Here is a 56,671-nt window from a genome sequence, read left to right on the forward strand (position 1 = left end):
ATCTTAATTCCAAAGATTGTTATCGAGCGGCTATGCGCCCCCCTTTCGCTCATAGCTTGCGCCCTAACCTGCTTCCAAGAGCAGACATCACGGTCGATCGACTAGGTTGTATGTTTTCGCCCCCCAAGTTGCTGATCTGGCTCAACGAAGGCGCATTCCACTTTCCGATGCCGAGTTGTCATGGCGCAAGTGCTGACGCAGTGCACCCCATGCGGATCGAAATTTGTTTCAATCCTAGGGTGCGCCTGTCTATACTGCCCTGATTCTTGGGGGGCTATACTTTATGCAGATCACGAACTGCGGCCGGGGCGTACATGCAAGAGAAGTGAAAGGTCTAGAGAGGCTCAAGAAAGCCCTTCCGCCGAACTGGTATGCTTTTACAAATCTCGACCTGACACTCGGGCTCGGAAAATCCCGCGAAATCGACGTCATCATTGTAGCCGATCACCGGATCTTTTTCATAGACATCAAAGATTGGGACGGCCGGATCGAGAACAAAGACGGGCGCTGGTATCAGAACGGAAAGGACAACGGGGCATCTCCTGTCCAGAAGATCGGCGACATCTCACGCGAAGTCTTGAATCCCCTCGGCACCCTGCTTAAAAGTCGGCCGGAAACCAAAAGAGAGCCGACTCCCCAGATCGTCGGTCTTGTGTTGCTCACAGGATCAGCCACGAACGCTCATCTCGACGGGCTTGAAAAGGCAAAAGTTCTGTCGGTCGACGAGTTCATAAAGCTGGCGGCGAGCGCGCGAAAGCAGGACGAAGCTTTCGGAGAGCCATTCACCACCTTCATACGCAGACCCCTCACGGACAGTTTTTGGAAGGACAAACTCAGCCGCTTCTTCAATGTCGGGCCCAACTCGCCATTCAAGCCGGGCCGCCGCCGTTTTCAGCGTTACCTTGCTGAAGACAGTGCCAGCTATACCCATCCAAGCGATGTTTACCGTGAATATGAAGCGGCCGAGGAAGGAAACAAAAACAATCAGGGAATTCTGCGGCTGTGGGATTTCACCAAATGCAGCGACGGCCGTTTCCAGACGGAAGAAGGCCGGCTAGAGATAGCGGGCCGAGAACAGCAGGTCTATCATTGGCTGCGGGATCGCGACCAGGATCTTGAGAGGACTTTGCTGACACCGCGGCTCGACGATCCGGAGCGCGGCGTCAGTTACTGGGAAATTTATGACCGCCGCCGCCGCATGCGGCGCCTTAACGAGTTTTCGATCAGTGACGCTACGACGCTGCTGCCAGGCGAGAAAATCGAGTTGGCGCGCCAGGTCGTATCAGCCGTCGCCGCCATGCACCGGCAGAACGCTTCGCATCTGGATCTGGGCGGTCACAGCATCTGGCTTGAATTGCCAACATCGGTGAGACTGTCCCATCTGCTGGCGGCGCGATTCCCTGAAGGAAAATCGCTGGGGCGCTCGCGGTACCAGTTCCTCTCAAGCGTGACCGTTCCTGAAGATGTCCTCGGCGTCGATATGGGGCCGAAAAGACGTGACGTCTTTTTGCTGGGCGTTGCCCTTCACAAGCTCCTGTTCGGCGAGCTTCCTGCAGGGGAACCGGCCGAATGGAAGCCCGCCGTCGACCAGAATAGCGAATACACGCTGCTGCACGACTGGTTCTCGGAAGCCCTGGAAGTCAGCCCAGAGCAGCGCTTTGCCGACGCGGCGATCGCCCTCGAAGCTTTCAACAAAGCCACCGCGTCGCGCCCGACGCCCGGCGAGGTGATAGCCGGTCTCGACTCGTTTCGGACGTCAATCCGCTCTCAACGTCAGTTGTTCGTCGCGTTCCCCGCTGAAGGCGATCTGATCATTGAAAGCGATCGTCTCGATGCGTGGCGCAGCCGCGATAATGACCAGCCCGTCGTGGTGAAGCAGTGGAAACAGGCGTCGTGGGGCGACCTTCAAAAAGAAGGCGGCACAGTCCTGACCTTCCTGCGGAAGGCCGCGGATTTAAAGGCCGATCGGCTCCCCGGCATAGCGTATGTGCGAGAGGTATACTGGCTGGGAGACAGTCTGGTCATCGTTCAGGACTGGGTTGAAGGCACGTCCCTCGATGAGTTGTTACGGCATCCTACCGATGTGATCAGCGACGCCGACAGTGCGTTGACGATTTCCAATCGCCTGCTGTCGGTGGTCGAAATCCTTCACGATCATGGTTTCGGCCACGGGGATCTCAAGCCGTCCAATATAATCATCAAGCCAGACGGTGAGCCGGTCTTGATCGATGCACTCGACTTCTCTCCTCGTATCGATGGCGAGCTGACCACCTCAGAATATGCTCCGGAAGCCGGAACCCGCCTGGAACGCGACCGGTTCGCCCTCACCAAGATCGTCGAGGAAATATTTACAATCGTGGACCTCGAACCCGCCGTCGCCGCGGATATCGCATCGGCCATTCGCGACTGCCGGGAAAAACCGCCGGTGCTGGCCACGCTTCTTCCGTTGCAGGAGGCCCTGTCACGAACTGTGCAGCGTCTTGCCGCCGCAAATGAACCGGAGGCGACCCAAGGAGATCAACTAATTTCGATCTCCCTTGCAAACCAACAGACCGGGCCGATCGATCCGGATGAGGGCTATCTATTCCTGCGAATGCGTCATCATCCGCATTACGGTTATCTTTGCCTTGTCGTTCGCGGCGCTTTTGAAGAAATTGAAATACGTCTCGACAACCAAGGGCAGGCAACCGCGGCCCGGCGGCGAAAGCTGGAGCAATGGCTGCTATCGCGCGTAGCGAAGCAAGAATTTCACAAAATAAGCGCGGCGCTGACCGTGGCGCGATCAGACGTCACGGATCTTTCGGCTCTTGTCCCGCTGCTCGCCGACCCCGTCATAAAGGCGCGTATCGAACAGGACCTTTCTGGCCCTGTTTCACCAGCGATTTCCGAGGCGCAGGAAAGCGAGGACTTGATTCCACAAGAGGACGAGGCTGAAGATGCGCTCGCGGAAGAAATCGCAGCCGCCACCATACCCGCATCATCTGACGTCGACGTTCCGGCCCTGTGGCGCGCCCTCATCGATGTGGAGAATGAACTCACGACCGACGGCGTCGCGCAGCTCGACAGCGTCTACGATCGCAGCATCGGGCGTCACAAAGTCGTACTGGAACTCGAAAGCGGTGATTTTGGATTTTCGCGAAACGATACCGTTGGCGTGCAAAAGCAGGACAAGCGGGGAAACTGGCGGCGGATCGGCGATCTCGATCTGAACAGGTCTCGCCCTGATCTGGCGGTGATCGATGCCCAGGGCGGAAGCGCCTTCGGATCGTGTCTAGTCGAAGCCGGCCAGCGCCTGCGGTTCCTCAGTCACTTCGAGGGAACCAGCCTCAAGCGCCGTACCGACGCCGTGGATCGCATCCTGCTCGGGAACGGCCGAGCCGCCGGTTTGTTGTCCGTATTCGACCCGCGCTCGAACTCCGTTCCAGAAGTCAGCAGCCAGCGGGCGACTGACGAGATGCTGGCACTGTATGGCTTGAACGAGGATCAGAAGACTGCGTTTCGCCAGATCATATGTGCCCGCCCGGTCGGGCTCCTGCAAGGCCCTCCCGGCACCGGAAAAACCAAGTTTATCGCTGCCCTGGCTCATTTTGCGATTACGACCGGGCTCGTCCGCAACGTACTTCTGGCCAGCCAGTCGCACGAGGCAGTCAACACAGCGGCAGAAGCCGTGCTCGCCCTCTTCCGCAAGACCGGAGAACTGCCCAGCTTGCTGCGCGTGGGCATGGATGACGGGCAGGTTTCCGCCCCGCTGCGCCCCTATCATACCTCGCGGGTGGAGCAGTCGTACAAGGATCGCTTCAACGCCACCTTCGGCGAGCGGATGGCCATTGCCGGTAAGACCCTGGGGATTCCGCCCGAGGTCATCTCGTCCGTGGTCATGTTAGAAACAACCATACGACCCGTCATAGAGAGGATCGCCGAAGTCTGCCACGCGCCAGAGCCGCAAGCGCAGCGGCTCAACGGTTTGGCGGAAACCGTCCGGCAGCATCTGTCATCGCTCGATATCGAGGCTCAGTTGCCCGACAGCGCCTTCGAGGAAGACTGGATGGGTTTCCTGGACGACTTGGCAGGCGCGATCTCCCGCCGCGCGGCCCGGCAAAACGCGGTCGGCGCAGACAAGATCGACCGCCTGAGGTCGATCGCCGGACTGGGGCGGGATTTTGTGGGCAGTGTCTCTCGCGCAGAGCGCAGCTTCGACACGTTTCTTGCAGGAACACGGCAGATCGTTGTGGGCACATGCGTCGGGCTCGGAAGATCCTCACTCGGCCTCACGGCGACCGCTTTTGACCTCGTGATCATCGACGAAGCCGCCCGCTGCACATCGGGAGAGCTGTTGGTGCCGTTGCAGGCTGCGCGCTGGGCCGTACTCGTCGGCGACCAGGCGCAGCTCCAGCCACACCATGAGCCGGAGGTCGTCAATCTGGTATCCGAACGCACCGCCATCTCAAAGAAGGAGATAAAGCGCAGTGATTTCGAACGCGTGTTCTCGACGGGCTATGGCCGCACCGCAGGCGCGAGGCTCAAGACCCAGTACCGCATGCTGCCCCCGATCGGGCAACTCGTTTCAGAAGTTTTCTATCCCGATCTGAGCCTGCTCGCCGGCCGCTCCCAGCCCGAAATCGATCCCGATAGCTTGCCGCAGGAGCTGCGCCAGCCGCTGGCCTGGATCGAGACGGACAACCTGGGTTCCGCGGCGTATGAACGCAAGGAGGCGAGTAGCCTGATAAACCCCACAGAAGCCGAAGCGATCATCCGTCTGCTGGAACGTTGGCATTCTGAAGATAGCTTCCGGGAGTGGCTCCTCACCCAGCAAAAACACCCGGTGGGCATCGGCGTCATCTGCATGTATGCGGCGCAGCGTAATCTAATCGAGCGTAAACTGCGCCAGTCCTCCCTCGCTTCGCTGCTGGAGCGGCATGTGAAGATTGGGACGGTCGACAGCTATCAAGGCAAGGAAAATCCCATCGTCATACTTTCTCTAGTGCGCAACAACGCTCTGGGCCCGACGGAAGCCGGGGTCAAAATGATCAAAGAAGGCTTCCTCACTACCCCCAATCGGATCAACGTCGCCGCCAGCCGCGCGATGGATCGCCTCGTGATTGTCGGTGCGCGCCATCGCTGGCTAAGCGCCAATCCGATGGGACGCCTTTCGTCCGGCTTTACGCGCCGGATGGAAGAGGGCTCGGCGCTGGCTATCCCCATCGAGGAAGTGGCCGACGCTTCGGCAAATAACCAGGAACGCCGTACTCACGCTCCGGCAGCCACAAAAAAGGGAGGCGCACTTGGGAACGCTTAGCCGTCCACTGCACCGATTGAAAGGACACGAGCTCGTCCCGCCCGAAGAGGACCGCCGCGTCGGGCTTGAAGTGTTCGACGTGCTGCTGCCATGCCGCAGCTATGAAGTGAAATACAAGGTTGCTTCTCTGGGGCAGGTCAGTCCGACGCTTGAATTCTTATTGCGACTGGTCAAATCGACACCGGGAATCAGCGATGCCGACGCAGCCTCCTTTTTCGGCTATAGCCCGTCCGAAATGACCTACGTGCTGGAAGAGGCATGCGGGCCTGGCTATCTGGAGCGAAAAGGCGGTCAGCTCTGGCTAACGACATCCGGAGACAGTCTGTTCCGTGAAGGCGAAAAAGAGCCAACGATTTACACGGTGGAATCGCGGCGGCGCTCTTTTGGTTTTGATTTGATGGCTATTGCGCCCCAGGCTCGGCGCTGGCTGGAGCCCCTGGAGAGATTTTTGCCGGAACTGGTGTCAGAAGATCCGGCGAGAACTGGTCGGGTCGCCGAGCGACTGCCGAGTAGGTTCAGGCAGTTTTTCCGCGAGCTCGCGGATCAAGCGGACCGGGGAAAGCTCGAAAGACGTGACATTTATTCGATCGACCCTATTGTCGTACCGGGTGAACGCTACCAGATTCCCGTACGCGTTCTGACCTATGCGCAGGCATCGAATCCCAGCGCGGCGGAAATCGATCTCTCGATCTGGCGGCCGGATCATGAAATCGCCGATCGGCCGGAGATCGAGCGCGCCGTCGCCCTTTTTGTGAAAGACATGCAGACTTCGGTAAACCAGTTGGATGCCGCGTCCGCATACCAGGCTCTCATTGATCTGGCGCCCGAATTCCTAAAGGACTTCACAACGCGCAGCGGCCTTTCCGAGGGGCGGTATTGGCGAGAATCCGTTAGCCGCGCAGGTGAGCCGCGGAGCGATCGCAAGACCATCCCGATCGTCGGCTCTCTACTATTGCCCGAGAATATTGAACGGCTCCAGTCCGTACTCGACTACGGACTGCGCGCGGCATCCGAAGCGCCGGTGAATATATTTGCCGTCGCGCCGCAAACGCGGCGATGGGGTGCGACCACGCAGCAACGCGACCTGCTGACATTGATACAGGAAAAGGTTGGCCTGACATTCCCCAGCGCCGATCGTGCGGAGATGAAGGCGACCTGCCTTTACGCCGGTAAGCCACCCGCCTACACGCAGAAGGCATTCGACGAGGTTCTGTCCAGCCATGTCGAGCATTTCCCCAAGGCCCTAGAAATTCTACTGGTACCGGGAGTGATGTTGGCGGCGGTGGTTCATGCGCCGCTGGGATCGTCAAACGGCAATCCCGTACCGCTGGGGCTGGCTTCATTCGATCTAGCTATGGTGGAGCGGGGAAGCCAGTACGTAATGGATCGCCTCGAGGCGTATACCACAAAAGACGGCGGCTCCTAGCGTGACATTGGGAGACGCTAGGCTATGTCAGGAGGCAGGCAGTCCCTGCGCGCTGACTCGGTGAAGCCACTGAATGTCGACCGCGGGGTCGGAATTCATCGTTGAGATCAATCCTTCTTCAACGGCTGCTATTCGATCCTCGGCACTCGAAAGCGGACCGTCCCATAAGGAACACGGGCTGCGCTGACTAATCCACACCAGCGCGAATTCTGTTCATCGAAGGCCGTTGGATCGACTGAAGACGGCGGGTGCGATGAAAATCTTTCAGGAAAAGCGCTCTGGCGTGGACCGTGAGCGCGAAGAGCTGAAAAGCTGCCTGGATTATGCACGCGAGGGCGACACGCTGCTGGTGACGAAACTGGACCGCCTGGCACGCTCTACCGCAGACCTCTACGCCATCGTGACCATGCTTGAGAATAAGGGCGTGGCGTTCAAGGTGCTGGATGATGCGGCCGTCGATACGACGAGCCGGACCGGAAAGCTGGTGATGGGTATTCTCGCTCTCATTGCCGAGTTCGAAACGGCGATCCGGCGAGAACGCCAAATGGAAGGGATCGTGCGGGCGAAGGCCGAAGGCCGGACGGGCGGGCGACCGAAACTGGTGACGGATGAAATCGCCGTTGACATACGGGCGCGGCGGGCGGCGGGCGAAAGCTTCCGCTCGATCGCGAAGAGTGTGGCTTTCAGCGTGGCAACGGTCCAGAACGCCTTGAAGCGCGCGCCGGCAGTAGATACGGCCGAGGGTAGGGTTGTGGGTACGGATTGAGGGTTTATACGGCGTCTTGCTGAATTCGACTCACGGGCTTCCCAAAACGCGATGAATCTGAATCTCTGGTGCAAAGCGGAGATTTGCAATGGGCAATTTCGTTGCGAGAGGATTTCGACGCGCAGAGCTTTCGCGGCGTCTGGCACGCCAGACCAGGGATGCCGCGCAGGCACGCTGTCTCCTGGCGCTTGCCTCGATCTATGACCGAGGCTCGCGCTCGGATGCGGCGCGGTTGGGCAATGTCACGCTTCAAATCGTGCGGGACTGGGTCATGCGATTCAAAGCGCATGGCCCTGACGGGCTGATCAACGGCAAGGCTCCTGGGCCCAAGTCACGGTTGAACGATACTCAGCGGGCGGCGCTGGCGCAGGCTAACGGAGGGTCTATGTGTTGCCGTATCGATCCTTCCTATTTGTGAGTAACCACAATATCTACGCTCTCAACTGAACGCCCTAGGCCACGAGTGCCGCAAAACTGTCCATTGTAAAACGTCTGAGAGTCCCCTTGTTTTGCGATATGACACTGATAGCTTACATCGAATTCGTCAGCCGGAGCGCCCGTCAGTCTGATGGCAAATCCTTCCATTCGTCTAGACTGCCCGCGCGTTCCACAGAATTGCCCCTCAGAATACCATGGTGTGTCCCCTATGTTCTGCAGGTGGCACATGTACTGCAGCGAGAGGTTTGGAACATCGGTCAGACCGGTTATCTGTATTCCCTCTAGGCGAAGGCCACGCCCTTTGGTTCCGACCCAACTCCCCTCTGTTCCAGTCATATCCCCTATATTTTGCGCATGTACAAGGACGGTAAATCTTGGCTTGAAGCCCGAGTGACTCCAAGCGGGCGCATCGATGACCACAGGAGGGAGGGGTACGTCGATATAAACCGGTTGATAATCCTTGGCTGCCACTGTTAGCGAAAATGCTTTCCCTGCGGTTCTGTCGACTTCGACGGGAAGCGTTGCATTTGCTGCTATGTGCGTTGGAAAATGAGCTGAAGCAGCAATGACTCCGGAAACGGGAACAAACGTCAGCCGAGTCCCTGCCCCGTTAGGAGGGGGAGACCAATGAAGGCTGATCGAAACATGTGTATCCGTGACACGCTCAACGTATGCTCTTAGTCCAATACTTCCTTGCTGTGCGATCTTTTGGCACTTAATGTAGGCCGCTCTTGCATTGTCATCGACCGTAGAAGCTACGTATTTCTCAGAATTATCCCGCGAATAATTGAAAGAATATTTCTCAAACTCGTGCTGGCGGTGTTGAGAGAAGTCGGAATAGTTGGCATAGCCGCTCATTGGAAGGCCGTCGACGATAATGCTTCCACCTGAGTCAAAGGCTTGTTTTGATTCGGCGAAGTTATCTTTAGTTATTAATTGGAGGTATGATAATTTTAGGCTCTCGCTTGATTGAAAAGATACATTATTTGGTTTTAATAATAGTGAGCAATCTATTTGTTGGGCGTAGACAATATCTGAGAAAAACAGCATGAAAAGCATAGCCAAATATGTTTTCATTGAGGAGCCCTCCTTGCTCAAGGAGCAATCTTAAATCTATCGATTGCATGTAATCAATAAACATTAAGACGTATTCAGGTTGTATCTTTGTATATTATCGACGAATAGATGTTCACGGAATTCAACCGAAAAGGCACATTTTATATTTGGCTTGCCTGAACCAACGGGAAGGTGTGCGGCAGTATAAACCAGAGCCCGCCGTGCAAAGCCACTTCTCTATTTTATGGCGGCCGAGATAGAGCCTATGCAAGAACCAGTCTAGCGGTAGCGAATTGGAGTTACTCACGGAACGGCTTGCCGGCCGTCTCGCTACCTACAGCTTTGCATACAATACAAATTGGGGTCACACATCTCAGAGGTGATCACGTGGGAGCGGCTGCGAGGTTTTCCCCCCAAGGAAAACAGCGAACGCATCACAAGGCGCTATGGCGCTGCCGATCGCTGTATCTATTGCGGCACAACCTCGGAGACCGACCAGCAAGTGCAGGCCGTTCGCGATCTGCCAATGAGCTCTGCTGAGTTGGAGCGCCTGCTGCGGCGACAGCAGTGTGGAAGCCCACGAACAGGCGCGTCAGCGACTTGGTCGGAGCGCGCCACCGCGTAACGACCCGCTATGACAAGACGGACAGTTTCGCGGCGGCCCTCCACCTCGTCGCAGCCTTCCTTGCGCTGCGATGAATGTCTACAGTCCCTAGGCTCCCAAGATCGCCTTCACCGCGTCCAGGCTTCCCAGCACCCTTTGCTTGATATTGATTACATCGCCATAGTGGAACGGATCCCTCCCGCTGGGCCCCCCAGAACAACCGTTGTGTACCATTCCGATCATTTGTTCCAAAGTATTTTCAACGGCGTCGATCTGTGGAGCCGCATTGCTTACCTCGCCTCTTGCCAACTGCAATCTTAAGTCAACGAGAATCCTCCCAACCTCGTTACTGGAGTTGACAAACCCTTCGTAGCCGGACGGGTTCAAGCCGTGTTCCCCGCCTGGGCAACTCAGGGTCATTAGCCGCACCATCCCTTGGGCTTGAAAGATTGCATCGGCCATCAGTTTGTCTAAGGCTGCGTTTATGTCGGCCATCGGAGACTCCCTTTCCTTTTCTTCGATTTCGTCGCTGCAATGTCCTCAGATTACTTATATCATTGAGTTCGGCATTATAGGTTCCGACTCATGGTAGAGGCGCACTCGCGGATTCACAACCAAGGGAGGAGACTGCGCCGAATCGCCTAAGTTGTAAAGCTATTCAAAAGGGGTATAGCTACGGTCCATTTGGAAGACTCGCGCTCCGGACGTAATTGAGTCCATCGGCCAGCGCTGGGGCCAATCCCGAGCTGCCACCAAGCTGATCCGTAAACTTACAAGGAAAAGATTAGGCAATGGTTTGATCAGGCACCAATGCAGGACGTGGAAAGCCTTGTTGCAGCGATACGGAGGCAGGCGGCGCCAATATTCCTTCGCGACGACAAGGGACATATGAAAGGCATCCTGACCGATCTTCGGGAGCTTCCGGAAAAAGACGGCATTCAGTCTGGCCAAACCATCCTTGCGGCTGTGACCTGGCTTGCTGACCTGTACGCTGGTGCGTCCAACGGTTCAAACGAGCTACAGTGATCGCCGCGAGTATGAGTCGAACATCTGCTTGGCTACCTCTCGGTGGTACTCGTGCGAAGGGTGAAAGTGGATTTCGGTTTGGAAGAGTGGCCATTGGCCCGCTCGGCGAATGAGGAACACAAGCTCCGCCTCGACGGTTTCCATGTCTAGATGGTTCCGGTTCTCAGCGTCTGCATGAGCCCAGACACAAAGCGTAAGGCCACGCCCATCATCTTTGAACTGGTAGCCGTAGTATCCGCTTCCTTCGAGCGGCTTCATTCCTATCCGGGTGCGAAGTCGCTGTTTGGTCGCGCCCACGTAAACCGGCCAACCGCCCAAGCTCACGACATACACCTTTGGCATCGTAGACGTGGCGAGCTTACCCAGCCGCTCGGTCCCATCGAGGTTGGCCACCTTGAAGCCGGTTTTGGCTTCGACAATCTTGTAAGTCTCCGGCCCGACAACCTTCATTGTCGCTTACCATGCTGACTTACAGTCGGCAGTAATGTAGACGCCATCAAGGTTTGGTTCACTTGCGACCACGGTGCAATTCTCCCCGGTGGGGATAGGTTGAGACGCAGGTTCTCCCACCGTAATTATGCGCGGCTGCCCGCCCAGCTTTATCAAGAATCGACCTTTACCCACTGGCTCATGATCAAGGTAGACGCCTAAGCCCGTGCCGGGGAAAACATAGCCATCGCCATAGACGAACCACTTCCGGGCGGCCTCGCGGTGGTACGTATCAATAATCGACTGCATTTTCTGATCGGCTTGATTTAGGCCCGCAATCTTATTGTTGAGGCTCCCAATGGTCGCCGATTGATTGTCGCTAGAGACCTTCGCGGCATCGAGCGTCTTTTGAAGACCGTCGGCACGGTCCTTCTCCTTGGTGATGTCAGCCCTCGGAACCGTTTCACCGACATACCACTTGAAAATGTCTGGCCCGACACCGGACGCTGCGCCACCCGCAGCTCCGACGACGGCTGATACGACTGAGCATATAGCGGTGAAAATGGGGAAGTTATTATCAGACATGAAGAAAAATCCTATTCAAGTCTGGACTGGATATCAGTTGGAAGTTGCCAATCGGTTGAGATGCATCATCACCGGACGTGCCCGAATATAATCGCTGAGGATGTGCGGCATGTTTTTAGGGTGAGGGCTACCGACGCCCAGGGAGCAGAGAAACGCCAGCAGGGCGGGCAGCGCGTATATACAAAGGAGAAAAATTCATCCTTCATGAGTTGGCTGAAGGAAAAACCCTCCCGCTCCTCCGGCGCATTTGCCCGCAAAGGCGGTCGAGGTGGACAGCGAGAGTGAAACGGCTTTGCGCGACTACATCACCCAGTGTGAAGGCACCACGGGCCAGCGGGGCTGGGGCTACTCCACCTCGCTCGACTATGGCAAGTGGCTCCCAGGCGGCAAGGAGCAAGATCTGACGGTTCTCACGCTCGACCAGATCGAAGCACTGCAGCTCGAGATGCTCTCGCATCCCGAGAATGCCACGCATCCGGGCGGCGGATCAAGTGCGATCGGTCGCAATCAGATCGTGCGACGCACACTTAAGGGGCTCCGGGCGCAGCTGCGCCTGAGCGGCGCAGCTCTTCGACGCAGCGATGCAGAACCGGCTCGCCCTGACGGTCGCCCGCCGGCGCGGAGCGACACGAGGCCTCGGCAAGGAGTGGGCCAGCCTGACGGGCGAGAAGCTCGACAAGGCGGTCGCGCTTGCCCGGGCGGCGTTCGAGCCTGGGAGCTAAGCCAAGGCTTCCGCAACGACGCGGCGTGAGAACAACGATAGCTCCGCCGCGCTGGCAGCCGAACGGCACGCATTCTGCACACCAGAACCTAGATCTGGCGTGTCTGCCGATTTCACCAAACTCTTGCGCATTGCCGCCAATAGTTTGCTTTTGGGTGCCAACCCAACCCGCGGCTCTTGCAGGAGTAGGGGCTCCAGCCATACCTCGGCGTCGCGGCCACATGGTGCGGCAAAGGGTCGTTCACCGTCGCGGGGAGCGGTCACGGTCTCAGCGCCGGCACCTGCGCCGCTCCGCTTCTCCGCATCGTAAGAAAGGAACATTACAGATCATGGGGATGAAACTATCGAAGAGCGAGACCATCATCGGTCTGCCTGCCGTCACCGCTCGCGACATCGTCGCCAAACACCTCAGCGGGGGCGACTGGTTCTATCTCAAGGCTGTCGAGTACGCGCTACAGGCGGAAGTCTGCTTTGAGAAAAAGCGGGGCTACAAGTACATCGACTATGAAGCCGCCGCGGAACGCGCGCCGGCGCTCCTCGCCAAGATGATGGAGGAGGGTTATGTCGAGAAGGGCGAGACCGACACCCACGAGGAATACGGAAAGCGCCAGAGTTACCGTCCCACCGACAAAGGCCTCGACCTGTCGCGCGTTAAATTCGTCAAGCGCATGAGCCGTGCCAAGGCCATAGAGCAGCTGCAGGCGTTCCTCGACCCGGTCGAGGCTATCAATGTTGGCGAATATGTCTATGTCGTCACAGACGTGTGGCTGTATGGTAGCCTTATAACGGACGCCGCCGACATCGGTGACGTCGATCTGGTCTACAAGACCGACTGGCGCGAGGGCCACTGCGGCTATGCCGATCACGTGCAGCACAACAAAGCACGGGCGGACACCTCTGGCCAAAACCTCGATTTCTATGGAGTGATGCGCTTCGGTAGCGTAGAGATAGAGCGCATCCTCAAGGATCGTCGCCCGCATATCTCGCTCAATGGCTTTGTCCATCACGCGCTGCACCAGATGAAGGGCGGCTATCGCCAGATCGTCAAGGATGGCGTCGTCTTGAAGGATGACATCCCGCAAGGAGACACCAAATGAAAAGCCTCGGTTAGCCGCTGAAGCGCCCCACCGATAGAACGCAGTGTCCAGAATATGATCGTTGACAAATCGACGACGACGTCGGCCGCTCCGCTAGTAGCGAACAAATGGATCAAGCCGCATCGCACCCGACCCGGTTTTGATCACCGGGCCGGGTCGGCACATTAACACGCGACGCAGTGGCTCAGGTCCGACAGACAGCAAACAACTGTGACGCCCGGTCGTTTACGAAAGCTTAGCGAGGATTTTGTCAACGAGCGCCTTTGCTGCAGCCGTTGAGGGGGAGCATTGGTAAACCAGATCGCAAAAACGCTCAAAAGACTTTCGTTCACCGAGCTCGAGAGAAGCAAGGGCATTTCCCGTAGCAGGAACCACATCACTTAATGCTTCCAACTCTGCCCTAAGAGTATTTATATCGGCTGATTGAATGGCAATGTCTTCGGGTATAAACACCCTTTGTTGTAGGGCCCTTTGGATTCGCGAGAAGCTCTCTTCAGCCCGCGCTGTCTGTTTTGCGCGCTCTGTTTCGCCGACAGCACCCTGCGACAAGACATCCACAACTTCTCTCACAGCATGTTTCTGCAGCTCGATCTCTCGAAGCCAATTTCTTTTGATGGAACTTGTGCGGCAAAGATTTGCGATTTCCCTGGCAACCGGTGACAGCTGATTGGTCAGATTGTGATAATGGGCATTCTGCTCGAAGTGATCCCGACGGCCATTTGGAACGATTTTTCGATCGACAACGTGGATTTCACCAACGGCCCACGCATTAAACCGTATCTCGGGGAACAACTCCTCAAGAAGGTTATGCTCGCCAATCTGAACATTTCCAGCGCGAAGCCTCAGCCCTTTCACGCCAGCAGCATTCGGCAGCGCGCCCTCATAGTCATGATGAAGAACCCAGACAATCGCTGCAAGATCGCCGTCGATCGCTGAGATTTCGCTGACCGAAAGCCGATTGAATCGAATTGAAGGATGGCCGTTCGGCGCAAGGACGTCGCGGTGCGGCCGAAAGACAGGCCGGTCGTTCCCCTCAATCCGAATATCTAGCTCTCCGAGCGCAACGACCGGAGCAAGCGCTTCACGGATCTTGGCTGCAAAACTGAATTCCGGCGCGAATGGAACGGGCGCGACTTGACCAAGATATTCGTCCACGGCGGCTGGACTCATCAACTTGTCGCTGCGCAGACGAACAACTCCGCGCAATTCGACTTCGAAAAATCGGTCTGGATAGTCGTCGGTCGTCTTCTTTCTCAAGGTCGCAACAGAACGTATCAGACTCTGTATGTCGCCGTCGCCTTCACGCAAGGCCGACTTCAGCCGCCGGCAATCCCACGTCAATTCAGCCACGGTCGCATCTGACGCTGTCCTGGAGCGGAAGATCAATTCTTGCGCATAGCCCAGTCCTGCGAGACGGCCGACACCCCTAAATCCTCGCGCATTTGTCCCACGTTTGCCGCTCGCGCCGAGTGCCGCCATCTTACGGGAGAATTCAGCATTCGTCAGGCCGGCTCCATTGTCGCGAATCCGTATGCTTCTCGTTGCGGGATCAATCGTGATCAAAACCTTCCCATCTTCTTCGACAGAAAGCAGGCCGTTGCTGCGCGCGTCGTCGATGGCATCAGCAGAATTTTGCACATACTCGCGGTAGATAGTCATCGGATCGATGTACATCGCACTGGAAACCAGTTCCAAGACATCCCGACCAATCGTAACCTCTTCGAGAGGCTCGCTCTGGCCTTCCGCTTTCGCGGCAAGAAACGCCGCCCGGCTCATCCGTGTAGTGCCCTCCGTTGTCATGCCATAGCCCTTTGCGTTGGTGCGAGCTCTGCAGCAATGGCGATGCTCTCCTCGTCATAGTCCAAACCAGCGTCTTCAACGCGCTCGTCTTCTGCCAGCCCGAGATCAGACATCGATTCCAGACGGATCAGTTCTTTTTGCGTTGCCCAGATCGTGGTCAGTTCATCCTTGGACGCCGGAATATAAAAGCGGAGGATGCGGCGAACCTTATCGTTGGCCGCAAAGTCGCTGAGCATCACGAACTCCCGGGGATCGCGGGACGACAGCAGTTCCATCAGCTCTGCACGCTCGTAATTATCCAGCGAAGCGAATTCCACCTGAAATTCGTAAAGCTTCTGATCTTGGTCGTATCGCTCGTACCAAGTCCGATTGAATATGAAATCGTGCGGCATCATCAGAATACGGGAATAATCCTCGAATGTGTCTCCAAAAGCATGCTTGAAGAAGTCGGGCGCGCCGCTCACGATGCCATGAGTTGCCTGCAACACGATCTGCATCGAGCGGAGTTGGTAACGGGTCCACTTCTCGCCGATATGCCCGCGGTTGGGGCGGTTCGTCGGTTGATAGCGCATCGGGAACGACCAGATTCGGATGCCAAGTTCCTCGTTGAGGGTCACGTTCAAGCGCATACGTTCGAACAAGTCTTCAGGTCCATCATGAAAGTTATAGAGCATATAGTTGGACAACTCGGTCAGCCCATATTCCGCTGCGTATCTCACTGCCTGTTCATACGGTTTCTTGACGCCGAGATGGTCGAAAGCGATCCGGAGTGGTTTTAAGCAGATCGTTGCCAGTTCGCGCAGATACATCGGATCCTTACACAGGATCCGGGCGTCAACGCCTTGGTTGAAGTCGACACGTCGCTGAACGGCGACCTTCGCGCCAGGCCTCATGAGCTTTGCCCCAGGCACGAACCCAAGATCGCGGATTTCTGCAATGATTTCCTTGAACCTGGCTGAGGCGACAACATTGTTGTCCATCAGGATAAGGTCCTTCTTCGGACCGTAATGCTCATCGATGGCGCGCACGAGATCCGTCAACGACTCGGTATCGCGCTGCATTCCTTCGAGTTTCGGCACACCGCAAAAATGGCATTTTCGAATGCAACCGCGCGATGTGTAAGCAAAATAGGCGTCTCGCACGGGGTAGCGGTAATCGATCTGCGATAGGATATCATAATCCGGGACGAGATCCTCAATCGGCCGCCCTTTCGTGTCGCTGGAATAGAGTTCCTCGGCGAACTCATCAAGTTGCAGGGATACCGCAGGGGAATCGGACAGAAGGCCTTTAATGAACCGGATGCCATGCCAGCGACGTTCATCGAGAAAGCGCTCGTGCATAAGAGATGCAGCAATCCCCCCGACGAAGACCTTGTCTGCCTGGCCGTTAGCCACTTCGAGTGCAAAATCGACCGACTGAGAAATCTTCGGATATTCGAAGGAAAAGAGCGTCGTTACATAAATCCGGTCCCACGCTTGGTTCATAACCGAGCGGTCCTCCCCCTTGATGAAACGGACGCGGTCACGCTTGCCACGGGGGCCATGATACTGGGCAATCTTCATCAGGCCCAATGGCGGATACTTGTTTTTGTAGCCTGGCTCGATGAGCAGGATATTCTTGTTAGCCATTGCTGACGACTTTCAAATGCGCGCGCTTGCGAACATCGCGAATGTAATCCACAGCAGGGCGAACGCCGCCTTCGCCGCCTAATCCATACAATTTTCCCTTGGTCGTCCAATCGACTTGGTGAGCGAAGTCCGTGAGCGCGTTCACGAACGAAATTCGATCTAGGCGGCTATCATCGGCTGCTTCTCGGTAAAGGTCCGCGGCAATATCCATCAAAGCGTAGACGCCCAATCCCTTGTTCAAGATGTGCTTGCGGGTGTTCGACCATTCTTCGGGAAGCACTTCGGAGACAGCTTTCCAGAAGGCAAGAACGATTTGGGCGGCTCGCTCGGTCGACTTCGTTTTTAGAATTCGTGTAGCAGTCAGGAAGCGTTTGATTGCCTTTTGCATCGTCCTAAGTGATGCCCGTCGCGTCATGCCGGACGTGCTGGTCCCACCGAGGTCAAGCTGTCGATGCCACGGTGATTCCGGGTCATTGTTAAGATGCAGGGCAATGAACAATTCGGGTCGGTCGTTGGCAAGGTCGCCCGCCAGGTGCGCATCGTGAAAATCGAGCAGACTGGTGCTGAGACCCTTCGCCTTGCTGTTGATCGTGCGGAATACCTCCATCTCCTCTTCAACGCTGAGGCCGATATAGCACATGAACGGAAGGGACAGATCCACCTCTCCCAGAAAGCCTAGCCGGTGCTGACAGTCAACCTGCGCCATGATTTTTCCAGCATTGGCACTGATCTTGAGTTCGGCTTGTCCATTGCCCTTCTCACACACTGACCACGCACCTGCGGATGGTCTGAGATTGAGGGTCAAAGGAATAGTTGAAGCGCCAGGCTGCCGGATGTAGCGCCGAAAATCCTGGCTATGCTGCGAGTTAAAGCGCCTCTGATAGCCAGCACCGGTATCCTCATTCAAGACGTCGGGAAAACTCAGATCGTGCAACACCTTGGCGGGTGCAAAGCCGAGAAGAACCATCCTACTGGCAGAGCTGCCGATCGAGCAAAAAATTGAAAAGGCTTCCGACATAGCATTATCCGCAACGCAGTATTGCATTCCCTGGGTGCAATTTCGTCGTTTTGAGCGTGCAAGTCAAGCGCCGCCGTTGTGTTTTCCGACAGGTTTTGGAGCTTTATGGTGTCCTGCTCGGAATGCGAACGTTAACGTATATGGACCCGCGCAGGGCGCTCTACGTGCGTGGCAGTCGCGCTGCTCTCAGCTGTGACCGAGACGTTTTCCAGGGTCACTGGGCATCGATTTCGTTTTTCTTGGCTTCTACTAGGTCTTTGTATTTGCGAGACTTTTTCTCAATTTCCTTCAACTCATATTGGATGCGGTCCCGGACCTGTTTTGGCGCATCGAGGATGTCGTCCTCAGTTGACGCTTCGACTAGCCATTTTTTGAAGCGGATCAATTTGTTGAGGACGTGGCTTTCGCCCCCTGCCGTGACGGCGGCCTCATGCGCTTCAGCGAAGTCGTAGGTACCATCCACGTAGCGCCGGACGATTTTACTGCTCGCCGTACAGATAACGGGAAGTTTGTCGCGTAACTCCATTGCCTTGCCAAAATGACCGGCTTGGATTTCGCCAACAATGAAGTCATCGAACCCCGCCACCTCTTCACGGATCTTCCTAATCTTCCGTGACTTCAAAAACTCGTCATAGTAACTCCACCGTTCGCGGTCGCCGTCGCCGTGCTCGATCATGAACTCATAGACAGCGACGAGGTGCTTTGCTTCGTCTTTGGTGAGCCCGATTTCTTTCGCAATGGCCGGGATGTCAACCATCTGATTTTTGAACCGCCGGTAAACGAAGCCGGCCTTCTCGTAGGGCGCCCAGTCCTTCTTTCCCTTGACATGGTACTGCGCGAGCAGAGCGAATACCGATTTTTCGTCGATGTCTGCCGGTAGAAAAGTGCATCTTACCTTGCCCCACAAAATAGGGTTTTCGCCGATCAGATGATGATAGGCCGCAAGCCGACTATTGCCCTCCAGAACGACGAAATCACCATCTCGAACGATCAGCGGGTCGATCAGACCGCCGTTGGCACGGATATCCTGTACGAGCTCCCTGACGTGCTCAAGGGTCTGAAGCTTTGCCAGAATATCGGTCTGTGTCGGCTGCACGCCGTCCGCACGCATAAACGAGTAAATTCGGGGATTATCGACGTAGAATTTCAAGGTCCTAACATCAACGTCGAGGGTGCGTGTGGCAATCTCGGCGCCGCGTAAAATGACCGAGCCTTGTTCGCTGACCTTGTTCAACATAGGTTTTTCGTTCGTCCTCCTCAATTAGGCCTCCAGACCCAGGATTTCCTTTATCATTTTGCCGAAATCGTAATTTGCGAGGCGGCGATATTCCTCTTTAGTGATGTCGGCCTGTCCAAGCTGGGCTGACAGCCTTTTCGCAGCAAGAAGCGAATCGACCCATTCATCGATCGATTCCGACGCAATCAGGTTCCAAATGAAACATGTGTCGGTCTGCGAAATCCTGTGGATCCGGTCTTGTGCTTGAAGGTAGTCGTCGAGGCTGAAGGACCGATCATAGAAGATCGCATGGTTGGCAATCGTCAGCGTAAGACCCTCCTTTGCCGCACCAGGAGTCGCAACGAGAACTTTCACCGATGGGTCAGCTTTGAACCTGGCAATTGCGTCATTGCGATCTGTGACGTCCACGCCCCCGTGCACTTTCACGGCTCCGAATTCTGCGAGGCGCATTTGGAGCCAGTCGGCGTTCTTAACAAAACTCGTCCAGACGATGATTTTCGACCCTGAACCGATGGCCTGCGTCACAAGCTCATGCAGCTTGGCGTATTTTCCCGGGGTTTCGGTGTAAGAATCGTCGACGAGTTTCGGATTAGATGCAACTTGGACTAACCGCAGCAGCCGCTTGAGACTTTCTTCAGCATCGTCGAGTGTCTGCCGCTCATCAACGACAATGGATGCGCCAAGATCCGTTCGGTACTCGTCGTAGAGCGCTTTTTGGCGTGAACTCATTTGGACCGCGATATTTTGAATCCGCTTTTCCGGGAGTTGGATCCCGGCCGTCAATTTTGTCTCCCGGACGGTAAATGCGCGGATCCGATCAAAAAGGTCCCCTAGTTCGTCCTCAAAGGCATCTCGCCGCCTCTCGTTCAACCAAAGGTCGTTGCTGAGATCGAGGCCGTTCTTGAAAACTTCGAAATCGGGGCCGAGAGACTCACCCTGATCAAGAAAGTAGATGAGTGACCAGATGTCATAGGGCCTGTTCGCAACCGGCGTACCTGTCATGATGATGCGGCGCTCCATGACTGGAGCAATGTCATGAAAGGCCCGGGCGAGGTCGGATTCCGGGTTTTTGATTTTTTGTGCTTCGTCGAGAATAACGCCGATGCGCCGAGTCTTCGCAAAAAGCCGCAAACGGCGTTGTTCGGTGCGAAATACCTCGTAATGGACGAGGAACACAGGGCTCGGAGAGTTCAGGGCGAAGAAATTTCCGGCATGGTTTTGGTCCAGGATCGTTGGATGGAGATATGAATGAGCCTTGATTTCGTCCTGCCAGTTCTGAACAAGGCCGCGTTTGGTAACGAACACGACCGTATCGACCGCATCGGTTCTCAGCCACTCGAGCGCAAGGTCGATGGCAATCTTTGTCTTGCCAAGACCCTGCTCGTGGAAAAGAGCGGCATAGGGTAAATCCTTCACAGCTTCGACCGCCTCAAGCTGGTAAAGGAAGCCTGAATGGCGCAGACCAAGGTTGAGCGATGGGTTACGTTTCAGCCGTGTTGAGGTTTCAGAGGCCATCGATGACCTCAATGGAAATGTTGCCGTGAGCGGCCGTGCGCAGTGCATCGACGATGGCAGCTGAACGGCGTCTCTGAAACGGAGGCACAGTGAGATAAAAGCTGGAGCCTTGGCGAACTGACAAATAGTCGAGGAATGCCAATATCTGACGTTGGGAGCGGCTGGTCTCGAGGTCGGCCATAGTTTTCGCTTCACCAATGACTTCGAACGTCGCTGGCAAGTCACTGGCGAAAAGATCAGGCGTGTATCCCGCTATCTGCGGAGGACGATTGTGCCCGAAGGTGTGATGATCGGCGAGTACCAGGAGCCCGCTGGGCGGGCGATGCCTCGCGCGGACGTGAGATATAAGCCGCTCGACGAGAAGCGTATGCGCCCTCGTCTCACCCGACATCATCTCTCCGCTGCTGGAACTCTCCAGCTAAATTCTGCAACGCGTCCAGGGCATCGAGCACATAACGCGCTACATCGTCATCCGGGTTCTGGCGAAGCCGCTGGATCTCAATGAACGGGATCTTTTCCGCCTTCTCGGTTATTGCCCTCGCCAACTGGCTAAGGCTGGCCGCGCGCAAGTCCGCGCCGATGTCGGGCCGCTCTATAGCATCAAGCGCCGCCTTGATATCCTTCTTGAGGAATATCGCCCTTGCATTCTTATCCCCGAGGACAAGCGGAAGCTGGCGAATGGCGATGAGACCATCGATCTTCTTCTCCTTCAGCCAGACGGCGAAGTCATCAAGCGAGAAGCCCGCTCGAAAAATAGCCGTCTTCACCTTCGTGTTCTGAAGTTCAACAAAGCCCGAGTACCGCTGCGTGTTATAGAATTCGCCCGGTTGATGAAGCTTTCGAAAGTGAGTTTCCATGTCCGCGTATGCGTTAATCGATTTCTGAACGTCCCGGCGGTCCCCGCCGCACAACTCGACTAATCGATCCAGGGGCATCAGGTGCTTGATTTGAAGCTCCCACTGATATTTGGCTTTCGAATATGCGTCCCAGGCGCGCGGCCCGACCAGATGTGCCTGAAGTCTGATGGCATCAACGCCGTCGCCGACCAGTGTCTCGTGGACGATAGCGGGTATAGTCGACCAATCGCCCGCAACTCCGTTTTCGTGAAACTGGCGATATATAAAGAGGCGGGTATTTCCTTCGATACACAGATATCGTCCAGCTTCGTTCCGACAGACGATAATCGGCTGCATGATCCCGCGATTTGCCAAAATCGAATTCCGCAGCTTGTCCGCGCCCGATACACCCTTGCTGGTGTCGCCATCGTCACCACCGATATCGAGGGCGAGCTGGATATTGTCGTCGGTTAGCTCACCTTCGAACCCTTCGACAAATCGACGGATACGCGGATTGTTGCGGTCGAGCTCGACGTCAAAAATCGGCAAATGTTGCTGCACACCGAACACGCCTATCCTCCTATGATTTCCACCACCATTAACAGTAGCATCGGCAATCTAAAAAATCCTGATTTTTTTACTACCGCACATTGAATTTACTGGAGATTGTAATGGAGGTGGAGCGCGCAAAGCCTCAACGGGGGATAGATTGGGCTTTCCAAAATAGTAAATGCATTCGGCATAACCATGCCTTTTGTTGGGTTTGAGGCTCCGTGGCCCGAACTTGGCAAGGCTGTGACGCGTGATTCAGCAGCGCTCAAGCCTCCCAGCCAAGACCGAATTCTCGGTGAGACCGTCACCCTCCTCCCGGTTCATGCAAGCGCCCATCACAAGCTCCAGTCAACAAAGGTGCAATCAAAGATGCAAATGCTCCGCGAACCTTATAGAACGCAGACGAAGATAATCTTGAATCTTGAATGGCCCCACGTTAGTCGCCGGGCGCCAATGTGCGCGCTTTTCAGCGTCTTCTATTCTGCAGCTGGGTCGGTCGTCTGGAGACTAACGCTTTGAATCCAGCGGGTTCGATCGCTCTTGCGCTCGTGCATGGCCAGAAATAGGCGCCGTCCGTTGCCTAATAGCGTGAGCGCGTCGCTGACAAAGCACGGCGAAACGCGCAGCCAAGCAGACCAACGGGGCTCGCCACGCACCTTATCGATAAGCCCCATTCCCTTCGGTGCATTGTAAATCGGGATCTGTCGACCACGATAGGAACGATACTTGGGCGAGCCATGCTCATCGCGCGCTTGCACATCTTTGAGCGTCGCATGAATATCATCTGAGCTCATATTGTTGGCATAGAACGTGAGCTCATAAGTGTCGCCTCCTCTTTTTTCGGGATAGGTGGCGACTCCGACGATCACCAACTGCGTTCTGAACACCAACAGCGGGTGGTCGTCATCTGCGTTCCATGCGAATTGGGGAGCGAAAACATCATGATTGATGGCGGCTTCAACATTCGCCTCGTAACCTTCAACGCGGATGGCGAGAAATGTGTATTCGTCATCAGGTGTCTTCCGCCGCTTCTTCCTCTGGGGCATCGAAACCTATCATCCGTTGCTGCCATGGATACGGTTTGGCCGAGACACTAAGTAAAACATATCATCTGGCTCTAAGCTATCAGCACGGCTTTGCAGGCACGTCCAGGAAACCGGACGTCTGTGTGTTTCGGGAAAGAGCGTAGCGGCTGGCTTGAACGCTCAGACGGGGCGCCGATAAGGTTTGATTGTCCATCCACGCTTAACCTCCCCCGTTTTCCACCGTCCGCATGCGGCAATTGCCCATATGTCTGACACGGCGCTGAACAATAAGGCGACAATGGTGCAAGCAATGGTGCAAGTACAGGTCAAAGATTTCTAAAAATTTACGATTTTTCAATCACTTACGAGAAGTTCATGGCGGACAGGGAGGGATTCGAACCCTCGGTACGCTTTCACGTACACACGCGTTCCAGGCGTGCGCCTTAAACCACTCGGCCACCTGTCCTTTGGCGTTTCGCAACCGGTCAGGAGGCAAATCGTCGGAACGGCCGCGATATATACCGATGAATTTCTCAGGATCAACCTGAATCTGACAGATTTTTGACTTGCGGACAGAAAACTCCGGGCCTCTCCTCCATTGCGCTTATCTGGCTCTCAACTTATCTAAGGAGATGGATGGGGCAGAGTGCGATTGGCCAGTCGTGTATGGCCGATGGGTAATGAGTATTCGGAGGGGTCGATGCGTTTCTTGTTGCGTTTTGCCAGCCTTGTTGCGCTGGTTGTTGCGGTGATCGCCGGGACCATCGATTCCATCCAATCGGTCGCAGCCTCCGCAGTCGTGCTGACCCCGATGGGAGACGCCTGGAAGGATGTCAGCCCGTCATCGCTTACGACCGTCCAGTCTCTGATTTCCTACTATATCCATCCGCGCCTTTACAATCTGGCAGTCCAGTGGCTGCTGTTCCAGCCGGCCTTCGCGGTGTTCCTGGTGATCTCGCTGCTTCTCTGGATGATTGCCTACAAGAAGCCGCCTGTTGCGGGCCGCTTCAGCGTTTGAGACCGCCTGGACGCTATAAGAATTCAGTCAACCGGGCGATGGAGACGGGAGAGGGAACTTGCTTGACGATGGCGTTGGCACCTTTGGCATAAAAGCGGAGCGCCGGAATATCGCGGCGGGCCTTACGCGCATCCCCGCGTCACCATTTCACCGTCTTGGAATTCATATCGGAGCGCCCGTCAATGCGTCATGCCGGTGCGATGGCAGGCAGCACCGTCGCGTCCAGTCGCATGGCGATATCGATATCGTTCCGGCGGGATTGGATGGCGAGTGGGAGGACGATGCCGATTGCTCGATTCTGCGGCTCTGGATAAACCCTGCGATCGTGCGCAGTGCGGCGGAGGATCTGGAGATCGATCCCGACAGCGTTGCCGTCATTCCTAAGTTCCAGCATCGCGATCCAGGTATCGAGCACATCGCCTTGGCGCTGGAGACGCAAATGAGGATGGATGAACCCTCCGATCGCCTGTTCGTCGAAAGCCTTGGAAAGGCGCTGGCGGTGCGGCTCATCAGCGGGCCCTTCAACCTGACGACCACCGCCGCCAGGCAAAAGCTTTCATCAAGCCAGAAGCGCAGGCTGGTCGAGTTCATCGAATCCCATCTCGATCAGGATTTATCGCTGGCACAATTGGCAGACGTGGCGGCAATCAGCGTATCGCATCTAAAGGTGCTGTTTCGCCGTACATACGGTATGCCGGTTCATCAATATGTGATCCGCTGCAGAGTGGAGCGCGCTAGAAGCTTGCTTGTAGCGGGGGAACTGCCGATCAGCCAGATTGCTCTGGCCACCGGTTTCGCCCATCAGAGCCATATGGCACAGGCGATGAAGCGTGTTCTTGGTGTGACGCCGGCCAACATCGCCCGGATGAGGCAATAATCTGGAGAACGTCAAGCGGCCATTGTTGTGAGGCGCCGACGCGAAAATATACTGCCCGTTTTTGCTCTTCATCGTCCGATCCTGTGCGACAGGACCTATAAAAACAGCATGCTCTCCATCCGCGATGAAACGTTTGAGGATGTGAGAGATGTTCGTAGTTTTAGGGGCGACCGGAAAGATTGGACGGGCGACGATTGGCGAGCTCCGCCGCCATGGTGCACCGGTAAGAGCCGTCGTTCGACGTCAAAATAGCGCCGATGACCTGCGCGCCATGGGTTGCGATATCGCCGTTGCGGACATTCAGGACAGTGAGGCTCTCAGTGAAAGCATGAGAGGCGCGACAGCCGTGCAGATCATCTGCCCCACGGGTGTTCGGGCAGACGACGCAGCCGCGGAGATGAAAAACAGCATCAGAACGATCGTCCATGCGCTCGACCGGAACCGGCCGAGCTCAGTTCTGGCAATTTCCGACTATGGCGCGCATCTCGCGTCTGACACCGGCATTACGTTGACTTTCCATCACCTGGAGTCAGAACTGAAGAAGCTCCCCGCCGCTCTGACCATTCTGCGCTCCGCCGAGCACATGGAGAATTGGAGCCGCGTGGTCGGACATGCGGTCGAGACCGGCGTGCTGCCAAGCCTGCATCATCCGGCAACCAAACTATTTCCCACCGTGTCGGCTTCCGATGTCGGCGTCATTGCGGGTGAATTGCTGCTATCCGGTGTTCATGCTCCGCTCAACATCGTCCACGCGGAGGGGCCGGATCGCTATAGCGTCGAAGACGTCGCGTGGACGGTTGGAGAGCTCGTCGGCCGGAAAATTGCCGCCCGGGAGATGCCTCGCCCAGACTGGATTCCGGCGCTCGCTCGAGGAGGGCTTGGCGCAAGCTATGCCGAACTGGTTGCCGCGATGTATGACGCCCACAATGCCGGGCGGATCGACGTTGAGCCAGGTGGAGACGTAAGACAAGGTCGAACCGATCTGCGGAAGGTTCTGGCTTCGATGATGAAAGGTTTCTTGTGAGGGAAGGGGTCTCGACGCGGCGGCGCCCGCTCGCGCGAAAGTTTTCGGACGAGTTGGCCGATTTTTGATCGCCCCGCGTGATCATCGATGCAGACGGGATCGCCTTCTTCCGGTCTGAAATCAGGCGATCCGGTGTGTTTTGGACAGCCTTGCTTATGTAGATCGCGAGCGTATCAAGGCAACCCGCCGCCAGTACGGCGATGGCTCGGGTTTGTCGCCGCGATACCTGCATCGGACCCTTGGTTGGCTAATAAAATCGCAGTTTGAGGGCGAAAATGTCCAAAAATCAGCTCCTTTGGGCGGGTTTTTGGCAATTCCCACAAATCTTTACCAACTGAAAAATTTCTCGTGAATTTTTCGTGCAGCCATGCAAGGATGCGCGCCAGCTTGGCCTCGGGGGAGGTCGGCGGTTCCGCAGACATGTCCGGTCAACGGGCTTGCGGGAGGACCCAACAAGATAGCAACAACAGGGCTGCAACTCATGAAAAAATCCCTTTTGACCCTTTTCGCCTTGGCTGCCATGTCGGCAACCGCGCTTGCGGCCGACATCAAGCCGGCGATCGTTTATGGCACCGGCGGCAAGTTCGACAAGTCCTTCAACGAAGCGGCCTATAATGGCGCCGAAAGGTTCAAGAAGGAAACCGGCGTCGCCTACCGCGACTTCGAGCCGACGGGCGACACCCAGGGCGAACAGGCACTGCGCAACTTCGCCAGCAAGGGCTTCAATCCGGTCATCGCCGTGTCCTTCGCCTGGACGTCCGCTCTCCAGAAGGTTGCCGCCGAATATCCGAAGACCCAATTCGTTCTGATCGACGACAGCCTCGATCTGCCGAACGTTCGCTCCGTCAAGTTCAAGGAAAATGAAGGTTCCTACCTTGCCGGCGTCATGGCGGCCATGGCTTCGAAGTCCGGCAAGATCGGCTTCGTCGGCGGCATGGACATTCCGCTGATCCGCAAGTTCGAATGTGGCTATGAGCAGGGCGCCCGCGCCACCAACCCGAAGATCGAAGTCTTCCAGAACATGACCGGCACGACCGGTGCTGCATGGAACGACCCGGTTCGCGGCGGCGAGCTTACCAAGAACCAGATCGACCAGGGCGCTGATGTCGTCTATGCGGCGGCGGGCGCCACCGGCCTCGGCGTGCTGCAGACGGCTGCCGACAACAAGAAGCTTTCCGTCGGCGTTGACTCCAACCAGAACTACCTGCATCCGGGTTCGGTTCTGACCTCCGTCGTCAAGCGCGTCGATCTCGCCGTCTACAACGCCTTCACCGATGCCAAGAACGGCAAGTTCACACCTGGCACGCAGGAACTCGGCCTCAAGGAAGAGGGCGTCGGCGCGGCCATGGACGACAACAACAAGCCGCTCGTCACGCCGGAAATGAAGGCCGCCGTCGACAAGGCGACCGCCGACATTATTGCCGGCACGATCAAGGTGCACGACTACACGACCGACAACGCCTGCCCGAAGAGCTGATATGAAATAAGGGCGTATGACGCATTCAAAACGTCATACGCCCTTTTCTTATCCGGAAGTCTGGTTTCTGGAGCTGCGTAGTGAGCCAAACGCCTGCCATCGAACTCGTGGGCATCGACAAGAAGTTCGGTGCCGTCCACGCCAATAAAGACATCAATCTGACCGTTGCCAAGGGCTCGATCCACGGAATCATCGGTGAGAATGGTGCCGGGAAATCGACTCTGATGTCGGTAATCTATGGCTTCTATCATGCCGACAGCGGCGAGATCCGCATCAACGGCAATCCTATCGCCATCCGGGACAGCCAGGCGGCCATCGCCGCCGGCATCGGCATGGTGCACCAGCATTTCATGCTGGTCGACAATTTCTCCGTGTTGGAAAACGTCATGCTGGGCGCCGAAGGCGGCGCATTGCTGGCCAAGGGCGTCGCCGCCGCCCGCGCAGAACTCAGGCGGCTAGAGACGGATTACGGCCTGGAAGTCGATCCGGACGCATTGATCGAGGAGCTTCCGGTCGGTCAGCAGCAGCGTGTCGAGATCCTGAAGGCTATGTTTCGCGGCGCCGAAATCCTTATTCTCGACGAACCGACCGGTGTTCTGACGCCCGCAGAAGCGGACAATCTGTTCCGCATTCTCCGCGTGCTGCGCGACCAGGGCAAGACGATCATCCTGATTACCCATAAGCTGCGCGAAATCATGGCGATCACCGATACGGTGTCTGTCATGCGCCGCGGCGAAATGGTCGCCACCCGCAAGACGGAGGAAACCACCGTCGAAGAGCTTGCCGAGCTGATGGTCGGCCGCCGCGTGCTGCTGCGGGTCGAAAAAGGCTCTGCCCATCCGGGCGAGGTCGTGCTCTCCGTGCGCAATCTGACCGTCAAGGACGGCCGTGGCGTCACCATGGTCGACAATGTCTCTTTCGATGTCCGCGCCGGCGAGATCGTTGGTATCGCGGGTGTGGCGGGCAACGGCCAGTCGGAGCTGCTGGAGGCGATCGCCGGCATCCGCAAGCCCGCGTCGGGCGAGATCCACCTGCACGGCAAGCCAATCGGCACGGCCGATCCCGCGGCGCTGCGTGACCTTGGCCTTGCACACATTCCCGAGGATCGCCATCACATGGGCCTCGTCCTCAAGTTTGAGGAATACGAAAACTCGATGCTCGGCTATCACCGCGACACCAAATATGGCCGTGGTGGAATGCTCGATCTCGACGCCATGCGCAAGGATGCGATGGAGAAGATCGAGAAATACGACATCCGCCCGCCGAACGCCCGGCTGAAGACTGCCAATTTCTCCGGCGGCAACCAGCAGAAGATCGTCGTCGCCCGCGAAATCGAGCGCGATCCGAAAGCCTTGCTGATTGGCCAGCCGACGCGGGGCGTCGACATCGGCGCCATCGAATTCATCCATCGCCGCATTATCGAGATGCGGGATGCTGGCAAGGCAATCCTTCTGGTGTCGGTGGAGCTGGATGAAATCCGCGCGCTTTCGGACCGCATCCTCGTCATGTTCGCCGGCCACGTCGTCGGCGAGAAAACGGCTGACGCCGGTGAACAGACACTCGGCCTGATGATGGCCGGCATTGCCGCATGAGGCCTTGATGAGCACTGCTTCCGTTCCGCTCCCCAATTGGATCACCTATGGTCTGATTCCCATTCTGAATCTCGTCATCGCCTTCCTGATCTCTGGCCTCGTCGTTTGGTTTATCGGCGAGAGTCCGTTGGATGCGTTGAACCTGCTCCTGCAGGGCGCACTCGGCAGCGGTGAAGGCATTGGCTTTACGCTGTACTATGCCACAAGCTTCATTTTCACCGGCCTGTCGGTCGCCGTCGCCATTCATGCCGGCCTGTTCAACATCGGCTCCGAAGGCCAAGCCTATGTCGGCGGCCTCGGCTGCGCCCTCGTGGCACTGACGCTCGACAGATACGTGCCCTGGTATGTCACGATGCCCTTCGCGGTCATTGGTGCGGCTGTATTCGGCGCGCTCTGGGCTCTCATTCCCGCCTGGCTGCAGGCCAAGCGCGGCAGCCACGTCGTCATCACCACCATCATGTTCAATTTCATCGCCTCTGCGATGATGAACTTCATCTTGGTGCATGTGCTGATCGTGCCGGGCAAGATGGCGCCGGAAACCCGCACCTTCCTTGAGGGCGGCCAGTTGCCGAAGCTCGATTGGCTGATGGGCATCTTCGGTTCGACCATCGGCGCGGCACCGCTCAATGTTTCCTTCCTGATCGCGCTGGTCATGTGTTTCCTCGTCTGGGTGCTCGTCTGGCGCACCAAGCTCGGCTACGAAATGCGAACGCTCGGCCTCAGCCCGACGGCCGCCGTCTATGCCGGCATTCCTTATGCCCGCACGGTCATCATCGCCATGCTGATCTCCGGCGGTCTCGCCGGCATGATGGCGCTCAATCCGGTCATGGGTTCATCGGCCCGCCTGCAGGTCGAATTCGTGCTCGGCGCCGGTTTCGTCGGCATCGCCGTGTCGCTGATGGGTCGTAACCATCCCTTCGGCATCATCCTGGCGGCAATCCTGTTCGGCATTCTCTATCAGGGCGGCGATGCGCTTTCTTTCGACATGCCCAACATCACGCGTGACATGATCGTAGTGATCCAGGGACTGGTCATCCTGTTCGCCGGTGCCCTCGAATATATGTTCCGTCCCGCGCTGGTGCGCGTCTATCAAAAATTCGCCAGGACGTGAGGATCGGACGATGGAATATTATGATCTTCTCATCAGCATACTTGGCTCGACCGTCCGCCTGTCGATTCCGCTGATCTTCACCGCACTCGCCGGGCTCTTTTCCGAGCGCGCCGGCATTTTCGATATCGGTCTCGAAGGCAAGATGCTGGCATCCGCCTTTGCCGCTGCCTGCGTCGCGTCCGTCACCGGCTCGGCCTGGGCCGGCCTCGGCGCCGGTATCATCGCATCGGTGGCGTTTGGCCTGCTTCATGGCTTCGCCTCGATCACCAATCGCGGCAACCAGATCGTCTCCGGCGTTGCGATCAACTTCCTGACCGCGGGTTTGACCATTGTGCTCGGCCAGGCCTGGTTCGGTCAGGGCGGGCGCACGCCGACGCTGCCGGCCGACGCGCGTTTCGCTTCGATCACATTGCCGGGCGCCGACGCCATCCGTGACGTGCCCTTCATCGGGCCGTTCTATGCCAACGTCATCTCCGGCAACAATATCCTCACCTATCTCGCCTTTCTCGCCGTGCCGATTTCCTGGTGGATCCTCTATCGCACCCGTTTCGGCCTGCGCCTGCGCGCTGTCGGCGAAAATCCGGGCGCCGTCGATACGGCAGGCATCTCCGTCGAGTGGCTCCGGTATCGGTCGCTGATCGTCGCCGGCATTCTCTGCGGCTTCTCCGGCACCTATCTTGCCATCGCCCAGTCGGCGGCCTTCATCAACAACATGTCGGCGGGCAAGGGCTATATCGCGCTGGCGGCGCTGATCTTTGCAAAGTGGAAACCGGTGCCGGTCATGTTCACCTGCCTGCTCTTCGGCTTCCTCGATGCTTTCGCCAATTTCATGCAGGGCAAGGCGGTGCCTGGCATCGGCGAAGTGCCGGTACAGATTTTCCAGGCGCTGCCCTATATTCTGACCTGCATCCTGCTTGCAGGCTTCATCGGCGTCGCCAAACCGCCAAAGGCGGGCGGCGTGCCCTATACCAAGGAGCGCTGATCCATGTCGCATGATCTGTTCGAGGCCGCCCGCGGAGCGATGGCCTTTGCCCATGCACCCTATTCGAAATTTCCTGTCGGCGCGGCGATCCGCGCGGAGGATGGCAAAGTCTATACCGGCGCCAACATCGAAAACCTGTCCTTCCCGCAGGGCTGGTGCGCCGAGCCGACTGCGATCAGCCACATGATCATGGCCGGCGCCAAGAAGATCGTCGAAATGGCCGTCATTGCCGAAAAACTGCCGCTCTGCCCGCCCTGCGGCGGCTGCCGGCAGAAGATCGCCGAGTTCGCCAGCAAGGAAACGCGCATCTATCTTTGCGACGAAACCGGCGTGAAGAAGACCATGACCATGGACGAGATGCTGCCCTTCAGCTTCGAAACCGAGATACTGGGATGAGCGCCGCCGTCGAAATCCTGGCCGCAAAGCTCGGTGATCTCCAGCCGCGCTACGGCATAGTCCTGGGCTCCGGCCTTGGTTCCCTGGTCGACGAGGTGCGGGATGCGGTACGCATTCCGTACGCCGACCTTCCAGATTTCCCCGTCAGCGCCGTTTCCGGCCATGCCGGAACACTGGTTGTCGGCTATCTCGGTAACGTGCCGGTCATCATGCTGTCCGGCCGCGTGCACTATTACGAGAAGGGTGACGCCAATGCCATGCGCGTGCCGATCGAAACCCTGAAGGGTCTCGGCATCGAGACGCTGATCCTCACCAATTCCGCCGGATCGCTGCGCGAGGAAATGTCGCCGGGATCGGTGATGCAGATCACGGATCACATCAATTATTCGGGGATGAACCCGTTGATCGGCGAGGAAAGCGACAAGCGTTTCGTCGGCATGACCAATGCCTATGATACCGACCTGATCATGCGAATGCGCAAGGCAGCGGAAAAGGCCGAGATCAAGCTGTCGCACGGCGTCTACATGTGGTTCTCCGGCCCGAGCTTCGAAACTCCGGCGGAAATCCGCATGGCGCGCATCATGGGCGCCGATGCGGTCGGCATGTCGACGGTGCCGGAAGTTATTCTTGCGCGTCTTTTCGGCCTGAGGGTTGCAGCCGCCTCCGTCATCACTAACTATGGGGCTGGCATGACCGGCGCCGAGCTCACGCATGAAGAGACGAAGGACATGGCCCCGGTTGGCGGCGCTCGCCTTGCTGCCATCTTGAAAGAAATGATTGCGGACGGAGGAAACGAACAATGACGAGCCATTCCCTTAGAGAAACGGCGGCCGTTGCGCTTTCCCTTCTCGATCTCACCAATCTCAAGGACGATTGCACGCCGGCCCAGATCGAGACGCTCTGCGCCCGGGCCCAGTCGCCCTATGGCAACACCGCCGCTATCTGCATCTGGCCGCGGTTCGTTGCTCAGGCGCGCGGTATTCTCGGAACCGACCATGCCGTGAGGATCGCGACCGTGGTGAATTTCCCGGCCGGCGATATGGAAGTGGCCGACGTCGCCGCCGAGGCGCGTGAGGCGATCGCCGATGGTGCGGACGAAATCGATCTCGTCATTCCCTATCGTGCGCTGCTGGCCGGCAACGAGCAGGCCGTCACCGACATGGTTGCCGCCGTCAAGGCCGAATGCACGGGACCGGTGCTGCTGAAGACTATCCTCGAAACCGGTGAACTCAAGGACGTGGCGCTCATCCAGCGCGCCTCAGAACTGGCAATCGAGGCAGGCTCCGATTTCATCAAGACGTCTACCGGCAAGGTCGCCGTCAACGCGACCCTGGAAGCCGCCGATATCATGCTGCGGGCGATCCGCCAGAGTGGCCGCAAGGTGGGCTTCAAGCCGGCGGGCGGCATCGGCTCCGTTGGTGATGCGGCCCTCTATCTCAGCCTCGCCGAAACCATCATGGCGCCGGATTGGGCCATGCCCTCGACCTTCCGCTTCGGCGCGTCGAGTCTTCTCGACGATATCTTGAACGTGCTCGGCGGCGGGCAGTCCACCGCGGCGGCTTCCGGATACTGAGCGATGATCCCGCAGGAGATCATCCGGCGGAAGCGGGATGGCGGCACGCTACCCGCCGCCGATATTGACGCCTTCATCGCGGCCCTTGCGCGGGGTGACCTGGCCGAAAGTCAAATCGGCGCCTTCGCCATGGCCGTCTGGTTTCATGGCATGACGCGTGAGGAGACCGTGGCGCTGACGCTGGCCATGGCCCGCTCCGGCGACAGGATTTCCTGGCCCGGTATCGACAGACCGATCGCCGACAAACACTCGACCGGCGGTATCGGCGACAACGTTTCGCTGATGCTGGCCCCGATTGCAGCTGCCTGCGGCCTTGCCGTGCCGATGATCTCCGGCCGTGGCCTCGGCCATACCGGCGGCACGCTGGATAAGCTAGAATCGATCCCCGGCTACGGCATCACCCCGGATGCGGCACACTTCCGCAAGGTGGTGGATGAGGTGGGCTGTGCCATCATCGGCCAGACTGGGACGTTGGCGCCTGCTGACGGCAAACTCTATGCCGTGCGCGATGTCACTTCGACGGTCGATTCCGTGCCGTTGATTACAGCTTCGATCCTATCGAAGAAGCTGGCCGCGGGCCTCGAAACGCTGGTCCTCGACGTCAAGATTGGCAATGGCGCCTTCATGACCTCGCTGGAAGAGGCCGAGACGTTGGCTCGGTCGCTGGTTGAGGTGGCGAACGGCGCGGGCGTCAGGACCTCGGCTCTGATCACGGATATGAACCAGCCGCTGGCCGACGCGGCCGGTAATGTCGTCGAACTCCGCAATTGCCTGGATTTTCTGAAGGGCGGCAAAACCGGCACGCGGCTCGAAACGGTCGTGTTGGCGTTCGCCGCAGAGATGTTGACGCAGGCGGGGGTCGTTAAGTCATTGGCCGAGGCTGACGCAAAAGCGCGCGAAGCCCTTTCCTCCGGCAAGGCAGCCGAGCGGTTCGGCCGCATGGTTCGCGCCCTTGGCGGCCCTGCCGATCTGCTGGATCGCCCGGACAGATATCTGATTGCCGCGCCGGTGCAGAAGCCGGTTCTTGCGTCGTCGGATGGCTGGTTGACGGCCTGCGATGCTCGCGCCATCGGCATGAGCGTGATCGATCTGGGGGGCGGTCGCCGTCATCCGCAGGATAAGATCGATCATCGCGTTGGCTTCAGCGATATCCTGCCGCTCGAAACGAGGGTCGCCAAAGGCGACCGCATCGCAACTGTCCATGCCGCCGACGAGGCGAGCGCCGAAAGGGCCGCAGCAGATTTGGCCGCGAACTACCGGATTGGTGATGCCGCACCCGTTCTGCCGCCGGTGATCGTTACGCGGATCTGAGAGGCAACTATTGAGTCAGACGCAATGAGCCGTTCTCGGCGCCATAGGAATTGAGCTTTTTCAGGAAACTCATGCCGATCAACGTCGTGCTCAACGCGTCGTCCTTGGCAACCACGGCGTCGACATCGCGGACCTTGATCGTGCCGATCTCGAGACGGTCGAGTTTGGCGAGCGCCACCTTGGACGCGCCATTGGCTGTCTGGATGGTGTAGCGATAATCGAGATCGTTGCCGCTGATGCCGAGGCGGCGTGCTGTGCTCTCGTTGATTGCCACATAGGTTGCGCCCGTATCGATCAGACCATGCACCGACCGGCCGTTGATCTTGAAATCACCCTCATAGTGACCGCCCGCGCCGGCTGGCAACATCACGCTTCCATATGCAGCCGGCGCCGCAATGGGCTGCTGCGCCAACGCAACTTCGCCGACGGCCGTCGAGCTTTCGCTGGTTGCCGCTTGCTTACTGAGCAACGCGGGAACCTGCGTGGCAGCTGCGGCGATGAGGCCGGCAAAGACAAGAACGCGAACGAGCATCGGCGAGATCCTTCCTATGGGCTTGGTTATCTCGAGCCCATTTGATCCCCGACGTTTAAAGCATCTTCGCTGACAGGTCGCTAAACAGATCAATAAAAAGCCCGGCAGTTGGGGGCTGCCAGGCAAAAAACAAATATAGCGACAGGATTTACTTCGTGCCGTACATGCGGTCGCCGGCATCGCCGAGGCCGGGAACGATATAGCCTTTTTCATTCAAATGGCTGTCGATCGCTGCTGTGAAGACCGGCACGTCCGGATGCGCCTTGCAGAAATTGGCGAGGCCTTCCGGTGCGGCGAGCAGGCAGAGGAAGCGGATATTGTGGGCGCCGCGCTCCTTCAGCTTGTCGATGGCCGCGATAGAAGAGTTGCCGGTTGCCAGCATCGGATCGACGACGATGATCAGGCGCTCGGAAATATCCTCCGGCGCCTTGAAGTAGTATTCCACCGGCTGCAGCGTCTCGTGATCGCGATAGACGCCGATATGCGAAACGCGGGCCGAGGGTACGAGGTCGAGCATGCCTTCCAGCAGACCGTTACCGGCGCGCAGGATCGAGGCGAAGACCAGCTTTTTGCCCTCAAGGATCGGCGCGTCCATGGTCTGAAGCGGCGTCTCGATAGTCTCGATCGTCAATTCGAGGTCGCGGGTGACTTCGTAGCAGAGCAGCGTCGAGATCTCGCGCAACAGCCGGCGGAAGCTGCCCGTCGACGTGTCCTTCTTGCGCATGATGGTCAATTTATGCTGCACGAGCGGGTGATCGATGACAGTGACGCCGTCCATGGTTTCAGCCTTCCAGTAATTCCGCGATATGAGATGTTTCTTTCACGGAAATCGCCCTCGGTGCAAGAAAATAGGCCTCACGCAGAGATTTCATCCCCAGTCTGCGGCCTAAACGATGCTGTTACAGTCTTGCCAATAGCGCCGCCCGCGTTGCCTCGTCCACGAAGGCCGCCTCGATAGCCGTGCGGGTCATAGCGTCGATCTCGTCGTCGCTGAAGCCGAAGGCGGTGGAGGCAAGATCGTATTCGCGCTTCAGAGAGGTGTGGAAGAAGGGCGGATCGTCGGAATTGATGGTGACGCGGACGCCGGCGTCGCGAAGCTGGCGCAGCGGATGCGCGGCGAAATCTGGGAAGACATTCAGTGCGACATTCGACCCGGGGCAGACTTCCAGCACCGTGCCGAGATCCGCAAGGCGCTTGACAAGGTCGGCGTCCTCGATGGCGCGCACGCCATGGCCGATGCGCGCCGGGCGCACCAGCGTGACGGCATCGGCAACGCTGAACGCGCCGCAGACTTCGCCGGCATGGATGGTGAGGCCGAGGCCGGCTTCGCGGGCAATGTCGAAAGCACGTGCATAATCTGCGACACGGCCCATGCGCTCTTCGCCCGCCATATTGAAACCCGTGATCAGCGGATTATCGCTTTTGGCGGCATATTCGGCAGCCTTGATGACGCGATCCGGCCCAAAATGACGTTCGCCGGTGACAAGCAGCCTGGCGACGATGCCACTTTTTTCCTGTGCCGCGCGAATGCCGGCCGAGACGCCCGCCATATAGGCGTCGGCGCCGAGGCCGATGCGGTCGCCATGGTCGGGCGAGACGATCAGCTCACTATAGATCGTGCCGATGCCCGCAAGCTCCTCGAGATAAGTTTCGGTCAGCAACGCGTAGTCTTCCTCCGTGCGATAGACCTCGGAGACCTTGTCGTAGCAGACGAGGAATTCGGTAAAATCCTTCCAGAGATAGATGCCGTCACGCATGAAGGCGCTGGTATCGACGTTGTATTTCCGTGCCTGCGCGAGCGTCAGCGCCGGAGGAGCCGCGCCCTCGAGATGACAATGCAGCTCCACCTTCTTCAAATGCGATGTCACAGAAAACTCCTTCCATGCGGCCCCGCCGCAATTCCCAAATGGCGCGCGACGGTTTCGCCGATATCGGCATAGGTCTGTCGGATACCGATCGGACGCGAGCGGATGCCGGGTCCATAGGCGATCACAGGCACGCGCTCGCGCGTGTGGTCGGTACCGCGCCAGGTCGGGTCGCAGCCGTGATCGGCGGTCAGGATGACGAGATCGCCGGGCTTCAGTTTCTCATGCACATCCGGCAGTCGCGCGTCAAAGGCTTCAAGCGCGGCCGCATAGCCGGCCACATCACGGCGATGACCATAGACCATGTCGAAATCGACGAAATTCGTGAAAACGAGATCGCCATCGGCTGTTTCGTCCATAGTCTTCAGCGTTGCATCCATCAGCTTCATGTTGCCGTTGGCTTTGATGACTTTGGAGATACCCTGATGCGCGAAAATATCGCCGATCTTGCCAACCGCATGCACGGTGCGTTCGGCCTTGACCAGGCGGTCGAGCAGGGTCGGCTCGGGCGGCAGCACGGAGAAGTCCCGGCGGTTGCCGGTACGCTCGAACGTGGTCTGCGTCTCCCCGATGAAGGGCCGGGCGATGACGCGGCCGATATTATAAGGATCGAGCAGGGTGCGGACGATCTGGCAGAGAGCGATCAGCCGTTCGAGGCCAAAATGGCGCTCATGCGCTGCAATCTGGAAGACGGAATCGGACGAGGTGTAGCAGATCGGTTTGCCGCTACGGATATGTTCCTCGCCATATTTGGCGATGATCTCTGTGCCGGATGCGTGGCAGTTGCCGAGAATGCCGGGGAGATCGGCCGCTTTGCAAATGGCCTCCACCAGCTCCGGCGGAAAGGCGTCGCCCTCAGCGGAAAAATAACCCCAGTCGAACATCACGGGCGTGCCGGCGATTTCCCAGTGGCCCGACGGCGTGTCCTTGCCGTGTGAGACTTCATTGGCGCAGCCATAGAGACCATAGAGCTTTTCCGGCTTCGGCATACCAGCCGGATAGCGGCCAGTCGCCGCCTTGGCAATTTCCAACAATCCGAGACCCGACATGTTCGGCAGCGCCAAAGGACCGGAACGCAGGCCTTCGCGATCGGCAGCACCCGCCGCGCAGAACTCGGCGATATGGCCAAGCGTATCTGCGCCCTCGTCGCCGTAGGTCGCCGCATCCGGACCGCCGCCGACACCGAAGGAATCAAGAACGAAGAGAAAGGCGCGCGCCATGGATCACCCGATAAGATTGCTCAGTGCGCGACATCTAATGTCAGGCGCATTGGACGTCACCCATATAACGGAGGCGTCGACTTGGCAATTTTCCTGTTAAATGGGGAATATCGCACGGATTTACAGTAGTTCGGCTCAACAGTCGGTACAGGCGACCGAACTGCCGGTGCGCGGACGATAAAAATACTGGCGGCTGATGGTGATCTGGCTGCTACCGGCGGGCAGGAAATCTGAGCCGAAACTGATGAGCTGATACGGAATGGCGAGCTCGGTGCGCACCAGAAACGAGCCTGCCTGACCGATGTTGCTGGGCACTGTGACGGCACTGCCGGTCGAATAGGGCTTGCTGCCGTCCTGCGCCCAGGACCACGCGACAGTGGCGTTGCTACCGGAGTCGATGGCGACGCCGGTGATCTTCAGCGTCAGGCCGGTTGTCGCATAGGGTGCAAAAATGGCGCCGGCGACGGAAGGCATCTCGGCGAGCGACGATTTCGTGACGCTCGATTGCTGGGTGAGGATGTCGGCGATGGAGCCGGCCGACCGGCTCGCGCGCTTTTCGACGCTGAGGGCGATGGTGAGTTCGAAGGCGCCGAGATAAAGCATCAGCAGCACGGGGAAGAGAATGGCGAATTCGATCGCGCCGATGCCCCGCTCGTCGCGGGCAAAGCGCCGCAAAGGAGCACAAAGCGTTACCATCAGCGCTTTCCCATACATCTCCAGCCGCCGTCTCAAGGGTAATTCTCGTTCAGGAAAGCGGCCGTCGCGACGATGAGATAGGTCGTCGGCATTGAGCCATCAGTAGGGCGGATATTGGTGAGATAAGGCCGCAGCAGATCGGTTATTATGTGCCAGCGATAGTAGGCACGCACCATATTCCTCGTCTGGGCGCCGCCAGGTGCGAAATTGAAGCCCGTTGTGTTGAGATCGGAATAAGGATCGGACGACACGCGTGGGATGGTCGTCGGCATATCGGCAAAGCTCTGGTAGGTTTCGACGTCGAGATAGAGATTGGTAGCCGTCGCCGTGGCAAGTTCGGTTGTCGAACAGGCTATGATCACCGAGATTTCGTTGCAGAAGGCCTGACGGAACTTATCCTGTGTTAGGTCAGTCGTCGTATTGTGATTGTAAGTAATCTGCCCGGTTCGGATCTCGCGCGCTACTGTATCGACGGCATTGGAAACGACCTGTTCGGCGACGAAGGCGACGAATGTTTCCAGGATCGCGAAGATGATCAGGAAATAGGGAATCGCCAAAAGGGCGAATTCGATAGCCGCTGTGCCGTCGCGAGAGCGCACGAATTCGCGTAGGCCTCCCCCCGCACGTCGCCGTGCAAAGGTCTTGCCCTCAAGAAGATCGTCGTGTGGCGTCATACCGGGATCCGCGGCGATTTACATAGGACGAGACTAGAACCGCTTTGTTGATAATCCGTTTCTCTTCTCTCTTCATATTGAGAGGAAGCTTGGATTTATTTAAGAAAGAAGAATCTTATATAGTATAATTGAATATAAGGAGGGAACGAAAACCTCCCCTTTACGGGCTGGCGGATGCAGCGGGGGTGGCATTGTTCTGTTGGGCATGCTGCTCGCAATTGGGCGTGCAGGACAGCACCGAGCGGTTGGTCTGACGGTAGACGCGTACGGTGTTGCCCTCGTCGATCGATACGAGGATACGTTCGTCGACGATTGCGTTGCCGTCCGAATCGAGCAGGACGATGTTTGTCGTGCCGAAGCTGCGGCCGGTAAGCACGATGGTCTTCGGATCGGCGACGGTCGCGTCGGCAACCTGTGAATTGCCGACGATGACCTTGCTCACGGGACGATCGAGCTTCAGCACGCGCGCGTGGTCCATATAGACGCGCAGCATGCCGTCATCCGCCGCGTGGGAAAACTGCGGCATCAGGCCTACTATTGCGGCGGCGCAGGCAAAGAATGCGGTTCTGCCGCGGGTTGGCATGGTCAGGCCTCGTGAAGCTGGTGGCGGAAACGGTTGCCAAATAGAATGAGAAAGAATGGTGAACGAACAATTAAGATAAGGCTACTCGTACAATTCCGACGCAAGTTCGTCCCCTTTGGCTTCCATTTTGGGATTTCCATTCGAGGTGTGCAATATTCCGAGACATTCCATATGCCGAACTAATATATTGACTTCTAATCATCGCTTAAAAATTGAAGATTTTCTTTAAAAATGCTCGGAAAGACATGAATTGACGTTAACTAGTCTATTTGCGTTTTAGAATTTCCTATCTGTTAACCCACTTCCTTAAAGCGATGGAAACGGCCAGCCGCTACCGTGCAACTCATCCGATCAACGGCAAACAGTTGGCGGACGTGCTGTCAACAAAGTGAGTGGAGTTAACTTATGACCAAGCTTTTTTCGCGTTTCCTGAAAGACGAATCCGGTGCGACTGCAATCGAATACGGCCTGATCGCCGCGCTGATCTCCGTAGCCATCATTGCTGGCGCAACGACTCTGGGCAACACGCTCAGCACCACGTTCAATAGCATTTCAACCAAGATGAACACCGCTTCTACCGCACACTAATCGTTGCGGTGCCTCAGCGGCATGTTTGGATTGAAAGCGGCACTGTTGACGGACGTGCTGTTAACAAAATGAGCGGAGTTACCTTATGACTAAGCTTTTTTCGCGTTTCCTGAAAGACGAATCCGGTGCGACCGCAATCGAATACGGTCTGATTGCCGCGCTGATCTCCGTAGCCATCATTGCCGGCGCAACGACCCTGGGCAACACGCTCAGCACCGTTTTCAATGGTATTTCGACCGATATGACCAACGCTTCCACAGCGCATTAATTGTTGCGGAAGTATAATGGTGTAAAATGTTCGGAAACCGCTCAGTACTATGAGCGGTTTTTGACCTTTATAGTTCGAGCTGGGGATATCAAATGCTTGAAGCCGCAACATTGCTGATCTTCCCCCTCTGCTTGTCGGTCGCGGCTGTCTCCGATCTTTTGACCATGACAATCCCGAACCGGGTGTCGCTCATCCTGGTTGGTGCTTTCATTGTGCTTGCGCCGCTCGTCGGCCTGACGCTACCGGAGATCGGCATGCACTTTGCCGGCGCGGCCATTGTTTTCTGTGTCTGCTTTGCACTTTTTGCATTGAACGTCATGGGCGGTGGCGATGCCAAGCTGCTGGCGGCATCGGCGCTCTGGTTCGGTTTCGATCCGTCGCTTCTCTCCTTCCTTGTCTATGTCGCATTCCTCGGCGGCGTGGTGACGATAGCCATTCTTATGATACGTTCGCAATCGAATGTCATTCTGGCCATGGGCCTGCCGCTGCCGAACTCGCTGCTGATTGCTAAAAAGATCCCTTATGGCATTGCCATTGCCATTGGCGGCTTCCTGGCTTTTCCCTCGTCGCCAATGGTCGCGGTGGCGGCATCGCACGTTATCTAAATTAGATATTTCTAAGTATTAACGGTGTATTGCTAATTTTAAATCTTACATCACTTTGATAGCAACTCTTAAATGACTGTAAATATAATATACCATTAACCATAATTACACCAATTACTGAGCATTCTGCGGGGCGAAGAGTCGTATTCCCCAAGGAATGATCATGAAACCCGCTCGCATAATGATACTCGCGGTGGCAGTTGTCGCGGCAGGGCTTGCCGGACTGCTGGCGATGCGTCTGGCCGCCTCGCACAATGTCGTGCCGCAGGTCGCAGCGGTGGTGGAAAAGGAGGCGACAGTCAATGTGCTCGTCGCCGACGCCAATCTTCCGGTCGGCTCGCGTCTGAACGAAAAGTCGATCCACTGGATGGCCTGGCCGCAAAGCGGCATCGTCAAGGGTTTCATCACCGAAGCCGATCGCCCCGATGCGCTGAAGGACCTGAACGGTGCCGTCGTCCGCCTGCCGATCTTTGAAGGCGAACCGATTCGCGAAGAGAAAGTCGCCGATTCCAATAGCCACATTCTCTCTTCGCTGCTGCCCTCGGGCAAACGTGCGGTCGCCACCGAAATTTCCGTCGCGACCGGTGCCGGCGGCTTCATCCTCCCCAATGATCGTGTCGACGTGATCATGGTGCGTAAGGGCGATACCCAGAAATTCGTGACCGAGACGGTGCTCAGCAACGTCCGTGTGCTCGCCGTCGATCAACAGATTGAGGAAAAGCAGGATGGAAGCAAGGCAGTGGTCGGCACGACTGCGACATTGGAGCTGACGCCGGACCAGACCAAGGTTCTGGCGGTTGCCCAACAGATGGCCGACCGATTGACGCTGGCGCTGCGCTCCGTCGCCGATGCAGCGCAACCGGATACGACCGCCGCCGACTATCTACTGACGGGCGACAACGGCGGCGCCGTCGTCCAGGTCATCAAATCCGGTGCGATTGTTGCCAACGGCACAGCCGCAGCCAAGACGCAATGAGAAGGGCCGGGATCATGTTCAAGACCAGCAAACCGATTGGCCTCCTCTCGCTTACCGCGCTCTCCTTCTCGGTCGCTTTTGCCGGCCTGCCTTTTGCCGAAGCGCCGGCCTTCCTGCGTATGGCGACGGCTAGGGCCGACGGTGCCGACAGTATCGTGACCATTGCCGGTCTAGGCACCAAGCGCACGCTGAAACTTGGGCTCAACAAGGCGCTGGTGGTCGACCTGCCGGCGGATGCGCATGATATTCTCGTTTCCGATCCGAAGATGGCCGATGCCGTGACGCGCACCTCGCGCCGCATCTATCTCTTCGGCAAGACGGTCGGCCAGACCAATATCTTCGTCTTCGGTGCCGATGGGAAGGAGATCGTGAGCCTCGACCTCCAGATCGAACGCGACATTTCCAGTCTGCAGGCCAATATCAAGCGCTTCATCCCGGACTCCGACATCGATGTCGAGATCGTTTCCGACAACATCGTCATGACCGGCACAGTTCGCACACCGCAGGATTCGTCTCGCGCCGAACAGCTTGCCGAGGCATTCCTCAAGGGCGGTGAAGCGACGACCCGCACCGAAACGGCAAGCGGCAGCGGTGGCGACAATTCTGTCGCCCTCTTTGCCGAATCGCGCCAGACCTCGCAGATCGTCAACATGTTGCAGATCGAGGGCGAAGATCAGGTGACGCTGAAGGTCACTGTCGCCGAGATCAAGCGCAGCGTGTTGAAACAGATCGGTTTCGACAATCTCGTCAGCAATTCCTCCGGCCTCACCGTGGCGCAGCTCGGCAACATCAGCGGCGATTCCACAGCCGCCGCAGGCGGTGGTGGCATAAGCGCACTGTTTAAGACGGCTCTTGGCCGGTACAACATCAGCACCTACCTGAACGCGATGGAACAGGCAGGTGCCGTCCGGACACTGGCTGAACCGACGCTCACGGCGATTTCGGGCCAAGCTGCAACCTTCAATTCTGGCGGTCAGACGCTCTATTCCACGACTGACAAAGACGGCAACGTAACAATCACACCATTTACTTACGGCGTCAGTCTCGCCTTCACGCCTGTTGTTCTTTCGGCAGGGCGTATCAGTCTCCATATCCAGACCCAGGTATCCAACCCGGTCGGTACGGCAGGAACGGCAACGTACAACCAACGCGCGGCCGACACCTCGGTCGAGTTACCCTCCGGCGGCTCCATCGCGCTAGCGGGCCTGCTTAGTGATAGCGTCCAGCAAACCACGAACGGTACGCCCGGCGCTTCGAAGATCCCGATCCTCGGCGCATTATTCCGCCAAAAGAGTTTTGAACGCGATGAAAGCGAACTCGTGATTATCGCGACGCCCTACCTGGTGCGACCGGTGGCGCGCGCTCAGCTCGCTCGTCCTGACGACAATTTCTCGCCGAGCAACGATGTTGCCGCCTTCTTCATGAACCGAGTCAACAAGATCTACGGGCACAAGGATGGGCCGCCGGTTGCGGATGCCGATTTCCACGGCACGGTCGGCTTTATCTACAAGTGAGGGGAAATGGATCATGACGCGCCCCTTTTCAACCGGAACAACGAGAGACCAAAAAATGGCCAGCCTCGATCGCAATGCGCCCCGCATCACCAGGCTGCGGTTCACGGCCCTGGCCCTGATCATGATGGCTGCAGCCGTCGTCGGTTGTGCAGGCTCCCAGGATGGCATGACCACCAGCGCCATTTCTGACGACTATCGTCAGCGCCATCCGATCGTGCTGACCGAGAAGGAGCATCACGTTGACATCCCCGTTGCGACGGGAGATCGCCGCTTAACGACGGGCGTCCGCGATACGGTTCGCGGTTTCGTGCAGGATTACAGGGCACACGCCTCCGGTACGGTGGAAATTCTGGCGCCTGGCGGCGGCGCCAATTCGCCCGCCGTATCGGCGCTCCGCCGGCAGATCCGTCAGGAGTTGGTGGCGAGCGGCATTCCGTCGGCGCGCATTGTCGATAATTATTATCCGGCTGGTGGCCTCGGCGATGCCGCGCCCATTCGTCTCCGCTTCGCGGCGACCACGGCAGTCACCAATGCTTGCGGCCAGTGGCCGGACGATCTGGCCGACAATGCTTTCGACAATCAGAACTACTACAATTTCGGTTGCGCCACACAGAACAACCTCGCAGCGCAAGTGGCCAATCCGACCGACCTCATCGCACCGCGTGCCATGTCGCCGATCGACACTGACCAGCGCAGCAAGGTGATCGACAACTACCGCAACGGCACTGCCCCGACCAGCACGGCCACGATCAGCGGCTTCGGCAATGGCGGTTCCTGATCATGAGAGCTTACCGTCGTCGGAACAGGACAAAATCATGAGCGCCCTCGATTACGAGATCAGACAGACAGCAGCGGAAGCCGAGGATACACCCCGCGCGGCCGATCTCGAAAACATGCGGCCGCTGCCGCGCATCTCCGTGCATGCCTTCTGCGAAAGCGAGCATTTGCAGCAGGTCATGGACAGATGCGCCAACGATCGGCGCATGTCCAAGGTCAGCCTCAGGATTACCAGCGGCAGCACGGCGGCGGCGGCAAACATGTTCGCCTCGACGCCGACGCCCAATCTGATCATCCTGGAAATCCGTGCCAATGCGCACAATCTACTGGCGGAGCTTGCGCCGCTCGCTGCGGTCTGCGATCCCAGCACCAAGGTGGTGATCGTCGGCTATCACAATGACATCGGCCTCTATCGCGAACTCATCCGCAACGGCATATCCGAATATATGGTCCAACCGGTTGCCATGACCGACGTGATGGCGGCGATGGCGGCTATCTTCGTCGATCCCGATGCAGAACCGCTGGGCCGTAGCGTCGCCTTCATTGGCGCCAAGGGTGGGGTAGGGGCGTCCACTATTGCGCATAATTGCGCTTTCGGCATCTCCAACCTGTTCTCGACCGAGACCATTCTCGCCGATCTCGACCTGCCTTACGGCACCGCCAACATTGATTTCGACCAGGACCCGGCCCAGGGCATCGCCGAGGCCGTCTATGCGCCGGAGCGTCTTGATGAGGTTTTCCTCGACCGCCTTTTGACCAAATGTTCGCAGCACCTGTCGCTGCTCGCCGCTCCCTCCATGCTCGATCGCGCCTATGATTTCGACGGCCAGGCGTTTCAGCCGGTACTGGATGTCCTGCAACGCAGCGCGCCGGTAAGTGTGCTCGACGTTCCGCATCTCTGGACGGAGTGGACACGCTCCGTGCTCTCGGCCGTCGATGAAGTCGTGATTTGCGCGGCACCCGATCTCGCCAATTTGCGCAACGCCAAGAACATGCTGGATGCACTGCGGAAATTGCGGCCCAACGACAAGGCGCCGCATCTCATCCTCAATCAGGTCGGCATGCCGAAGCGCCCGGAAATCGGCCCCTCGGAGTTCTGTGAGCCGCTGGAGATCGACCCGATCGCCATCATTCCTTTCGATATCAGCTTATTCGGCAATGCCGCCAACAGCGGCCGCATGATCTCGGAGACGGATCCGAAATCGCCAGTCGCCGAGACTTTCTCGCAGATATCGCACATCGTCACCGGGCGCGTTGCGCTGAGGAAGGTGAAGAAGGGTGGCCTGCTTGGTCTCCTGAAACGAAAGTAAATGTTTGATTTCGCATGATCGTGTTCGAAAGCCAGTTCGTGCTTTTGAGATCATGCTCCAGCGTAGAATTGGATCGACGGCATGTTTGGCAGACGCGGAAATGATGGTCCTGCAAAAAGCGGCGGCATAGCGCCTCCGCCGTCGCCGCCGCGCGCGCCCTCCGCTGCTGCGGCGCCGGCGGCATCGACCGTGCTGGTCGAGCCGGCGCGCGAGGCGTCGCAACAACGCCAGCAAGTGGCGCCTCCGCCGATGCAGACGCCGACACGCCGCCGGCCGGCGCGCACCGAGGAATATTACGATACCAAGTCGCAGGTCTTTTCCGCGCTGATCGACACGATCGATCTGTCGCAGCTCTCCAAGCTCGATGCCGAAGCGGCGCGCGAGGAAATCCGCGACATCGTCAACGACATCATCACCATCAAGAATTTTGCGATGTCGATCTCCGAGCAGGAGGAGTTGCTCGAGGACATCTGCAACGACGTACTCGGTTACGGCCCGCTGGAGCCGCTGCTCGCCCGCGACGATATCGCCGACATCATGGTCAATGGCGCCGGTCAGACCTTCATCGAAGTCGGCGGCAAGACGGTCGAATCGGAAATCCGCTTCCGCGACAATGCCCAGCTACTTTCCATCTGCCAGCGCATCGTCAGCCAGGTTGGCCGTCGTGTCGATGAATCCAGCCCGATCTGCGACGCCCGCCTCCCGGACGGATCGCGCGTCAACGTCATTGCGCCGCCGCTGTCGATCGACGGCCCGGCGCTGACCATCCGCAAATTCAAGAAGGACAAGCTGACGCTCGACCAGCTCGTCCGCTTTGGCGCCATCACGCCGGAGGGCGCCACGCTGCTGCAGATCATCGGCCGCGTTCGTTGCAATGTCGTCATTTCGGGCGGTACCGGCTCGGGCAAGACGACGCTCTTGAACTGCCTGACCAACTACATCGATCGCGACGAGCGCGTTATCACCTGCGAAGACACGGCGGAACTGCAGCTCCAGCAGCCGCACGTCGTCCGCCTCGAAACCCGCCCGCCAAATATCGAAGGCGAGGGCGAAATCACCATGCGCGACCTCGTCAAGAACTGCCTGCGTATGCGCCCGGAACGCATCATCGTCGGCGAAGTGCGCGGACCGGAAGTCTTCGACCTGCTGCAGGCGATGAACACCGGTCATGATGGCTCCATGGGCACGATCCACGCCAACACGCCGCGCGAGTGCCTGAGCCGTATGGAATCGATGATCGCCATGGGCGGCTTCACCCTGCCGGCGAAGACGGTGCGTGAGATTATTTCCACGTCCGTCGACGTGGTGATCCAGGCCGCCCGTCTACGTGACGGTTCCCGCCGCATCACCCAGATCACCGAGGTGATCGGCATGGAAGGCGACGTGATCATCACCCAGGACTTGATGCGCTACGAGATGGAAGGCGAAGACGCGAACGGCCGCATCATTGGCCGGCATGTATCGACTGGCATCGGCAAGCCGAATTTCTGGGACCGCGCCCGCTATTACAACGAGGAAAAGCGTTTGGCCGCTGCCCTCGACGAAATGGAAAACAAGTCGAAATAGGACTTTCCCGATGTTCGGTGTCGATCCGGTGGTGCTTCTGATTGTGGTGCTCGCAGCCGTTTCCGCGGCAGCGGTCTGTTATGGCATCCTCTATTCCCGGATCGAGACGCAGAAAAAGGCCGACAGCCGCGTCAACCGGATCAAATCTGCCGAGACCGACCGCATGAAGGTCAAGGCGGCGCGTGACCGCGTGCAGGAAATGTCGAAACGGCGCAAGTCGGTGCAGGATTCACTGAAGGATCTGGAAAAGCGCCAGTTGGAGAATACCAAGAAAAAGCAATCGCTGAAGGTACGGCTCGGACAGGCCGGCCTGCCGCTGACGCCCGCACGTTTCTATCTCTTCGGCGTGCTGTTCGGTCTTTTCGTCACGCTTGTTCTCTTCCTGCTCGGTGCGCCGCTCGCCGTCGTGGTCGGTCTGCCCTTTGCTGCAGCCTTCGGCTTGCCGCGCTGGATCGTCGGCTTCCTCATCAAGCGTCGGCAGAACAAGTTCCTGGACGAGTTCCCCAACGCGCTCGACCTCATCACCCGCTCGATCCGTTCGGGCCTGCCGCTCAATGATGCCGTGCGTCTCGTGGCAGGCGAGGCGCGCGAACCCGTTAAATCGGAATTCCGCCGCGTCGTCGAAGCGCAACAGGTCGGCCTCAGCATGACCGACGCCTGCGCGCGCATGAACAATCATATGCCTCTGCAAGAGGTGAATTTTTTCTCGATCGTCATCGCTATCCAGGCGCAGGCGGGTGGCAACCTGTCCGAAGCGCTGGGCAACCTTGCACGCGTATTGCGAGAGCGTAAAAAGATGAAAGCGAAGGTGACCGCGCTGTCGATGGAAGCAAAAGCCTCGGCCGTCATCATCGGCGCGCTGCCCTTCATCGTCGCCACGCTCGTCTACCTGACCTCCCCGCAATACATGATAATCCTGTTCACCGATCCGCGCGGCCATTTGATCCTGGGTGCCGCCGGCATCTGGATGTCATTCGGCATCTACATCATGCGCAACATGGTCAATTTCGAGATTTGACCGGAAGGAGACGCCGAGCCATGTCCTCCGATTTCGCCAGTAAATTGACCGACCCCGGCATGATTCTCGCCGTTTTCGTGGCGATCGCCGTCTTCGCCACCTTCTACACGATCGCCGTGCCCTTCCTGGAGCGCGGCGATCTCAACAAACGAATGAAGGCGGTTTCCACCGAGCGCGAACAGATCCGTGCCCGAGAACGCGCCCGGCTGAGCACCGACGGCAGCAAGGCGTCATTGCGCAACCAGAACAACCGAAATGTCCGCCAGATCGTCGAACGCTTCAATCTCCGCAATGCTCTCGTCGACACAAATACGGTCAATCGGCTGCGGGCCGCCGGCCTGCGGTCGGAAAACGCGCTGAACATGTTTCTGGTGGCGCGTTTTCTGCTGCCGTTCCTGTTTCTGACCGTCGCCGCCATTCTCGTTTTCGTCTTTGGCTACTTTGCAGCCAAGCCGTTTGCGATCCGCCTTCTCGGCGTCATCGGCACCGCCTATCTCGGTTTCTACGCGCCGAACATCTATATTTCCAATCGCGTGACCAAACGGCAGAAATCCATCAAGCGCGCATGGCCGGATGCGCTCGATTTGATGCTGATCTGCGTGGAATCGGGCATTTCGATCGAGGCCGGCATGCGCCGCGTCTCAGAGGAAATGGCAGAACAATCGCCGGCGCTCGCCGAGGAAATGGTGTTGACGACGGCGGAGCTCTCCTTCCTGCAGGATCGCCGCACCGCCTTTGACAATCTCGCCAGCCGCACCCAAATCGAAATCGTCAAGTCGGTGACGCAGGCCCTGATCCAGGCGGAGCGCTATGGCACGCCGGTCTCGCAGGCGCTGCGCGTGCTGGCGCAGGAGGGCCGCGATGAACGCATGAACGAGGCTGAAAAGAAGGCTGCTGCCCTTCCGCCGAAATTGACCGTACCGATGATCGTCTTCTTCCTGCCCGTTCTCATGGCGGTTATCCTTGGCCCGGCGGCTATCCAGGTGATGGATAAATTCTGACGTGTGAAACTTGCCGCCGACTTGGAAGGTGGCTACTCTCCGATCGGCGTCGCTGGCGGCGCGGGATGGATAGTCATCGAGAAGGCGCGGGACGATCCGCGCCAGCCGCCCGGGCAGATTTTCAGCCATATCGGGAGATGCTGCATGTCATCCATAGCGATTTTTTTCACCGTCATCGCCGCCGTTTTCATCGGCGCGGCCAGCCCCGGGCCGAGTTTCGTCCTTGTCTCCCGCATTGCCGTTTCCCGTTCGCGTCAGGCAGGACTGGCCGCTGCCTTCGGCATGGGAACCGGCAGTGTCATCTTCGCGACCTTGGCCCTGTTCGGCTTGAGCGCGCTGCTGATGCAGGTCGAATGGCTCTATCTCGCCCTGAAGATCGCCGGCGGCCTGTATCTGATCTATATCGGCATCCGCATTTGGCGCAGCGCTGCGCATGATCTCGCTCTCGATGCGCCCGCTTCGCCGGCCGGTGCGAGTGTCGCGCGCAATTACTGGTTCGCGCTCGGCACGCAGCTCAGCAATCCGAAGACTGCCATTTTCTATGGCAGTATCTTTGCGGCACTTCTCCCGGCGCAGCCCGCTCTCTGGCTGCTGATTGCGCTGCCGCCAGCGGTCTTCGCGATCGAGGTGGGCTGGTATACGGTGGTGACGGTCGCCTTCTCGTCGAACCGGCCGCGCGCGCTTTATCTCGGATCAAAGCTCTGGATCGACAGGGTGGCGGGCGCCGTCATGGGCGCTCTCGGCGCCCGGCTTGTGACTGAAGGCCTGCCACGGCATATTTGGCGCTAAGGGGCTGAAAACTCAGTTCGCTGCTTTTTTGACGTCGTCACCGGCGGCGAGTTTCTGCCAGGAATTCTGTTGTGCCAGCATAGAGCGCAGATAGGCGACATTGGCGTTCGCCTGCTGCGGTGTCAGTTCTTGGCGGGCGATTTGCTCGGCCTCGGCGAAACGGCCCTGCAGCCCGACCACGAGAGCCAGGTTCTGGCGCACACGGCTGTCGGCTGTCGGCTGGCTGACGGCGGAGCGAAGATAGGTTTCGGCGGTCTTGAGATCGCCCGTCAGTACATAGGACATGCCGAGATTGGAAAGGATCGACGGCTCGTTCGGCTGCAGCACGAGAGCATCGCGATATTTGCCGCGCGCCTCGGTCGAACGGCCGAGCTGATCGAGGATCGCGCCTTCGGCCGAAACCAGCCGCCAGTCCGGACGGTCCGGCGTCTGTGCACGGTCGATGGTGGCGAGCGCTTCCTCAAGCTGTCCGGCAGCCGCCTGGGCCTTGCCATAGGCAGCCAGCACGCCACGATCGTTGGGATGGGCGATCGCCACCTGCTGCATGACGGCGAGCGCCTGATCGTTGCGGCCGCTCATGCGCAGTACATTGGCGTAATTGACGCCGGTATCGCGGTCCCTTGGATTGGCGTCGTAGGCTTTGCCGAGAGTAAGGGCCGCCTGCGCGAGATCCGAGCTATTCATTTCATCGACGGGCTTCGACACCGTCGGGATCGAGCCGGTCGTCATCTTGTCTTTTCCGGTCGTCGAGCAGCCAGCGAGTGCAAGCGCCACGAGTGCCGCTGAAGCGCCGTGGAGCAGGAAGGTCTTGAATGCAGACGTAGTTGACGAAGTGGCCATAGCGCCTATCCCGGAATGCCTGAGTCCTGCGCCTGGCCTCAAATCGGAACAGGGAAAGGTTTGACGCAATGTTCGCTCCAGCAATAATCTGTTAACCCTAACAGAGAGTTAACCTGCGATTCCCTGAAATCATTGCCAAAGGATAGTTATGGCCCCCTATCAATTCATCGAGCGCGCGAGCCCATTCAATTCGAAGGGTGGCGCGACGCTGCCGATCTTTGCAGTTACCCCGGCGCATATCGAGACCGGCACCATCGATCCCATCGCGCTCGATTGGGCGCGCAAGGCCGGCTACAAGGCCGAAAGCGGCTCGCTGCTATTGATTCCGACCGAAGGAGGCCATCTCGGCGGCGCTTTGTTCGGCCTTGGCTCCAACCCTTCCGAACAGCCTTTTCTGACCGGCAAGCTGGCGCGCAACCTGCCGGCAGGCGATTGGCATGTCGAGACCGCGCCGCTGACGGCAAACCGGCTTTCGCTCGGTTTCGGCCTCGGCAGCTATCGGTTCGAGCGCTACAAATCGGAAAAGGCAACGCCGCCGACGCTGATGATCCCGCGCGATGCCGACGCCGCCGACATCAAGCGGCAGCTTGCCGGCGTCTTCCTCGCGCGTGACCTCATCAACACGCCGACCAACGACATGGGACCGGAACAGCTCGAAGCCGCCTTCCGGGCGCTCGCCCTGCACTACAAGGCAGAAATGTCCGTCATCATCGGCGACGAGCTCCTGAAGGAGAATTTCCCATTGGTGCATACGGTCGGTCGCGCGAGCGCCGATGCGCCACGCCTGCTGGAACTGCGCTGGGGCAAGAAGGGTCACCGCCGCGTCACGCTGGTCGGCAAGGGCGTATGCTTCGACACCGGCGGCCTCGACATCAAGCCGGCATCCTCGATGCTGTTGATGAAGAAGGATATGGGTGGTGCCGCCAATGTCATGGGCCTGGCGCTGATGATCATGGACGCCAAGCTCAAGGTCGACCTGCGCGTCATCATTCCCGTCGTCGAAAACTCGATTTCGTCCAATGCTTTCCGCCCCGGCGACATCTACAAGAGCCGCAAGGGCCTGACGGTGCAGATCGACAATACCGATGCCGAAGGCCGGCTGATTCTCGCCGATGCACTTTCCTATGCTGATGAAGAAGCGCCCGATCTGATGATCGACATGGCGACGCTGACGGGCGCTGCCCGCGTCGCACTCGGCCCGGACCTGCCGCCGTTCTTCACCGACGATAACGATCTTGCCCGCGATCTCACCGAGGCCAGCCTGGAGACGGATGACCCGCTGTGGCGCATGCCGCTCTACATGGGCTACGACAAGGATATCCGCGCAAAATTCGCCGATATCACCAACGCGCCGTCCGGCGGCATGGCCGGCTCGATCACCGCCGCTCTGTTCCTCAAGCGCTTCGTGACAAAGACGCCAAGCTGGGTGCATTTCGACATTTACGGCTGGGCGCAGAACGAACGCCCGCACTCGCCGGGCGGTGGCGAGGCACAGGCAATCCGGGCGCTGTATCACCACATCCGGCAGAGCGTGCGGTAAATTTTTGCCCTCGCCCCACTGGGGAGAGGGCGGCGCCATAGCGTCGGGTGAGCGGCATCGTACCGTATATTATTGTTTTTAATTGTTGTTCTCCATCTCTTGTACGTCCAGATAACGCTCCCTCAACCCGAACTTCGCTCGACCTTCTCCCCGCCGGGGAGAAGGTAATCCCCTTGAATCCGCCATGATCTTGGCCGAGACTGAAACGGTAGCGTAACGATCTCCGGGGTTGCCTTTGCCGCTTGAACTCTCTGCCTCGCAGGCTCTAGGCCTCTGGCATGGCGTGGCGCTCGAGCAGGTGCGCCGCGAGGATCATGATCTGACGCTTCGGCAGATGGCGATCCTCCTGCAAATCTATCTCGTGCCGCCGCCGCATACGGTGCGCGGGCTCGCCGCAACGCTTCGCGTCACCAAGCCGGTCATCACGCGTGCCCTTGATACGATGGGCGAGATGGGGCTAGTCGATCGCATGCGCGATGAACGCGATCGTCGCAATGTCATCATCAAGCGCACCGTCACCGGCGCGCTCTATCTGGAAAAGCTCGGTGATCTCGTCATCGAGCAAGGCCGCAAACTACCAGTCTAAGGACCATATTCATGAAGCTCGACCGCCGCCTCAATGCCTTTCGGCCCGATCTCGCCGAAGCCTCCCTCCGGGGCAAGGTCGAGGCCGACCGTTTTGTCGAAGGCACCAGGGCGCAGGTTATCGCTCCCGTCGTCGCTCTTCGCCCGCAGGCGGATCTGGCCCGCGGCATCGATACCGAGCTGTTGTTTGGTGAAGACGTCGATGTCTTCGAGTACAGGGATGGTTGGTGCTGGGTGAAAGCGGTTTCAGACGGTTATGTCGGCTATCTTCCCGAAAAAGCGATCCTGAGAGAACAGGCAGCACCGACCCATATTGTCGTGACGCAGCGGACTTTTCTCTATCCCGAGCCGGAGCTCCGCAAGCCCCATGCCGATGTGCTCTCGATGGGTAGCCGCGTGCGCGTCACGGGTACTGCCGAGGTGAGAGGAAACCATTATGTCGTCCTGGAAAACGGCGCGGCCATCTTTGCCAAGCACGTACAGCCGATCGGTTACAATGACGGCGGCGACTATGTCGATGTCGCCTTGCGGTTCCTGGAAACACCCTATCTCTGGGGCGGTCGTTCCGGCCTCGGCATTGATTGCTCCGGCCTCGTGCAGCTCGCATTGTTGATGACGGGTCGCACCGCGCCCCGCGATACGGACATGCAGGCTGCCGGCCTCGGCGAACCGATCGCGCGTGAAGAGCTGAAGCGTGGCGATTTCGTCTTCTGGAAGGGCCACGTGGCCATCATGGAAGATGAGAAAACCATCGTTCATGCCAACGGCCATACCATGACCACGGCACGCGAAAATTTCGCCGCCGCCGTGGAACGCATCGGCTGGCTCTACGAGCAGCCGACAGGCTATCGCCGCCTGCGTGATTGAGACCTGGCCGGAACCGGGATGGATTTAGGCCGTTATTCCTCGATTGAACATCGTCTTGTTCGAGAGGAGAAACATCATGCCGATTACGGCGATGGAACAGGTGATCAGGGATATCCTGGGTGACGCCCATCTCAGGCGCAGCCGCAAGATCGACCGGCTGCGTGAACTCCAGAGCGAAGCCCGCGGCATCCAGCGGGCAGGCAGCGAAAGCATGATGAGCGCCGACGACGGACTGCAGGATGACCTGCGCGTTATCGAAAAGGCGCTGCGGCAGCTTGGCGCCGATGTCGAGGAAAAGGGTGCGGCGACCCTTTAAGTCGATTCAAGCAGGTCGCTTCGGCCAGTTCGTCACTCCGCCGGTCCAGGTCTCGAAGGCTTTGGAGAGCCGAAGGACGAGCATGTCGTCAAAACGCGGGCCGACGATTTGCAGACCGATCGGCATGCCGGAGCGGGAGAAGCCGCAATTGATCGACGAGGCTGGCTGTTCCGACATGTTCCAGGGAACGGTGAAGCCGATATGCTCGAAAGGCAGGGCCGGGTCGTTGGTCGGTGAGGCCCATTCCGCCGGATACGAGACGATCGGGTTGGTCGGCGATATCACCGCGTCGACTTCGGTAAACAGCTTGCCGCAGCTCTTGCGCATCTCGATGGTCTGGTTGAAGCCGCGCACCGCGTCGACGCCGCTGATATCGGCGCCGCCTTTCGCCCATGTGTAGATATAGGGCAGGATCATTTCGCGGCGCTCCTCGCTGAGGCCCATGATGTCGCCCCAGAAACGCGCCCGCCAGAACACATCCAACCCTTCCAGCATCTGCCGTGTCAGCACCGGCGCGACGTCGATGACGATGGCGCCGGCTTCTTCGAAGCGCTTGGCGGCTGATATCACCGCATCGCGCACCTCGGCATCGACGGGTAGGCCGCAGCCGGCGTCGAGCATCAGGCCGATCTTCAGCCCGCGCAAGTCGATGTCGAAATCCATCCAGTCGATCTGGTTCGGCGGCAGGCTCGTGCCATCGCGCCAGTCGGGCCGCGAAAGCGTGGCCATGGAAAAGGCGGCGTCTTCGACGGTGCGGGTCATGGGTCCGGCGCAGCGCCCCACATAATAGGGGTCGACGGGGATGCGACCGTGGCTCGGCTTGAAGCCGAAAATGCCGGTCCAGCCGGCGGGCAGGCGTACCGAACCGCCAATATCCGTGCCGATGTGCAGCGGCCCGTAGCCGGCCGCCGCCGCCGCGGACGCGCCGGCGCTGGAGCCGCCGGGGTTCTGCGTCGGGTCCCAGGGATTGCGGCTAAGTTTGTGGAAGCTGGAAAGGCCGGAGGACAGCATGCCGTAGTCGGGGCAGGTGGTCTTGGCGAAGATCACCGCGCCATCCTCGCGCAGCCGGGCAGCAATCGGCGCATCCTCGGCGGCGGGAACGAGTTCTACCGCGGCCGTGCCAAGCGGCACCGGTTGGCCCTTGGTAGCGATCAGTTCCTTGAGCGTCACGGGAATGCCATCCAGTGCGCCGAGCGGCGTGCCCTTGGTCCAGCGCTCAGTGGAAGCGGCGGCCTGCTTGCGCGCCTCTTCCGCATCATAAGCGTAGAGGGCAGCGATCGTTGGCTCCCAAGCCTCGATAATTGTCTCGAGCGCCAGCCAATATTCGCTCGGCGAGAGGCTCTTCTCGGAAAATTTCTGGATCAACTGGCGGATGGAAAGATCGGTCTCTAAAGTCATGGTCAATTCTCACATTGATTCAGCTTTGAAAATTCAGCGGCTTGCCTCGCGCGGGTCGAGCAGATCGCGCAGGCCGTCGCCAAGCATGTTGAAGCCGAGGACGGAGAGCGCGATGGCCAACCCCGGCAGGATGGCGAGCCAAGGGGCGATCTGGAAATAGGTCTGCGCATCCGCCAGCATCCGCCCCCAGGTGGGAGCAGGCGGGGGCACGCTCAGGCCAAGGAAGGCAAGACCGGCCTCCGTCAGGATCGCAAGGCCAAGCTGGATCGTCGCCTGCACGATGATCACGCTCATGATGTTCGGCAGGACATGCCGCCGGGTGATCGACAGATGCGTGTTGCCGATGGCGCGTGCCGCCAACACATAGTCGCGACTCCAGGCTTGCAACGCCGAGCCAAGCGCCACGCGGGCAAAGACGGGCACCATGAAGACCGCGATAGCGACGATGGCTGTCAGGCGGCCGGTGCCTAGAAATGCCCCGAGGATCATGGCCGAAAGGATTGGCGGCAGAGCGAAGATAACGTCGCAAGCGCGCATCACCAGTGATTCGAACAGGCCGCGTCGGGCCGCAGTGGCAACGCCGATTATTGTGCCGATGGTGCCGCCGATCGCCACTGACGAAAGCGAGATCGATAGCGAATTCCAGCAGCCGGCCATCAGCATCGACAATACGTCATGGCCGAGCTGGTCGGTGCCGAGAAGGCCGAAGCCGAAGGGCGGCTGCAGC

Annotated in this window: 56 protein-coding genes and 1 tRNA gene (1 of these 57 running past the window's edge); 33 read left to right on the plus strand and 24 right to left on the minus strand. The window is 58.4% G+C overall.

The genetic code is table 11. The features are described 5' to 3' along the window. Positions 1 to 283: 283 nt before the first annotated feature. From FHT86_RS16950 to FHT86_RS16965, 4 genes are all read left to right on the plus strand, one after another. Positions 284 to 5,296 carry an AAA domain-containing protein gene (locus FHT86_RS16950; RefSeq protein WP_133707995.1) on the plus strand — a complete coding sequence of 1,671 codons (5,013 nt, stop codon included), beginning with the start codon at positions 284 to 286 and terminating at the stop codon, positions 5,294 to 5,296. After that, positions 5,283 to 6,722, plus strand: a complete 1,440-nt coding sequence (locus FHT86_RS16955; RefSeq protein ID WP_133707996.1) for a hypothetical protein — start codon at positions 5,283 to 5,285, stop codon at positions 6,720 to 6,722. Before FHT86_RS16950 ends, FHT86_RS16955 begins: the two co-directional genes overlap by 14 nt. A gap of 226 nt (positions 6,723 to 6,948) precedes the next feature. After that, on the plus strand, positions 6,949 to 7,488 hold the full coding sequence (locus FHT86_RS16960; RefSeq protein WP_281413688.1) for a recombinase family protein: 540 nt from the start codon (positions 6,949 to 6,951) through the stop codon (positions 7,486 to 7,488). Positions 7,489 to 7,576: 88 nt separating this feature from the next. Continuing rightward, on the plus strand, positions 7,577 to 7,906 hold the full coding sequence (locus FHT86_RS16965; protein ID WP_133707998.1) for a helix-turn-helix domain-containing protein: 330 nt from the start codon (positions 7,577 to 7,579) through the stop codon (positions 7,904 to 7,906). On the opposite strand, the gene FHT86_RS16970 is transcribed toward FHT86_RS16965, so the two are convergent. Both FHT86_RS16970 and FHT86_RS16975 read right to left on the minus strand, forming a co-directional pair. After that, positions 7,897 to 9,003 (minus strand): hypothetical protein, encoded by a 1,107-nt coding sequence (locus FHT86_RS16970; protein WP_133707999.1) that lies wholly within the window; start codon positions 9,001 to 9,003, stop codon positions 7,897 to 7,899. The two genes, FHT86_RS16965 and FHT86_RS16970, sit on opposite strands and share 10 nt — an antisense overlap. Before the next feature lie 691 nt (positions 9,004 to 9,694). Further along, on the minus strand, positions 9,695 to 10,081 hold the full coding sequence (locus tag FHT86_RS16975) for a hypothetical protein (RefSeq protein WP_133708000.1): 387 nt from the start codon (positions 10,079 to 10,081) through the stop codon (positions 9,695 to 9,697). A 315-nt stretch (positions 10,082 to 10,396) separates the two neighbouring features. Between FHT86_RS16975 and FHT86_RS16980 the strand changes: the two genes are divergently transcribed. Beyond that, the gene (locus FHT86_RS16980) at positions 10,397 to 10,612 is read left to right on the plus strand and encodes a hypothetical protein (protein ID WP_133708001.1); all 216 of its coding nucleotides are present in this window, start codon (positions 10,397 to 10,399) and stop codon (positions 10,610 to 10,612) included. Here FHT86_RS16980 and FHT86_RS16985 read toward each other — a convergent pair. Both FHT86_RS16985 and FHT86_RS16990 read right to left on the minus strand, forming a co-directional pair. Then, entirely contained in the window at positions 10,604 to 11,062 is a 459-nt protein-coding gene (locus tag FHT86_RS16985) for a hypothetical protein (RefSeq protein WP_133708002.1), read from the minus strand. The two genes, FHT86_RS16980 and FHT86_RS16985, sit on opposite strands and share 9 nt — an antisense overlap. A gap of 6 nt (positions 11,063 to 11,068) precedes the next feature. Beyond that, positions 11,069 to 11,626, minus strand: a complete 558-nt coding sequence (locus FHT86_RS16990; RefSeq protein WP_133708003.1) for a hypothetical protein — start codon at positions 11,624 to 11,626, stop codon at positions 11,069 to 11,071. Between the two features lie 268 nt (positions 11,627 to 11,894). On the opposite strand from FHT86_RS16990, the gene FHT86_RS16995 reads away from it, so the two are divergent. Together FHT86_RS16995 and FHT86_RS17000 are read left to right on the plus strand one after the other, a co-directional pair. Beyond that, on the plus strand, positions 11,895 to 12,377 hold the full coding sequence (locus tag FHT86_RS16995) for a hypothetical protein (RefSeq protein WP_133708004.1): 483 nt from the start codon (positions 11,895 to 11,897) through the stop codon (positions 12,375 to 12,377). A 299-nt stretch (positions 12,378 to 12,676) separates the two neighbouring features. After that, a complete protein-coding gene (locus FHT86_RS17000; protein ID WP_133708005.1) occupies positions 12,677 to 13,444 on the plus strand; it encodes a hypothetical protein in 768 nt (255 codons plus the stop codon). A gap of 225 nt (positions 13,445 to 13,669) precedes the next feature. On the opposite strand, the gene FHT86_RS17005 is transcribed toward FHT86_RS17000, so the two are convergent. From FHT86_RS17005 to FHT86_RS17045, 9 genes are all read right to left on the minus strand, one after another. After that, positions 13,670 to 15,244: an ATP-binding protein gene (locus FHT86_RS17005; protein ID WP_133708006.1), complete on the minus strand. Its 1,575-nt coding sequence runs from the start codon at positions 15,242 to 15,244 to the stop codon at positions 13,670 to 13,672. Beyond that, positions 15,241 to 16,872 (minus strand): radical SAM protein, encoded by a 1,632-nt coding sequence (locus tag FHT86_RS17010; RefSeq protein ID WP_133708007.1) that lies wholly within the window; start codon positions 16,870 to 16,872, stop codon positions 15,241 to 15,243. Before FHT86_RS17010 ends, FHT86_RS17005 begins: the two co-directional genes overlap by 4 nt. Continuing rightward, a complete protein-coding gene (locus FHT86_RS17015; protein WP_133708008.1) occupies positions 16,865 to 17,890 on the minus strand; it encodes a DGQHR domain-containing protein in 1,026 nt (341 codons plus the stop codon). The genes FHT86_RS17010 and FHT86_RS17015 overlap by 8 nt, the downstream gene beginning before the upstream one ends. Positions 17,891 to 18,104: 214 nt before the next feature. Further along, positions 18,105 to 19,127: a ParB N-terminal domain-containing protein gene (locus tag FHT86_RS17020; protein ID WP_133708009.1), complete on the minus strand. Its 1,023-nt coding sequence runs from the start codon at positions 19,125 to 19,127 to the stop codon at positions 18,105 to 18,107. 24 nt (positions 19,128 to 19,151) lie between these two features. Beyond that, positions 19,152 to 20,642, minus strand: a complete 1,491-nt coding sequence (locus FHT86_RS17025; protein ID WP_133708010.1) for a DEAD/DEAH box helicase — start codon at positions 20,640 to 20,642, stop codon at positions 19,152 to 19,154. Continuing rightward, the gene (locus tag FHT86_RS17030; RefSeq protein WP_133708011.1) at positions 20,632 to 20,823 is read right to left on the minus strand and encodes a hypothetical protein; all 192 of its coding nucleotides are present in this window, start codon (positions 20,821 to 20,823) and stop codon (positions 20,632 to 20,634) included. Before FHT86_RS17030 ends, FHT86_RS17025 begins: the two co-directional genes overlap by 11 nt. Before the next feature lie 199 nt (positions 20,824 to 21,022). Beyond that, positions 21,023 to 22,048 carry a ParB N-terminal domain-containing protein gene (locus tag FHT86_RS17035; RefSeq protein ID WP_133708012.1) on the minus strand — a complete coding sequence of 342 codons (1,026 nt, stop codon included), beginning with the start codon at positions 22,046 to 22,048 and terminating at the stop codon, positions 21,023 to 21,025. Between the two features lie 458 nt (positions 22,049 to 22,506). Next, positions 22,507 to 23,076 carry a hypothetical protein gene (locus FHT86_RS17040; protein WP_133708013.1) on the minus strand — a complete coding sequence of 190 codons (570 nt, stop codon included), beginning with the start codon at positions 23,074 to 23,076 and terminating at the stop codon, positions 22,507 to 22,509. A gap of 355 nt (positions 23,077 to 23,431) precedes the next feature. Further along, positions 23,432 to 23,521, minus strand: a tRNA-Ser gene (locus tag FHT86_RS17045). Between the two features lie 234 nt (positions 23,522 to 23,755). Here FHT86_RS17045 and FHT86_RS17050 point away from each other — a divergent pair. The 3 genes from FHT86_RS17050 to FHT86_RS17060 all read left to right on the plus strand — a co-directional run bounded on the left by FHT86_RS17050 (position 23,756) and on the right by FHT86_RS17060 (position 25,974). After that, positions 23,756 to 24,073, plus strand: a complete 318-nt coding sequence (locus FHT86_RS17050; protein ID WP_133708014.1) for a hypothetical protein — start codon at positions 23,756 to 23,758, stop codon at positions 24,071 to 24,073. Positions 24,074 to 24,131: 58 nt separating this feature from the next. Further along, entirely contained in the window at positions 24,132 to 24,950 is an 819-nt protein-coding gene (locus FHT86_RS17055; protein WP_133708015.1) for an AraC family transcriptional regulator, read from the plus strand. Between the two features lie 148 nt (positions 24,951 to 25,098). Beyond that, a complete protein-coding gene (locus FHT86_RS17060) occupies positions 25,099 to 25,974 on the plus strand; it encodes an NAD(P)H-binding protein (RefSeq protein WP_133708016.1) in 876 nt (291 codons plus the stop codon). A gap of 173 nt (positions 25,975 to 26,147) precedes the next feature. Here FHT86_RS17060 and FHT86_RS17065 read toward each other — a convergent pair whose 3' ends face one another. Then, positions 26,148 to 26,396 (minus strand): hypothetical protein, encoded by a 249-nt coding sequence (locus FHT86_RS17065; RefSeq protein ID WP_133708017.1) that lies wholly within the window; start codon positions 26,394 to 26,396, stop codon positions 26,148 to 26,150. Positions 26,397 to 26,455: 59 nt separating this feature from the next. Here FHT86_RS17065 and FHT86_RS17070 point away from each other — a divergent pair, with 59 nt between their 5' ends. The 8 genes from FHT86_RS17070 (at position 26,456) to deoA (ending at position 34,416) form a co-directional block, all read left to right on the plus strand. Further along, on the plus strand, positions 26,456 to 27,451 hold the full coding sequence (locus FHT86_RS17070; protein WP_133708018.1) for a BMP family protein: 996 nt from the start codon (positions 26,456 to 26,458) through the stop codon (positions 27,449 to 27,451). An 80-nt stretch (positions 27,452 to 27,531) separates the two neighbouring features. After that, on the plus strand, positions 27,532 to 29,043 hold the full coding sequence (locus tag FHT86_RS17075) for an ABC transporter ATP-binding protein (protein ID WP_133708019.1): 1,512 nt from the start codon (positions 27,532 to 27,534) through the stop codon (positions 29,041 to 29,043). Positions 29,044 to 29,050: 7 nt separating this feature from the next. Then, positions 29,051 to 30,154 (plus strand): ABC transporter permease, encoded by a 1,104-nt coding sequence (locus FHT86_RS17080; RefSeq protein ID WP_133708020.1) that lies wholly within the window; start codon positions 29,051 to 29,053, stop codon positions 30,152 to 30,154. 10 nt (positions 30,155 to 30,164) lie between these two features. Continuing rightward, entirely contained in the window at positions 30,165 to 31,136 is a 972-nt protein-coding gene (locus tag FHT86_RS17085; protein WP_133708021.1) for an ABC transporter permease, read from the plus strand. Positions 31,137 to 31,139: 3 nt separating this feature from the next. Further along, positions 31,140 to 31,532, plus strand: a complete 393-nt coding sequence (locus tag FHT86_RS17090) for a cytidine deaminase (protein WP_104821630.1) — start codon at positions 31,140 to 31,142, stop codon at positions 31,530 to 31,532. Then, positions 31,529 to 32,335 carry a purine-nucleoside phosphorylase gene (locus tag FHT86_RS17095; protein ID WP_133708022.1) on the plus strand — a complete coding sequence of 269 codons (807 nt, stop codon included), beginning with the start codon at positions 31,529 to 31,531 and terminating at the stop codon, positions 32,333 to 32,335. Before FHT86_RS17090 ends, FHT86_RS17095 begins: the two co-directional genes overlap by 4 nt. Further along, positions 32,332 to 33,105, plus strand: a complete 774-nt coding sequence (gene deoC / locus FHT86_RS17100) for a deoxyribose-phosphate aldolase (RefSeq protein ID WP_133708023.1) — start codon at positions 32,332 to 32,334, stop codon at positions 33,103 to 33,105. The genes FHT86_RS17095 and deoC overlap by 4 nt, the downstream gene beginning before the upstream one ends. Positions 33,106 to 33,108: 3 nt before the next feature. Continuing rightward, entirely contained in the window at positions 33,109 to 34,416 is a 1,308-nt protein-coding gene (deoA, locus tag FHT86_RS17105; protein WP_133708024.1) for a thymidine phosphorylase, read from the plus strand. Positions 34,417 to 34,423: 7 nt separating this feature from the next. Here the strand turns inward: deoA and FHT86_RS17110 are convergent, their stop codons facing one another. The 7 genes from FHT86_RS17110 to FHT86_RS17140 all read right to left on the minus strand — a co-directional run bounded on the left by FHT86_RS17110 (position 34,424) and on the right by FHT86_RS17140 (position 39,986). Next, positions 34,424 to 34,948 (minus strand): TIGR02281 family clan AA aspartic protease, encoded by a 525-nt coding sequence (locus FHT86_RS17110; protein WP_133708025.1) that lies wholly within the window; start codon positions 34,946 to 34,948, stop codon positions 34,424 to 34,426. A 148-nt stretch (positions 34,949 to 35,096) separates the two neighbouring features. Next, positions 35,097 to 35,726: a uracil phosphoribosyltransferase gene (upp, locus tag FHT86_RS17115; protein ID WP_133708026.1), complete on the minus strand. Its 630-nt coding sequence runs from the start codon at positions 35,724 to 35,726 to the stop codon at positions 35,097 to 35,099. Between the two features lie 121 nt (positions 35,727 to 35,847). After that, a complete protein-coding gene (locus tag FHT86_RS17120) occupies positions 35,848 to 36,816 on the minus strand; it encodes an adenosine deaminase (RefSeq protein ID WP_133708027.1) in 969 nt (322 codons plus the stop codon). After that, positions 36,813 to 38,033 carry a phosphopentomutase gene (locus tag FHT86_RS17125; RefSeq protein WP_133708028.1) on the minus strand — a complete coding sequence of 407 codons (1,221 nt, stop codon included), beginning with the start codon at positions 38,031 to 38,033 and terminating at the stop codon, positions 36,813 to 36,815. The genes FHT86_RS17120 and FHT86_RS17125 overlap by 4 nt, the downstream gene beginning before the upstream one ends. Before the next feature lie 135 nt (positions 38,034 to 38,168). Beyond that, entirely contained in the window at positions 38,169 to 38,747 is a 579-nt protein-coding gene (locus FHT86_RS17130; protein WP_133708622.1) for a TadE/TadG family type IV pilus assembly protein, read from the minus strand. A gap of 14 nt (positions 38,748 to 38,761) precedes the next feature. Further along, on the minus strand, positions 38,762 to 39,403 hold the full coding sequence (locus tag FHT86_RS17135; protein ID WP_133708029.1) for a TadE/TadG family type IV pilus assembly protein: 642 nt from the start codon (positions 39,401 to 39,403) through the stop codon (positions 38,762 to 38,764). A 160-nt stretch (positions 39,404 to 39,563) separates the two neighbouring features. Beyond that, on the minus strand, positions 39,564 to 39,986 hold the full coding sequence (locus tag FHT86_RS17140) for a pilus assembly protein N-terminal domain-containing protein (protein WP_133708030.1): 423 nt from the start codon (positions 39,984 to 39,986) through the stop codon (positions 39,564 to 39,566). Positions 39,987 to 40,391: 405 nt separating this feature from the next. On the opposite strand from FHT86_RS17140, the gene FHT86_RS17145 reads away from it, so the two are divergent. The 11 genes from FHT86_RS17145 to FHT86_RS17195 all read left to right on the plus strand — a co-directional run bounded on the left by FHT86_RS17145 (position 40,392) and on the right by FHT86_RS17195 (position 50,398). Next, a complete protein-coding gene (locus FHT86_RS17145) occupies positions 40,392 to 40,574 on the plus strand; it encodes a Flp family type IVb pilin (RefSeq protein ID WP_133708031.1) in 183 nt (60 codons plus the stop codon). An 85-nt stretch (positions 40,575 to 40,659) separates the two neighbouring features. After that, a complete protein-coding gene (locus tag FHT86_RS17150) occupies positions 40,660 to 40,842 on the plus strand; it encodes a Flp family type IVb pilin (RefSeq protein WP_133708032.1) in 183 nt (60 codons plus the stop codon). A 92-nt stretch (positions 40,843 to 40,934) separates the two neighbouring features. Beyond that, positions 40,935 to 41,447 carry a prepilin peptidase gene (locus FHT86_RS17155; protein WP_133708033.1) on the plus strand — a complete coding sequence of 171 codons (513 nt, stop codon included), beginning with the start codon at positions 40,935 to 40,937 and terminating at the stop codon, positions 41,445 to 41,447. A gap of 163 nt (positions 41,448 to 41,610) precedes the next feature. Continuing rightward, positions 41,611 to 42,423 carry a Flp pilus assembly protein CpaB gene (gene cpaB, locus FHT86_RS17160; protein ID WP_133708034.1) on the plus strand — a complete coding sequence of 271 codons (813 nt, stop codon included), beginning with the start codon at positions 41,611 to 41,613 and terminating at the stop codon, positions 42,421 to 42,423. A 14-nt stretch (positions 42,424 to 42,437) separates the two neighbouring features. Next, positions 42,438 to 43,937, plus strand: a complete 1,500-nt coding sequence (locus FHT86_RS17165) for a type II and III secretion system protein family protein (RefSeq protein WP_133708035.1) — start codon at positions 42,438 to 42,440, stop codon at positions 43,935 to 43,937. Positions 43,938 to 43,992: 55 nt separating this feature from the next. Then, positions 43,993 to 44,715 carry a CpaD family pilus assembly lipoprotein gene (locus FHT86_RS17170; RefSeq protein WP_133708036.1) on the plus strand — a complete coding sequence of 241 codons (723 nt, stop codon included), beginning with the start codon at positions 43,993 to 43,995 and terminating at the stop codon, positions 44,713 to 44,715. Positions 44,716 to 44,752: 37 nt separating this feature from the next. Beyond that, entirely contained in the window at positions 44,753 to 46,024 is a 1,272-nt protein-coding gene (locus tag FHT86_RS17175) for a CpaE family protein (protein ID WP_133708037.1), read from the plus strand. Between the two features lie 81 nt (positions 46,025 to 46,105). After that, complete coding sequence (locus FHT86_RS17180; protein ID WP_133708038.1) at positions 46,106 to 47,590, plus strand: CpaF family protein; 1,485 nt, start codon at positions 46,106 to 46,108, stop codon at positions 47,588 to 47,590. Positions 47,591 to 47,600: 10 nt separating this feature from the next. After that, positions 47,601 to 48,608: a type II secretion system F family protein gene (locus FHT86_RS17185; RefSeq protein WP_133708039.1), complete on the plus strand. Its 1,008-nt coding sequence runs from the start codon at positions 47,601 to 47,603 to the stop codon at positions 48,606 to 48,608. 20 nt (positions 48,609 to 48,628) lie between these two features. After that, complete coding sequence (locus FHT86_RS17190; protein WP_133708040.1) at positions 48,629 to 49,609, plus strand: type II secretion system F family protein; 981 nt, start codon at positions 48,629 to 48,631, stop codon at positions 49,607 to 49,609. Between the two features lie 144 nt (positions 49,610 to 49,753). After that, complete coding sequence (locus FHT86_RS17195) at positions 49,754 to 50,398, plus strand: LysE family translocator (protein ID WP_133708041.1); 645 nt, start codon at positions 49,754 to 49,756, stop codon at positions 50,396 to 50,398. Positions 50,399 to 50,410: 12 nt separating this feature from the next. On the opposite strand, the gene FHT86_RS17200 is transcribed toward FHT86_RS17195, so the two are convergent. Beyond that, a complete protein-coding gene (locus tag FHT86_RS17200; protein WP_133708042.1) occupies positions 50,411 to 51,238 on the minus strand; it encodes a tetratricopeptide repeat protein in 828 nt (275 codons plus the stop codon). Between the two features lie 148 nt (positions 51,239 to 51,386). On the opposite strand from FHT86_RS17200, the gene FHT86_RS17205 reads away from it, so the two are divergent. The 4 genes from FHT86_RS17205 (at position 51,387) to FHT86_RS17220 (ending at position 54,546) form a co-directional block, all read left to right on the plus strand. Continuing rightward, positions 51,387 to 52,778 (plus strand): leucyl aminopeptidase family protein, encoded by a 1,392-nt coding sequence (locus FHT86_RS17205; RefSeq protein WP_133708043.1) that lies wholly within the window; start codon positions 51,387 to 51,389, stop codon positions 52,776 to 52,778. A gap of 235 nt (positions 52,779 to 53,013) precedes the next feature. Then, positions 53,014 to 53,364, plus strand: a complete 351-nt coding sequence (locus tag FHT86_RS17210) for a MarR family transcriptional regulator (RefSeq protein WP_133708044.1) — start codon at positions 53,014 to 53,016, stop codon at positions 53,362 to 53,364. Between the two features lie 11 nt (positions 53,365 to 53,375). Then, the gene (locus FHT86_RS17215; protein ID WP_133708045.1) at positions 53,376 to 54,230 is read left to right on the plus strand and encodes an NlpC/P60 family protein; all 855 of its coding nucleotides are present in this window, start codon (positions 53,376 to 53,378) and stop codon (positions 54,228 to 54,230) included. A gap of 76 nt (positions 54,231 to 54,306) precedes the next feature. After that, on the plus strand, positions 54,307 to 54,546 hold the full coding sequence (locus FHT86_RS17220) for a hypothetical protein (protein WP_133708046.1): 240 nt from the start codon (positions 54,307 to 54,309) through the stop codon (positions 54,544 to 54,546). Between the two features lie 6 nt (positions 54,547 to 54,552). Here FHT86_RS17220 and FHT86_RS17225 read toward each other — a convergent pair whose 3' ends face one another. Further along, a complete protein-coding gene (locus tag FHT86_RS17225) occupies positions 54,553 to 55,944 on the minus strand; it encodes an amidase (RefSeq protein WP_133708047.1) in 1,392 nt (463 codons plus the stop codon). A 33-nt stretch (positions 55,945 to 55,977) separates the two neighbouring features. After that, on the minus strand, positions 55,978 to 56,671 hold the 3' portion of the coding sequence (locus FHT86_RS17230) for an ABC transporter permease (protein ID WP_133708048.1). The gene runs 173 nt beyond the window's last position; 694 of the gene's 867 nt are visible here — the last part of the coding sequence; its start codon lies off the right edge, out of view — the gene reads right to left on this strand; the stop codon is at positions 55,978 to 55,980.

This window comes from Rhizobium sp. BK313, from assembly GCF_014193655.1.
Taxonomy (GTDB): Bacteria; Pseudomonadota; Alphaproteobacteria; order Rhizobiales; family Rhizobiaceae; genus Rhizobium.

Coding starts and splice junctions, on each gene's coding strand:
- FHT86_RS16950 (WP_133707995.1), top strand. CDS start 284: ATGCAGATCACGAACTGCGGCCGGGGCGTACATGCAAGAGAAGTGAAA.
- FHT86_RS16965 (WP_133707998.1), top strand. CDS start 7,577: ATGGGCAATTTCGTTGCGAGAGGATTTCGACGCGCAGAGCTTTCGCGG.
- FHT86_RS16970 (WP_133707999.1), bottom strand. CDS start 9,003: ATGAAAACATATTTGGCTATGCTTTTCATGCTGTTTTTCTCAGATATT.
- FHT86_RS16975 (WP_133708000.1), bottom strand. CDS start 10,081: ATGGCCGACATAAACGCAGCCTTAGACAAACTGATGGCCGATGCAATC.
- FHT86_RS16980 (WP_133708001.1), top strand. CDS start 10,397: ATGCAGGACGTGGAAAGCCTTGTTGCAGCGATACGGAGGCAGGCGGCG.
- FHT86_RS16985 (WP_133708002.1), bottom strand. CDS start 11,062: ATGAAGGTTGTCGGGCCGGAGACTTACAAGATTGTCGAAGCCAAAACC.
- FHT86_RS16990 (WP_133708003.1), bottom strand. CDS start 11,626: ATGTCTGATAATAACTTCCCCATTTTCACCGCTATATGCTCAGTCGTA.
- FHT86_RS17000 (WP_133708005.1), top strand. CDS start 12,677: ATGGGGATGAAACTATCGAAGAGCGAGACCATCATCGGTCTGCCTGCC.
- FHT86_RS17005 (WP_133708006.1), bottom strand. CDS start 15,244: ATGACAACGGAGGGCACTACACGGATGAGCCGGGCGGCGTTTCTTGCC.
- FHT86_RS17010 (WP_133708007.1), bottom strand. CDS start 16,872: ATGGCTAACAAGAATATCCTGCTCATCGAGCCAGGCTACAAAAACAAG.
- FHT86_RS17015 (WP_133708008.1), bottom strand. CDS start 17,890: ATGTCGGAAGCCTTTTCAATTTTTTGCTCGATCGGCAGCTCTGCCAGT.
- FHT86_RS17020 (WP_133708009.1), bottom strand. CDS start 19,127: ATGTTGAACAAGGTCAGCGAACAAGGCTCGGTCATTTTACGCGGCGCC.
- FHT86_RS17025 (WP_133708010.1), bottom strand. CDS start 20,642: ATGGCCTCTGAAACCTCAACACGGCTGAAACGTAACCCATCGCTCAAC.
- FHT86_RS17030 (WP_133708011.1), bottom strand. CDS start 20,823: ATGGCCGACCTCGAGACCAGCCGCTCCCAACGTCAGATATTGGCATTC.
- FHT86_RS17040 (WP_133708013.1), bottom strand. CDS start 23,076: ATGCCCCAGAGGAAGAAGCGGCGGAAGACACCTGATGACGAATACACA.
- FHT86_RS17050 (WP_133708014.1), top strand. CDS start 23,756: ATGCGTTTCTTGTTGCGTTTTGCCAGCCTTGTTGCGCTGGTTGTTGCG.
- FHT86_RS17060 (WP_133708016.1), top strand. CDS start 25,099: ATGTTCGTAGTTTTAGGGGCGACCGGAAAGATTGGACGGGCGACGATT.
- FHT86_RS17065 (WP_133708017.1), bottom strand. CDS start 26,396: ATGTCTGCGGAACCGCCGACCTCCCCCGAGGCCAAGCTGGCGCGCATC.
- FHT86_RS17070 (WP_133708018.1), top strand. CDS start 26,456: ATGAAAAAATCCCTTTTGACCCTTTTCGCCTTGGCTGCCATGTCGGCA.
- FHT86_RS17080 (WP_133708020.1), top strand. CDS start 29,051: ATGAGCACTGCTTCCGTTCCGCTCCCCAATTGGATCACCTATGGTCTG.
- FHT86_RS17085 (WP_133708021.1), top strand. CDS start 30,165: ATGGAATATTATGATCTTCTCATCAGCATACTTGGCTCGACCGTCCGC.
- FHT86_RS17090 (WP_104821630.1), top strand. CDS start 31,140: ATGTCGCATGATCTGTTCGAGGCCGCCCGCGGAGCGATGGCCTTTGCC.
- FHT86_RS17095 (WP_133708022.1), top strand. CDS start 31,529: ATGAGCGCCGCCGTCGAAATCCTGGCCGCAAAGCTCGGTGATCTCCAG.
- deoC (WP_133708023.1), top strand. CDS start 32,332: ATGACGAGCCATTCCCTTAGAGAAACGGCGGCCGTTGCGCTTTCCCTT.
- deoA (WP_133708024.1), top strand. CDS start 33,109: ATGATCCCGCAGGAGATCATCCGGCGGAAGCGGGATGGCGGCACGCTA.
- FHT86_RS17110 (WP_133708025.1), bottom strand. CDS start 34,948: ATGCTCGTTCGCGTTCTTGTCTTTGCCGGCCTCATCGCCGCAGCTGCC.
- upp (WP_133708026.1), bottom strand. CDS start 35,726: ATGGACGGCGTCACTGTCATCGATCACCCGCTCGTGCAGCATAAATTG.
- FHT86_RS17125 (WP_133708028.1), bottom strand. CDS start 38,033: ATGGCGCGCGCCTTTCTCTTCGTTCTTGATTCCTTCGGTGTCGGCGGC.
- FHT86_RS17130 (WP_133708622.1), bottom strand. CDS start 38,747: ATGTATGGGAAAGCGCTGATGGTAACGCTTTGTGCTCCTTTGCGGCGC.
- FHT86_RS17135 (WP_133708029.1), bottom strand. CDS start 39,403: ATGACGCCACACGACGATCTTCTTGAGGGCAAGACCTTTGCACGGCGA.
- FHT86_RS17140 (WP_133708030.1), bottom strand. CDS start 39,986: ATGCCAACCCGCGGCAGAACCGCATTCTTTGCCTGCGCCGCCGCAATA.
- FHT86_RS17145 (WP_133708031.1), top strand. CDS start 40,392: ATGACCAAGCTTTTTTCGCGTTTCCTGAAAGACGAATCCGGTGCGACT.
- FHT86_RS17150 (WP_133708032.1), top strand. CDS start 40,660: ATGACTAAGCTTTTTTCGCGTTTCCTGAAAGACGAATCCGGTGCGACC.
- FHT86_RS17155 (WP_133708033.1), top strand. CDS start 40,935: ATGCTTGAAGCCGCAACATTGCTGATCTTCCCCCTCTGCTTGTCGGTC.
- cpaB (WP_133708034.1), top strand. CDS start 41,611: ATGAAACCCGCTCGCATAATGATACTCGCGGTGGCAGTTGTCGCGGCA.
- FHT86_RS17165 (WP_133708035.1), top strand. CDS start 42,438: ATGTTCAAGACCAGCAAACCGATTGGCCTCCTCTCGCTTACCGCGCTC.
- FHT86_RS17170 (WP_133708036.1), top strand. CDS start 43,993: ATGGCCAGCCTCGATCGCAATGCGCCCCGCATCACCAGGCTGCGGTTC.
- FHT86_RS17175 (WP_133708037.1), top strand. CDS start 44,753: ATGAGCGCCCTCGATTACGAGATCAGACAGACAGCAGCGGAAGCCGAG.
- FHT86_RS17180 (WP_133708038.1), top strand. CDS start 46,106: ATGTTTGGCAGACGCGGAAATGATGGTCCTGCAAAAAGCGGCGGCATA.
- FHT86_RS17185 (WP_133708039.1), top strand. CDS start 47,601: ATGTTCGGTGTCGATCCGGTGGTGCTTCTGATTGTGGTGCTCGCAGCC.
- FHT86_RS17190 (WP_133708040.1), top strand. CDS start 48,629: ATGTCCTCCGATTTCGCCAGTAAATTGACCGACCCCGGCATGATTCTC.
- FHT86_RS17195 (WP_133708041.1), top strand. CDS start 49,754: ATGTCATCCATAGCGATTTTTTTCACCGTCATCGCCGCCGTTTTCATC.
- FHT86_RS17200 (WP_133708042.1), bottom strand. CDS start 51,238: ATGGCCACTTCGTCAACTACGTCTGCATTCAAGACCTTCCTGCTCCAC.
- FHT86_RS17205 (WP_133708043.1), top strand. CDS start 51,387: ATGGCCCCCTATCAATTCATCGAGCGCGCGAGCCCATTCAATTCGAAG.
- FHT86_RS17215 (WP_133708045.1), top strand. CDS start 53,376: ATGAAGCTCGACCGCCGCCTCAATGCCTTTCGGCCCGATCTCGCCGAA.
- FHT86_RS17220 (WP_133708046.1), top strand. CDS start 54,307: ATGCCGATTACGGCGATGGAACAGGTGATCAGGGATATCCTGGGTGAC.
- FHT86_RS17225 (WP_133708047.1), bottom strand. CDS start 55,944: ATGACTTTAGAGACCGATCTTTCCATCCGCCAGTTGATCCAGAAATTT.